Raw genomic sequence first — 55,590 nt, 5'->3', positions numbered from 1 at the left:
CGCCGGCCTTCTTCGCCTCGGCGTACCAGGCGAGCTTCACGCTGGGCACGCCGTAGATCTTGCTGCCGGGCTTCGCGGCCATGCGGTCCGCGACCTCGGCCTGGACCATGACAAGGCCCTTTCGGAGGCTCGGTAGTTCGGCCAGGAGGTGCAGGACCACCGGGACCGCGACGTTGTACGGGAGGTTGGCGACGATCGCGGTGGGTTGCGCCGGCAGGTCTTCTTGGGTGACTTTCATGGCGTCCTTGAGGACGACGTGGAGTTTGCCGGCGTTCTCCGGGTCCATCTCCTGGACGGTCTGCGGGAGCCTGTGGGCCAGGGGTGGGTCGATCTCGACTGCGACGACCTGGCTGGCGTTCGGGAGGAGGGCGAGGGTCAGGCTGCCCAGGCCTGGGCCTACCTCCAGGACTACGTCGTCCTCGGTGAGGTCTGCGGTGGCGACGATCTTGCGGACCGTGTTGGGGTCGTGGACGAAGTTCTGGCCCAGCTTTTTGGTTGGGCGGATGTCCAGCTCGGCGGCTAGACGGCGGACTTCGGCAGGTCCCAGCAGGCTCACCGGGGCATTCTCTCAGGCCTTGTGTTGTGGGCGCGCGTCCCGTCGCCTTGCGTCGTGGTCACCCTTGCGTCCTGTACCGAGCCGGTGCCGGGCATCGCCGCTTCGCGACGATCGCGATTGGGGCTTGACTTCGGGGCCCTTGCGAGGCCTTCCTCGGCCTTTTAAAGCCGGGATTGTGAAGCCCGGCCGAGTGGTCAAGTTTAAGGCCTCGCACCCAAAGTCAAGCCCCAATCGCCGTCGTGGTTGCGTCACCACCGCTTGCACTGAGGCTCAGTGCTCACACGCCTCGGCTTCGCCATTGCTTGCGGCCTAAGGGTGGCTCGGCTTCGCCGTTGCCCCTGCCGCGCCCCGACACCCAGCACTGCCGCTCCGGCTTACCGCCCGCCCTTATCGCACTCCACCGCCCAGTCGCTCTCCAACCCCCGGCCGTCCCGCCCCCGCTACCCGCCCCAACTCCCCATCTTCCGACCCCCTCCCCCAGACACGACGAAGGCCGCCCGTGGCGAACCACGGACGGCCTTGTCAGGGGACGGGGAGAGCGGTTTACGGCAGGCCGAGCTTCGCGCGGCAGCCCGGCCACGCCGCGTACGTGCCGCCGCGGCCGTCGCGCAGCTTCGTCGCGATCGCGATCTGCTGCTCGCGGGTGGCCTGGTGCGGGAACGCCGCGAAGGCGCCGCCGCCGTAGGCGTCCCAGGTGCTCTTGTTGAACTGCAGGCCGCCGTAGTAGCCGTTGCCGGTGTTGATCGCCCAGTTGCCGCCCGCCTCGCACTTGGCCAGGCGGTCCCACACCTCGCCGTCGGGGAGGGGCTTGGTGCCGACGGTGATCTTCTTCGGCTTCGGTTCCTTGGTGACCTTGCTGCTCAGCTTCTCGCGGCTGATCTCCTTGCCGTTCTTCACGGTCACGCGGTACTGGGAGATCTGCTCGCCGGCGACGCCGGGGTCGGTGACCTTCTGCTCGCCCGCGTTCATGTTCGGGTCGTTGGTCTTCTCGACCGGCGGGGCGACCGGCTCGTTCACGTTGATGACCGTGACGCCGGTGCGGGAGATGTAGACCTCGGCGCCGGTGGCGAGCTTCACGTCGGCGCCGGACGCGATGGCGTCCTCCGGGCCGAGGGAGAGGTTCTCGGCCTTCAGGAGCTCGTCGACGGTGAGGGCGGTGGTCTTGATCTCGCGGACCGGGTTCGCGCCGTCGAACAGCTTGATGGTCTTGCTGGTCTTGACCTCGAGGTTCATGCCCTCGAGCGGGATGTCGTGGTTGCCCTGCGCGGACATCCACGCGCCTTCGAGGTTCACGCCGAGCTGCTTGGCGGCTTCCTCGACGGTGACGGAGCGGACCCAGTCCTCGCGGGCCTGGCCGTCGACGCTCATCTTGAGCAGGCGGCCGCGGTCGAGGCTGATCTTGCCGCCGTCGGAGATCGGGGCGTTCAGCGACGGGGACAGGGCGTCGTGCTCACCGACGACGATCCCTTCCTCCGCCAGGACCTCGCCGACCGTGCCCTCGTAGGAGTGGACGGTCTGCAGTGCACCGTCGACCTCGACGGTCAGCGACTTGTCCATCGCCATGGCGGTCACGCCGCCACCGGAGATCGAGACGAGCACCGCGGCGACCGTGCCCTTGAGGAAGCGGCGCTTCCAGTTGGTGACGGTCTTGACGAGGAGCTGCGGGTCCTGCTTCTCCTCTTCCTCCGTGGGGAGGACGAGGGGCGGCATGATCGTCGTCTCGGCGTTGATGAGACGGATCAACTCGTCGACGTCGACGTTGGCCGAGGCGAGGAGGTCGTCGGCGTCCGGGCCGAGCACCTCGAGCACGTCCGCGGGCGTGATGGTCAGCGCACCGGGCGGGAAGCTCGGGTGGGGGTCGACGACTCCGACGGCGGTGCTGCCGACCGGCGTGAACCAGTCGGTGTCGTCGTTGAAGTCGTACGAAGCGGCAGTTCTGTCGCTACCGGACATCAGGGTCGATACCTCCATTGCGGAAGCTGTGAGGCCACCGCACAGTTGGCGTTGACAAGATCATTCGAGTTGGAGCTCGAAGGTTCCCGGCAACTCCTCCTACGTGGTCTCGCTTCTTCGCGCTTCTGGCTTCGGTCCCGCCCCGACTGCGGGCGTGCTCCGAACCGACAAGGTCGGCTCAGGTGGCACGGTCACGGGACAGTAACGGGGTAGCCGACGTTGCGCAAACACCCCCGCCAATGTTGTGACCTCAGTCACCCCATGGAGGTAGGAACCGCTTGCTCCGTTCGCTCTAAGTGCCATTTCAGTGGTCCAGCCCGAATACTCGTTGAGCAGTACGGGTGACGGCGGCACAGAGTTCAGAAAGATCTTCGCCACGGAGCGTAGCGAGATCGCGAACTGTGTAATTCACACAATATGGTTCATTCGGCCGCCCGCGGAACGGATGGGGCGTCAGGAACGGGGCGTCCGTCTCGACCAGCAGCTGATCTTGCGGCACCAGTTGGGCCGCCTCCCGCAGCGCGCGGGCGTTCTTGAACGTCACCGGGCCCGCGAACGACAGCACGTACCCCGCGTCCACGCACCGGCGGGCGAAGTCCGCATCGCCGGAGAAGCAGTGGAACACCACTGTGGACGGTGCGCCCTCGGCGTCGAGAACCTTGAGGATGTCCTCGTGGGCGTCACGGTCGTGGATCATCAACGGCTTCCCTACGCGCTTGGAAAGGTCGATGTGCCAACGGAAAGCCTCGTGCTGGGCGGCCGGCGGCGAGTAGTCCCAGTAGTAGTCGAGACCCGTCTCGCCGATCGCGACGACCCGCGGCAGCACGGCCAGGCGCTCCAGTTCGGCCTTCTCGACCTCGCCGAAGGTGGAGGTGCGCGTCGGGTGCACGGCCACCGCCGCGTAGACCCTCGGGTCCCAAGTGGACGCCTCGGCGGCCCACTGGGCGGCGGCCAGGTCGTCCGCCACGGTGATCACGTGCGAGACGCCGGCGGCGTTGGCCCGGTCGAGCAGCACGGCCACCTCCTCGCGGGAGGAGGCGCCGCACGCGTCGAGGTGGGTGTGGGCGTCGATCACCGGTGCCGGAAGAGCTTCCGGCACCGGCGGTCGTTCGCGCTTGTCCGCCACTAGTCGGTGACGATCGGAGCCCACTCGGGCCCGGTCTCGCCCAGCTTCGCGTCGAGCTTGCCGAACAACGGCGACGGCTTCTGCAGCGGGCGGCCGACCTCGAGCGGCGTCGACTCCCACTTCGCCTGCTCGCCCGCGTAGTCACCGGTCAGCACCGGGTACGAGCGCTCCGGCACGTCGAGGTCGGTGACCTCGTTCATCTGCGGCTGTGCGGCCCACACGCCCGTGCCGCCCAACGCCTCGTGCACCTTCTGCGCCGAGTGCGGCAGGAACGGCGTCATGAGCGTGTTCGCGTCCTGCACGACCTGCAACGCCGTGTGCAGCACCGAGTCGCGGCGGTCCGGGTCGTCCTTGAGCTTCCACGGCTCCTGGTCCGACAGGTACTTGTTCGCCGCGGAGATGACGCGCATCGCCTCGCCGGTGGCCTGCTTGAACCGCGACCGGCGCAGGTGCGCGCCGACCGTGTCGAACGCGGCCTTGGACTGGCGCAGCAGCTCGTGGTCCGCGTCCGTCAGCGAGGTCGCCTTCGGGATCGCGCCCACGTTCTTGTGCGCCATCGAGATCGAGCGGTTGACCAGGTTGCCCCACTCGTTCGCCAGCTCGAAGTTCGTCCGGCGGACGAACTCCTCCCAGGTGAAGTCGGTGTCCTGGTTCTCGGGACCCGCGACGGAGATGAAGTACCGCAGCGCGTCCGGCCCGAACTCCTTCAGGAAGTCGCCGACGTAGATCACGGTGCCGCGCGAGGTGGAGAACTTCGAGCCGCTCATCGTCAGGTACTCCGACGACACGACCTCGGTCGGCAGGTTCAGCGTGCCGAACCGGCCGGGCTCGCCGCCCTTGTCGCCCGCGCCGTTCTGCCCGAGCAGCAGCGACGGCCAGATCAGCGAGTGGAAGACGATGTTGTCCTTGCCCATGAAGTAGTAGCCCTGGGCGTCACCCGTCCAGAACTCCTTCCAGGCGTCCGGGTCACCCGAACGACGCGCCCACTCGACCGACGCGCTCAAGTACCCGATGACCGCGTCGAACCACACGTAGAACCGCTTCATCGGCTGGTCGCTCCACCCGTCGAGCGGGATCGGCACACCCCAGTCGAGGTCGCGGGTGATGGCGCGCGGCCGCAGGTCCTTGATCAGGTTCTGCGAGAACTTGAGCACGTTCGGACGCCACTCGGACCGCGTGCCCATCCACGAGCCCAGCGACTCGATGAATGACGGCAGGTCGAGGAACAGGTGCTCGGTCTCGACGAACTTCGGCGTCTCGCCGTTGATCCGCGAGCGCGGGTTCTTCAGGTCGATCGGGTCGAGCTGGTTGCCGCAGTTGTCGCACTGGTCGCCGCGCGCGCCGTCGTACCCGCAGATCGGGCAGGTGCCCTCGATGAAGCGGTCGGGCAGCGTGCGGCCGGTCGACGGGCTGATGGCGCCCATCTCGACCTTGGGGATGACGTAGCCGTTCTTCCACAGCGCGGAGAACAGGTCCTGCACCACCTGGTAGTGGTTGCCGGTGGTGGTGCGGGTGAAGAGGTCGTAGGACAGGCCGAGGCCCTGCAGGTCGGAGGCGATGACGCGGTTGTACTTGTCGGCGAGCTCGCGGGCCGTCAGGCCCTCCTTCTCGGCCTGCACCTGGATGGGCGTGCCGTGCTCGTCCGTGCCGCTGACCATGAGCACCCGGTGTCCGGACATTCGCATGTAGCGGGAGAAGACGTCGGACGGGACACCGAAACCGGAGACGTGACCGATGTGCCTGGGGCCGTTGGCATAAGGCCAGGCCACCGCGGTCAGTACGGAGGCACTCATGTGCATAGCCTACGGAGGCGGTGCCAGCCGCTTTTCACTGCATGGGAGGTCGGTTTGTCCGCGACCAGAATGCTGGTGCTCGGCGTGGTCAAGCTCGTCGGCGAGGCCCACGGCTACGTGGTGCGCCGCGAGCTCAAGTCGTGGTCGGCGGAGTCCTGGGCGAACGTGCAGCCCGGTTCGATCTACCACGCGCTGAAGTCGCTGGCCAAGGACGGACTGCTGGAGCCGGTCGGCGTCGAGTCCGGCGAGGGACCGGCCCGCACGAGCTACCGGATCACGCCTGCGGGAGAGCACGAGCTGAACGACCTCCTCGCGCACGCGCTCGCGAACCCGGCCGCCGGCAACGACGAGGTGTCCGCGGGCGTCGCGATGCTCAACCTCGTCCCGCGCAAGCAGGCCGTCGTGCTGCTGAAGAACCGGCTCGCGGGCCTCGAAGGCCAGCTCACCCCGACCCGGCACGGCATCGGGTCGATGCCGGAGATGGGCAAGCCCGCGCACGTCAGCGAGCTGTTTCGACTGTGGCTCGTCCACCTCGAAGGCCAGGTGCGCTGGACTCAGGAGCTGATCGAACGCCTAGAGGCCGGTGCGTACGAGCTGAAGGACTAGTCAAACTTGAATAGTCCTCGCTAGCCTCTAGTCAAAGTTGACTAGAGGGGGTTCCACCATGATCAAGGCACGCGGCCTCGCGCGCCGGTTCGACACCAAGACCGGACCTGTGGACGCGGTGCGCGGCGTCGACATCGACGTCGCCGAGGGCGAGCTGGTCGGGTTCCTCGGCCCGAACGGCGCCGGCAAGTCCACGACGTTGCGCATGCTCACGACGTTGCTGCAGCCCACGGCGGGTGAGGCGGTGATCGCCGGGCACGACCTGCTCACCGACCCGGCCGGGGTGCGCCGCAACATCGGGTACGTCGGCCAGAAGCCCGGCTCAGGGCAGGACCAGCGCGTCGCCGACGAACTGGAGTTCCAGGCCCGGTTCTACGGCCTGTCCAAGCACGACGCCCGCACGAAGGTCGCGGGCCTGCTCGAACGGTTCGACCTCCTCGGCCTGGAGAAGCGTGGCGTCGTGACGTTGTCGGGCGGCCAGCAGCGCCGGCTCGACATCGCGATGGGCATGCTGCACGACCCGCGGCTGCTGTTCCTCGACGAGCCGTCCACGGCGCTCGACCCGCAGAGCCGCCGCAACCTGTGGGACCACATCCGGCAGCTCAAGGCCGACGGCACCACGGTCTTCCTGACCACCCACTACCTCGACGAGGCCGACTACCTGAGCGACCGGCTGCTCGTCATCGACCACGGCTCGATCGTCGGCGAGGGCACCCCGGACGAGCTGAAGCACCGCGTCTCCGGCGACCTGGTCGAGCTGGGCACGCCCCAGGCCGCCCTCGTCGCCTCGAAGTTCGAGGACGCGGTCGTCGAGGGCGAGAAGGTGAGCTTCCGGATCCCGAACGGCGACCGCGCGCTCCCCGGCCTGCTGCGCGACCTCGACAACATCGGCGTCGAGCTGCACTCCGTCCAGGTGCACCGGCCGACGCTCGACGACGTGTTCCTGACGATGACCGGCCGTTCCCTGCGGGAGGACAGCAATGCTGCGTGACACCTGGCTCGTCTTCTCCCGGGTGATGCTGCCCGTGCTGCGCAACCCCGTCGCGGTGGTGTTCGGCATCGCGCAGCCGTTGCTCTACCTCGGCCTCTTCGGGCCGTTGCTGGGCGACACGGGCTGGCAGTGGTTCGTGCCCGGTCTGCTGGTGCAGATGGCGTTGTTCGGCACGGCCTACGCGGGCTTCTCGCTGCTGCCCGAGGTCCGCACGGGCGTGATGGAACGGCTGCGCGTCACCCCGGTCAGCCGGATCGCCCTGCTGGTCGGCCGCGTCGGCAAGGACGTGGTGCTGCTGGTCGTGCAGAGCCTGCTGATCATGCTCGCCGCGATGCTGTTCGGCTTCCGGGCGACCGCCGGCCAGATGCTGCTCGGGCTCGGGCTGGTGGCGCTGCTCGGCGTCGCGATCGGCTCGGTGTCGTACGCGATCGCACTGAAGGTGAAGCTGGAGTACGTCTTCGCGTCCGTGCTGTCCGCGTCGATCGTGCCGTTGATGCTGCTCTCCGGCGTGCTGCTGCCCATGTCGAACGGGCCGCAGTGGCTCTACTGGCTGTCGCGGCTCAACCCGCTGGCGCACGTGGTCGACGCCGAGCGGTCGATCTTCAACCCCGGCACGGTGACGTACGGGCTGATCTCGGTCGCCGTGCTGGTGCTGGTCGGAGTTTTCTACGGCGTGCGCACGTTCAACAAGGAGTCAGCTTGACTTGATCGCCGCGTCGTAGAGCGTCTTCTTGCTGATCCCGGCCGCCTCCGCGACCTCGGCGGCGGCCGACTTCATCCGCTCCCCGTCCGCCACGCGCTGCTTCACCTCGGCGACGAGCGTGTCGAGGTCCGGCGTGTCCGCGACGGGAGCGGGACCGAGGACCACGGTGATCTCGCCGCGTGCGCCCTCCACGGCCCACTCGGCGAGCTCGCCCAGCGTGCCGCGCACGACCTCCTCGTACTTCTTCGTGAGCTCGCGGCACACGGCGGCGCGGCGGTCCGGTCCGAGCACCTCGACGGCGTCGGCGAGCGTGTCCGCGAGCCGGTGAGGCGCCTCGAAGAAGACGACGGTGCGCTGCTCGGTGGCCAAAGGGGCGAACCAGCGCCGGCGCTCACCGGACTTGCGCGGCGGGAAGCCGTCGAACGCGAACCGGTCGCTCGGCAGGCCGGACAGGGCCAGCGCCGTCGTCACCGCGGACGGCCCCGGCAGGCACGTGACGGTGATGTCCTGCTCGACACACGCGGCGACGAGCCGGTATCCGGGGTCCGAGACGGACGGCATGCCCGCGTCCGTCACGAGCAGCACGGTCTCGCCGCTGTGCAGCGCCTCGAGCAGCTGCGGCACGCGCCCGACCTCGTTCTGGTCGTAGAAGCTCAGCACCCGCCCGGACGGCTTGACCTGCAACGCGGCCGCGAGGCTGTGCGTTCTCCTGGTGTCCTCGGCGGCGATGACGTCGGCGGTCTCCAGGGCCTCGATCAGGCGTGCGGAGGCGTCGCGGATGTCCCCGAGAGGGGTGGCTGCCAGGACGAGACGGCCTGAACCGGATACAGGACTCACAGGCTTCACCCTACGATCGGCGGCGTGACAGTCCTCGTGCAGCCAGGAGAGGCTCCCGCCGTCGTCGAGGAGCCACCACCGACGGACCGCGCGGCGGTGCTCGACCCGCCTCCGTCCGGTGACCGGATGCGCGGCTGGCTCATGACGATCGTCGTGACGCTGATCGGTGCCGTCGTGCGCTTCTGGAACGTCGGGTACCCGACGGACAAGGGCACGCCGATCTTCGACGAGAAGCATTACGTGCCGCAGACGGCGCAGGTGCTGCGCAACGGCGGCTACGAGGACAACCCGGGCTACGAGCTGATCGTCCACCCGCCGCTCGCGAAGCAGCTGATGGCGATCGGCCAGGAGCTCTTCGGCTACGACGGCATCGGCTGGCGGTTCGCCTCGGCGCTGGCGGGCGCGATCACGATCCTGCTGATCGTCCGGATCGCCCGCCGCCTGACCCGGTCCGACCTGCTCGGTGCCCTGGCCGGTGTGCTGCTCATCGCGGACGGCGTCTCGCACGTCCAGTCGCGGATGGGCATGCTCGACATCTTCATCGCGCTGTTCGTGGTGGCCGCGTTCGGCTGTCTGGTGGTCGACCGCGAACAGATGCGCGCGCGGTTGGCCGTGGCCGTGCGCGAGGGCTTCGTCAACAACTCGGCGTTCGGCCCGTCGATCGGCTTCCGCTGGTGGCGCGTCGGTGCGGGCGTGATGCTCGGTGCGGCGTGCGGCATCAAGTGGTCGGGCATCTGGTACATCGCCGCGTTCGGCCTGCTGACGGTGATCTGGAGCGCGCTGGCCCGCCGGGCCGCGGGCGTCGAGGAGCCGTGGCTGGGCGCGCTCGTGCGGGACGTGCTGCCGTCGCTCGGCGGTCTGGTCGCGATCCCCGTGCTGGTCTACGTCGCGACGTGGTTCCCGTGGATGGCGAGCGAGACCGGCGTCGACCGGCACGTGGTCGGCACCAAGGTCCAGGACGTCACCTGGATCCCGGACGTGCTGCAGTCGCTCTGGTACAACGCGAAGAACGTCTACAAGTTCCACGTCGAGCTGGTCACCTCGGAGACCAACCGGCACCCGTGGGAGTCGAAGCCGTGGACGTGGCCGATGGGCCTGCGGCCGATGCTCTACTACTACGACAACACCGTCACGGGCTGCGGCGCGGCGTCGTGCCTCGGCGCGATCATGCTGATCGGCACGCCCGCGATGTGGTGGCTCGCGTTCCCGGTGATCGGCTGGGCGATCTACCGCACCATCGGCAGGATGGACTGGCGCTACGCCGGCGTCCTGGTCGGCTACGCCGCGGGCCTGCTGCCGTGGTTCCTGAACCTCGACCGGCAGATGTACTTCTTCTACGTCACGCCGATGGCGCCGTTCCTGGTGCTGCTGATCGTGCTGGCGCTGGGCGAGGTCCTCGGTCGTTCCACCGCCGGTTCCGAGCGGCGGGGCACCGGCATGCTCGTCGTGGCACTGTACGTCGGCATCGTGGTGGCGAACTTCGTGTGGCTGTGGCCGATCCTCAACGGCAACCCGATCACACCGGAGATGTGGCAGCAGCAGCTGTGGCTGCCTAGCTGGCGCTGATCTCCAGCGCTTCCTCCTTGGTCAGGTCACCTTCCAGCCGGAAGGTGACCTGATCTTTTTGCCACAGCAGGGTCTGCCCGGCTTTTTGGGGCTCCTCGGTGTGCCACTGGCCGGCGCGGTCGATGTAGAAGAACTCGTGCGGGTACGGGATCCAGATCTTGCCGTCGACCTGCTCGACGCCGTCCTGGTGGACCAGCTTGCCGATGGTCGAGTCGATCGTGCCGTCGAACTGGTCCAGTCGCAGGTCGCCGTAGTGCAGCGTCACGAACCGTCCTTCGTGGACGGTGACCTTGTCCGGCGTGCCGAGCAGCAGCGGCAGGTGGATCTCGAACGGCAGCTGCCTCCTGGCCTCGGCGAGCGAGACGTCCTGGCTGGGCAACGGCGGCGCGACGCTGCGCGGCGCCTCGGTGCGGAACTCGACACCGGCGAACTCCAGCAGGTGCTGCACGCCCGCCCGGACGGCCGGCGAGACCGCGAAGGCGATCGCGAACGCCGTGAGGGCCGCCAGGAGCGCCTGGAGCCAGCGGTTCCTCCTCCTGGGTTTGGAGATTCTCGTCAGGACCTGCTGCGTGACGTCCGGCGGCTCCGGCACGTGGATGCGGCGGCCGAGGTCTCGCAGCGCTTCCGCCTGGTCATCGATCACGGGCCACCTCCTCGAGCATCGGGCGCAGTTTCGCGAGCGCGCGGGACAGCCGCGACTTCACGGTCCCCTTGGCCAGGTCGAGGGTCTGCGCGGTCTCGGCCTCGCTCAGGTCCAGCAGGTACCGGCACGTGACGACCTGCCGGTCGGCGTCCGGGAGGCTCCGCACGGCCTCGAGGAGCCTGGCCCGGGAATCGTCCACGAGCGTGCCGGGGTCGTCGTGGTCGACGGTCTCGGTGATGGCGGCGAGACGGAGCTCCATCAGGTTCCGGCGCTTCTTGCCGCGGTGCAGGTTCTTGGTCTCGTTCGCGACGATCTTCAGCAACCACGGCTTGAAGTCGGCGTCCTCCCGGAACGTGTGGAGCTTCCGGTACGCCTTCACGAACGCCTCCTGCACCACGTCCCCGGCGTCCGCACCGGCCCCAAGCAGGTACGCCGTCCGGTGCGCGAGTGCGGTGTACCGGGCGACCAGCTCGCCGTAGGCCGCCTGGTCACCTGCGATCGCCCGTGCCACCGCTTCGTCCGTGATGCCCTCTCTACACCGGGAACCCCGACTTGGTTCCCGGTGTATTCGCGCCATGAGGATTCTCGCGTTGTTGTGCGCTTTCCTGCTCGTGAGCGCACCTGCTGCTCACGCGGGCGGCTGGGCGGTCACGTACGTCGACCCCGTGCCGTCGATCCAGCCGTCCGTCACCCACACCGTCGGCTACTGGGTGCTGCAGCACGGCACCCACCCGTACGCCGGCGACCTGGGCAAGACCGGCCTGCGCTTCCGCAACGGTGCGGACGTGCGGGACTTCACCGGTGTGGCGCTGCGCGAACCCGCGCACTACGCCGTGGCCTTCGCCCTGCCCGCCGGCACGTACGAGGTGTTCGGGGTGCAGGGGATGTTCCAGGAGCACCCGCTGGGCACGCTGACCGTGCCGGGCACGTTGCTGCTCAAGCCCGTGGACCCGCAACTGGCGCAGGGACAGGTGGATCCCTCGCCGTGGCAGGAGATCGCACCGCCGGTGGCGAAGCCCGTCGTGGCACCGGCCGCGGCCGTGGTGCCGTCCGAGCCGCCGGGAAAGCCCTTGCCGGTGTGGCTCGTGGGGCTGGTGGTCCTCGGTGCGGGATGCGCTTTCCTGCTGCTGCGCAAGAGGTTGCGGCCGTTCGACCGAAGGTGAGTGGTGAGGCGATCGGCGGAAACCGCCTCACCACTCTTCGCGTGGCATCCCGTGAGATGCCGAGGCCTTCCGGGTGAACCACGGCTTAGGTCGTTGAACGGTGAATCACCGTTACGGACCGGTCCAACGTTCACCCGGTTCGCCTAAGCGTCGACCGGCACGTCCTGCGGAACCGGTGCCGCGGCCGGCGCCGGAACCTGGAGCTCGGGCCCGTCCTGGGACGACGGCGCGGTCGACACGAGCGCGACCGGCACGTCCGCGGGAGGCACGAACGTCGCGTCCGAACGGATCTTCGGCGGCGTCGCGGACCACGGCTTGAGGTTCTGCACGATCTCCTCGTAGAAGGTGGAGACCGCGCTCAGCACCGAGTCGATGAACGAGTTGCGCCCGGTACCGCGCTTCGACCCCATCGAGGCCGACATCTCCACGCGGAACCCGCGGATCTCCTTCTGCGGGTCCGCGATCAGCACGGCCGGGTTCGCGCGCACGACGCCCAGCAGTTCCGACGCACCGGCTCCCCTGCCGTGCGCGACGAACGCCTCCAGCCGCACCGAGTCGGGCGCGTTCTTCAGCTGCCGCAGCAACCAGTTGATCCGCGTCGTCGGGCGTCCCTCCTTGGGGCCGTCGACGTCGATCCCGCAGATCACCCTGCCCGCGCGCAGCTCGGCGATGACGTGCAGCGTGCCGACCGTGTCGGGGATGCGGATGCCGCCGGAGAGCCTGCCGTCCGCCACCAGCTGTGTGAGCTGCCGGGAGAGCCGGGCCTGCGGCTCCGCGAGCTCCTTGCGGGACAGGGCCGGCGTGACATCGGTGCCGAGACGTCGTCCGAGCTGCAGGCCGGCGAACCGGAGCAGGGCCTCGAAGCGGAGCACGACGTCGGGCGCCGTCCTGTCGGTGGCCCGCAGCGTCCGGGACTCGACCGCGTCGCGCAGCGGCACCCACGACGACCCCATGTCCTCGAACGCCATCGCGCCCGAGCGGGGGTGTTCGAGGTACCTGATCAGCTCGCCGAGGACCCACGCCTGGTCGGGGTCGGCGACGCCGCGGTGCTCCTTCTGCATCACGGCCTCGCAGAGCACCTCGCTCCACGACCAGTGGTGCAACGCGACCTTCTTGAGCTTCTTGCGGTCCACTGTGGTCGGGTGCTGGCCGGGCAGCGGCGAGATCTCGTTGGAGATCGTGACGACCGCGTCGAACCCGAACCGGGCAGCGATGTCGAGGTAGTTCTCCAGCTGTTCGGTCTGCAGCTCGTTGGACCCGGTCTTCACCTCGACCAGCGCGGTCCACGACTTCTGGCCGCGCGTCACGCGGACCAGGCCGTCCGGGATCAGCTTGCGGCCGTCCAGCTCGAACGGGACCTCGATGAAGGTCTGCACCGCAGCGGCGGGCGCTCCCAGCGGCTGGGTCAACGCCCGGCCGAACTCGCGCACCGCCGACATGACAGCCAGCAGGGCCGATGTCGCCCGTCGTTCTTGCTCTTCAGCACCGTTGATGCCCGACGTCGGGATCAGTCGTGCGGCATGCCAGCTCTCTTCGGCGGTCTTGGTTTCCCCTCGCACAGCGGCTTTGCGGTCAGGAGGCAACGCTGTCGTCGTTCTGCCCGTTATGACCGTTAGCCCCCGCACGAGGGTTCACCCGGTTCGCCTACATCGGCATGTGCCTCGTCGGAGGCGGTCCCGGCTTCGTGATCATCTTCGTCACCGGCCCCTCCTTGCTCATGCCCTGCTGGTCGAGGAACTGCGACAACTGCCCCCGCACCTGCGCGAGCGACGGCCGGCGTCCGGGCTCCGGGTCCATCGCCGCGAGCAGCAGCCGGGCGTGCGCGCTGTTCTGCGGCAGCTTGGTGATCGGCTCGCCCTGGGCCGCGGCCATCAGCGAGGAGATCGGGTTCTCGCGCGAGCCGCGCGGCGGGTGGCCCGTCAGCGCGTACGACACGGTCGCGGCCAGCTGCCACGAGTCTGACGCCGGCGACGCCGTCTCGCCCCTGGCCGTCTCCGGCGCGAGGAAGTCGGGCGTGCCGACCATCATGCCGGTGGCGGTGAGGGTGCTGTCGCCCTTGGAGCGGGCGATGCCGAAGTCGATCAGGTGCGCGGTGCCCTGGCCGTCGACGATCACGTTGGACGGCTTCACGTCGCGGTGCAGGACGCCGCGGTCGTGCGCCGCCGCGAGCGCGTCGGCCATGTTCAGCCACAGGCGGGCGGCGAGCTTGTCGTCGATCAGGCCGTTCTTCAGCACGGTCTCGGACAGCGACGCGCCCTCGATGTACTCCATGACCAGGGCGAGGCCGTCCGGGTCCTGGACGATGTCGAACACGCGCACGCAGTTCGGGTGCCGGACGGCGGCCAGTGCACGCGCCTCGCGGAGCATGCGCGCCTCGGTCTCGTTGTCCGGGGCGTGCGCGAGCTTCACCGCGACCGTGCGGTCGAGCTGCTCGTCGACGGCCAGCCAGACCGTGCCGAAGCCACCGGCGCCGAGCTGCCGGACGCGGCGGAACCGGCCGTTGCCGGGGTTCCAGACCTTGCCCGACTTCTGCACGGGCGCGGGCGCCTCGGCGTTGGCCGCCCCCGGACCGAACGGCAGCGGGCCCGGCGTGTCCGCGAGCACCGCCGGGTTCGACGGCTGCGGAGGACCGGGCTGCGGCAGCACCTCGGCGACGCGGGTCGGCGGGTACTGGCGCGGCGGCGGCTGGTTCGCAGGCTGTGGCTGCGGCTGAGTCACCGGGCGCATCGGCCGGTTCATCGGCGCCGGCTGGTACTTCGGCACCTGCGCCGGCTGGTACGGCGGCGGGTTCTGCCCCGGGTTCTGGGGCGGCGGCCGGTGGGCGGAGGCGTCGATCGGCTTCGTCGGCGCCTTCTGCTTGGGCTGCCCCGACGGGAGCTGGTTGTTCTGGGGTTGCGGCGTGCGCGCCACCGGCTGCGGTGGCGGCGAGTTCTGCGAGTTCCGGTCCTGGGACCGGTCGCGGCCGGGGCGGTTCAGCATGGCGGTAGTCAACCCGAAAATCCGCACGACGATTGAGCCGATTATCGCAATCGGTAGAAACCCGAGGAGTACGTGGCCGACGAGCGTCACGGGGAACGCCGACGTCGTCACCAGCAGTACCAGGAACATGGGCCAGAAGACCCGGCGCGGCCAGTTCGGCCCGAGCCGGAACGCCGACCCCGACTGCAGCATCACGAACAGCAGGCACAGCAGCGCGAGCGCCACGGTGATGCCCGCGACGGCCAGGAACAGCGGCTGCTCGGTCGGCTGCTTGATCACGCCCAGCACCGACGGTGCCTGGATCAGGTAGGTGCCCTGCGAGAACGTGCCGAAGCAGGTCGCCTCGTCCAGGGAGTCGGACCCGATGATGGCCCGTCCGGACAGCCCCTGCACGGTTCCGCGCATGATGAGCCACGGCAGCACCAGGCAGCTGGCGACGCCGAGCACGGTGAAGATGGCGCCGGTCACGGGTCCGTAGGAGTTGCCGACCACTCGGCGCACCGCGATGGACAGCAGCGCCCCGATCGTCGGGAACAACCCGAGCACCGCACCGAGCGCCGTGGTGGTCCACACCCAGTCACCGGGGCAGACACTCGCACCCACGAAGCCGTGCAGCCACGTGAGCAAGGACTCAGCGAGCCCCACGACTCACACCACCCCTTCCGAGATCACCCCCAGCCTAGGCGACCTGTCAGCGTACGGTGCGTGATTGGTTTGCGGTCGACGCCACAGCAACCCTTTCCTTGATCACCGCGTTGCACCTCCGTCCACCGCGCGTTGAGCCTGTTGGCTCTTACACGTTGCGATGGACGGCTCCGTTGACAGAAGTCGCCCGTTCTGCACGATTCGTTATCGAACGGGCACCGGGCGAACGGGTGGGAAATCGACGTCAGCCGGTCTGCACCTGGTGGTCGGTGAAGGTCCGGACGCTCCCGCCGCCCGCCGACGCGCCGGAGGTCTGCACGGCCGGGTCGGGGGCCACCGGCAGGTCACCGAGGCCGGCGACGAACTCGACGGTCCACAGGTGCCGCGCGGCCGGGTCGCCGTCGGTGTAGGAGTCGCCGAACCCGTGGGTGGCGACGCGGGAGCCGGACCGGTCGTGCATCTCGACGGTGGCGGCCGAACCGAGACGGCCCTTCTCACCGGGGGCGCAGGCCAGTTCGAGGCGGGTGCGGATCCACTGCGGCTCGGTGGCCGGGTCCGCTTCCATCTCCTCGGAGACCGCGGTGCAGGACGTGCCGTGGGCGCGGAAGGTCAGGGCGGCCCGGAAGACGACGAGCTCACCGGCCGTGCAGCCGGTGAGAACGCGTGCTTCTACAGCTGTCTCCGTGCTGGAGACGACAGGACGGGCGGCCGTGCACCGGGCGGTGGGGGCTTCGGTCGACGCCGCTGCACCGCTGGAGGTGACGGCCACGAGTAATAACGCGGCGACCACAGATCTCATGAGAGAAAGTTATTTGCGGACGCCGCGTTGTTCACCCAACTTCACCCCATAGATGGGTGAGCGCGCTCGAAACCCTTGCCGCGCAACGTCAGTGGTCGTGATCGTGGTCGTGTTCCGCGGTGGGCTGGTAGATGTAGAACATCGTCACGGGCTCGTCGCCCGCCACCGTCTCGTGGTTCACGCCGGGCGGCACGAACGCGTACGAACCCGCCGTCGCCTCCACGCCGCCGATGCTCACGGTGCCGTCGACGACCCACGTGTGCTGCGTCGCCGACGGGTGGTTGTGGCCGACGTCGCGCGCGCCCGGTGCCATCTGCAGCAGGCCGACGATGGTGCCGCCGTCGGGCGACTTCCACAGCAGCCTGTTCTGCAGCCGTTCGTCGCCGTGCAGCGGGAACGCCTTCAGCTGGGAGAGGGCTTCGGCGGACAGGACCGTGACCTTGTCCTGCGGCGCGTCGCTCATGGGAACTGCCTTTCGGGAGCCGAAGGAGCTTACGGCGGTTATATAGGCGATAGGGCCGCCCGCATTACGACGGACGGCTGCGCGGCGGCGGATCTGTCCTATGTGGACACTCCTGCGCCGTGGCGTTCAGCCGGACGTTTCCGACGTCACGCCGGCCACGTCGCGCCACGCCGTCAGATCAGCGGACGGCAGTGCCGCCAGCACCGAGCCCCGCGCGGTGATGTTGGCGCCCGCCATGGCGGTGGCGGCCGCCAGCGCGAGCGTGGCGTGCACCTGCGCGACCGCGAGGTTCGAGGTCTGGACCGCCCCACCGGGCTCGACGTCGTCGGCGGTGGCCGCGGCCAGGAACTGCTCGGCTGCCGCGTAGTGCTCGGGACCGTTCATGCACCGCACACTAGGCCCGCGCCGCAGTGGCGGCGAGAGCGCGAACACCAACTTGCTGCGTTCGGGGTACCGGCAAACAAAAAGGCCGCCCACTCGAAAGTGGACGACCTTTTCATTCTGTGGAGCTGAGGGGAATCGAACCCCTGACCTTCTCGATGCGAACGAGACGCGCTACCAACTGTGCTACAGCCCCTTGCTTCCTTACGAGGAGAACTATAGCAGGGGCGGAGGGGGTGTTTTCACCACCCCCTCCTAAGCCCCGACGGCACCTCGGTACCGCAGCGACTCGAGTCCGTCCAGTTCGACGAAGACCGGGTCCTCGTCGTCGGAGTCGACCGGGATCGTGCCCGGACGGACGTGGTGCTCGAAGCGCGGGAGCGGCGGCAGCGCCGGCCTCTCCTCGACGACCTCGACCTGCGTGGTCTCCTGCTCCTCCGAGACCTGCTGCGGGAGCTCGGCCACCACGGGGGCGGCCAGGTCCTGCTGCTGCTGCGGGCCCGTCGCACGGCGGCGACGCACCTGCTGCAGGCGGGCGAGCCGGCGTGCGCGGATCTCCTCCTCGATCCGCACCTGCCGGCGCAGGTACGTCAGGTACCCGACGAGCAGCAGGTCGATCGCGGCGTGGCCGTACCAGAGCTTGGCGTAGAAGACCCCGGCCACGACGCCCGTCGCCACCGCGGCGACGAACAGCAGTGCCACCACTCTGCGGCGGAACGCGTACTTCGCCTGCGCGACCAGCGCGGCGGTCTCCGGGTCGTAGCCACCGCGGCCGCGCCGGAACGGGCGCTCGACGTACTCCTCCTCGTCGAAGTAGTCGTCGTCGATGTCGTGGATGTCGTCGTACTCGGCGTCGGGCATGGCGTCGTACTCCTCCCCCACGCTGCGCGCACTCTCCTGGCGCTTGCGGGCCAACATGGGGACGAGGACGACCAGCCAGGCGACGACCAGCGCAACGATGATCAGCGAACTCGGCATTCCCCGTTCACCTCCCCCGGCCCACGCGTGGTGCTGCCAACCACGTTAGTCACAACAGTCACACCTGTGTCGGAGGCACGCCGACCCCAGTGCGTACCAAAGTGTGGTGTATCACCCACTTTTGGGTGAAGTGATTAAGACGAACGGACGCGGACGTCAGGGAAAACGGGCCTCTCCGCGTGCTACCAAACGGCGCACTAGGCCATCCGGGACCTCTTCGGTCGTCAGGGCGAAGCAGAGGTGGTCACGCCACTGTCCGGCAACATCCAGATAACGCTTGAAGAGGCCTTCCTCGCGGAAGCCGGACTTCGTGAGCACACGGATCGAGGGCCCGTTCTCGGGACGCACGGTCGCTTCGAGCCGGTGCAGACCAGCCTCGCGGAAAGCGTGATCCGTGAGCAACGCCACGGCGGCCGTTGCGACGCCGCCTCCCGCCCGATCAGCGGCTACCCAGTAGCCGATCCACGCGGACAGCAGCGAGCCGCGCACGATGTTGCCGATGGTGATCTGACCGGCGACCTCGCCGTCCACCAGGATCATGAATGGCAGGGTGGTGCCGCGCCGCGCCATTCCGCGCAGCGACGACCACTGGGCGGGCCAGGACATCGTCGCGTTGCGCTCGTCCCAGCCCTCCTGCGCCGTGGGCTCCCACTGCTCCAGGTAGGCGCGGTCACGGATGCGGAGACGCGACCACTTCGACCCGTCGAAGAGCCGCGGTCCTCGCAGTTCCACGACGCCCGCGCGCACCTGGAGAGGCCCCAGCCGGACCGGCCAGCCGGGGTGTCTGCCCAGATCGGCGAAAGCGCTCATCCACGCTGCGCTAGGAAGCTGACCAGCACCTCTTCGCCGACGGAGACCTCGGTGACGTCCTCGTCGACCATGATCAGGCAGTTGGCCTCCGCCAACGACGCGAGCAGGTGCGACCCGGACGTGCCGAGCGGCTGCACCAGGTACTCGCCGTTGTCCGCGTCGCGCAGCAGCTGACCGCGCAGGAAGCCCCGGCGGCCCTTGGTCGACTGCAGCGGCGACAGCAGCCGCGCGCTGACCGCGCGGCGGTACGGGTTCTTCTTGCCCAGCGCGGCCCTGATCAGGGGCCTGACCAGCACCTCGAACACCACGAGCGCGCTCATCGGGTTCGCGGGCAGCAGGAACGTCGGCACGGCGTCCGGGCCGAGCCGCCCGAAGCCCTGCGCGGAGCCGGGGTGCATGGCGACGCGCGTGACGTCCATGTCGCCGAGCTCGCCGATCGCCGCCTTGACCTCGTCACCGGACGAGCCACCCACGCCCCCGGCGATGACGACGATCTCGGACAGCAGCAGCCTGCCCTCGATCACCTCGCGCAGCCGGCGCGGGTCGGGCGACATGATCCCGACCCGGCTGACCTCGGCACCGGCGTCGCGCGCGGCGGCCGACAGCGCGTACGAGTTCACGTCGTAGACCTGGCCCTGGCCGGGCGTGCGGTCGACGTCGACGAGTTCCTCGCCGAGCGAGATGACGGACACGCGCGGACGCGGGTGCACGAGCACCTTGTTGCGTCCGACTGCGGCCAGCAGACCCACCTGAGCAGCACCGATGGACGCACCGCGGCGCACGGCCACGTCACCGGTCTGCACGTCCTCGCCGGTGCGGCGGACGAACCCGGCGGACGGCACGCTGCGGTTGACCGTCACCTTGGCCTGGTGGCCGTCGGTGTACCCGAGCGGCACGACCGCGTCGGCCAGCGTGGGCAGCGGCGCGCCGGTCGCGATCCGGACCGCCTGGCCCGGCTGCAGCCGGCGCGGCTGCCGGGAGCCGGCCGGGATCTCACCGACGACCGGCAGCTGCACGGGGCTCGCGTTCGCACCGGACACGTCGACGCTGCGCACCGCGTACCCGTCCACCGCCGCCTGGTCGAAGCCGGGCAACGCGCGTTCCGCGACGACCTCCTCCGCGCAGAGCAGGCCCTGCGACTCGGAGATCGCGACGCGCACGGGTGCGGGCCGCACGGCGGCCGCGATCACCCGTGCGAGCTGCTCGTCCACTGACCTCATGTGATTGGTCCTCGCGCTCAGGAGTTGTCGAGGCGTTCCCGCAACCACTCGCGCAGATCGGGTCCGTACTCCGGGGTGTTGAGTGCGAAGTCAACCGCAGCCCGCAGGAATCCGGCGGGATTGCCGAGGTCGTGTCGCCCGCCCCGGTGGACGACGACGTGCACGGGGTGACCCTCGTTGATCAGCAGCGCGATGGCGTCGGTGAGCTGCAGCTCGCCGCCCGCACCAGGCGTGATGCGCTTGAGCGCGTCGAAGATCGCCCGGTCGAGGAGGTACCGCCCGGCCGCCGCGAACGTCGACGGCGCGTCCTCCGGCTTGGGCTTCTCGACCATGCCGACGACCTGCTTGACGTCGTCGCTGCCGGTGTCGCGGACGTCGAACACGCCGTACGCGGAGATCTGCTCGCGCGGGATGTCGAACGCCAGCAGGACGCTGCCGCCCTTCTCCTGGCGGACCTCGGCCATCTTCTTGAGCGCGCCGGTCGGCAGGATGATGTCGTCGGGCAGCAGCACCGCGACGGCCTCGTCCTCACCGGTCAGGTTGCCCTCGGCGCAGCCCACGGCGTGGCCGAGGCCGAGCGCCTGGTCCTGGATCGCGGTCTCAGCCTTGATCAGCTGGGGCGCGCGCTGGATCTTCTCGACGAGGTCGGTCTTGCCCTTGTCGGTCAGCGACTGCTCGAGCTCGGGGTTCTCGTCGAAGTAGTTCGCCACCGAAGCCTTGGTCGGCGACGTCACGATGACCAGCTTCTTCGCGCCAGCCTCGGCTGCCTCCCGCGCCACGTACTCGATGGCGGGGGTGTCGACCAGGGGCAGCAGTTCCTTCGGCACGGCTTTGGTCGTGGGGAGGAAACGGGTGCCCAGACCGGCCGCGGGCACGATAGCGGTGTGGAAGGCGCTGCTCATGGGCTGCGATGCTAACGACATACCTAGGGATACCCACCATGACCTCCGATCTTCGTGACCGGAAGGCCACGTTGCGTTCAACGTTGCTGGCCTCGCGGCGAGCTCTGCCCGCCGAAGTTCGCGCTCTCGAATCCGCCGCGCTGGCCGCGCACGTCGCCGCGCTGGACGTTCCCGCTGATCAGACGGTGTGCGCGTTCATCCCGGTCGGGTCGGAGCCTGGGGACGTGTCGTGGCTCGATGGCCTGCGCTGCCGGGTGCTGCTGCCGATCGTGACGGGCGACTCGCCGCTCGACTGGGCCGAGTACTCCGGCCCCACCTCGCTGGCGCCCGCCGGCTTCAAGCTGCTGGAACCGGTCGGCGAGCGGCTCGGTGCCTCGGCGATCGCTGGAGCCTCGCTGGTGCTCGTGCCCGCGCTGGCCGTGTCGGTGACCGGCGTGCGGATCGGGAAGGGGCAGGGGCACTACGACCGGTCGTTGCCGCTGGTCAAGGCGCCGCTGGTCGGCGTGGTGCGGGACAGCGAGGTGCTCGCGGAGGTGCCAGGCGAGCCTCACGACGTGCGGATGAACGGCGTGCTGACGCCCTCGGTGGGGCTGCGGTGGCTGTGACTTTGGCCTGGGGTGTTTGCGCTCCGGGAAGGTCCTGAGCGAAAATCGTGTTGGCACTCACAACGGTCGAGTGCCAGAGCTAGGAGCAAACCCAGTGCCTACGTACCAGTACGCCTGCACCGCGTGTGAGCACCGGTTCGAGGCGGTGCAGTCGTTCAGCGACGCCTCCCTCACCGAGTGCCCGGAGTGCTCGGGCAAGCTGCGCAAGCTCTTCGGCGCCGTCGGCGTCGTGTTCAAGGGCAGCGGTTTCTACCGCACGGACAGCCGCTCGGGTTCGTCCAAGAGCACGACTTCCTCGACGACGTCCACGTCGACGTCGACGGAGAAGAAGTCCTCGGACACGAAGTCCTCTTCGGACTCGAAGTCGTCGACGAGCGCTCCGGCGGCCGCGGCCTCCTGAAGATCGCGAGTTGTCCACAGCTTGCGACCGAGCCCCACCTGACATGCCTCCGGCCGTCCTACGGTCGGAGGCATGACGCTTTCCCCGACCTTCCCCGACCGCCTCCGCGCGCTGGCCCGCCGCCGCCCGTCCCCGGTGTGGCGCCGCTTCCTGGCCCTGGGCCTCGCCTTGCTGGGGTTGTCGACGTTCTTCTGGCCCGACGTGGGCCACCCCGCGGTAGTCGCCTCGCGCGACCTGCCGGCGGGCGTGCCGCTGTCCGCCGAGGACCTCCGGCTGGTCTCGCTGGCCTCACCCGTGCAGGGGAGCTTCCCGAACTCGGCCGATCTGGTCGGCAGACCCCTGACGTCCCCGACCCGCGCGGGCGTTCCGCTGACCGACCTCGACCTGGCGAGCACCCCCGAAGACCACGCCTCGGTGGCCGTCCGGGTGGCTGACCAGGCCTTGGCCGACGTGGTGCGCCCAGGCAACCACGTCGACGTGGTGACGTCGGCGGGCGAGGTGCTCGTCGAGAACGCGGCCGTCCGCGAGACGAGAGGCCAGCTGGTCGTCCTCACGTTGCCGAGACTTAATGCAACTCGTGTGGCCGCGATGTCACTGGATCATGCGTTAGCCGTTACTCTCCGCTGATGCTGAAGGGATTCAAAGACTTTCTGATGCGCGGAAACGTCGTCGACCTGGCCGTGGCCGTGGTCATCGGCACGGCGTTCACCGCGATCGTCACCGCGTTCACCACGAGCCTCATCAAGCCGCTCATCGCCTCGCTCGGCAGTACCGAGACGAAGGGCCTCGGCTTCTACATCCGCTCCGGCAAGGAGGACACGTACCTCGACTTCAGCAACGTCATCAACGCCGCGATCAACTTCGTGATCGTGGCCGCTGTCGTCTACTTCGTCCTGGTCCTGCCGATCAAGAAGATCCAGGAGCGCCGCAAGCGCGGCGAGGAGCCGGGCCCGGCCGAGCCGACGAACGTCGAGCTGCTGATCGAGATCCGCGACCTCCTCGCGGCGCAGCAGCAGACCACCCCGGCCCAGCAGCCGGTCACGGACCGCAGGGGCCCGGCGATCTGACCCGCAGGTCCCCCTAAAGTCCCCACCGAGACGAAGCGCGCCAAGCACAAATGCCAGCGCGCTTCGTCCGGCAAGCAGGCAGGGCTGAGCACCAAGACAAAGTCCGACACGCTGGAACCCGCCCGCCAACGAGACGCTCTCCGGACTGGACTGGGATCAGCCGCGCTGGAACGGGACCAGCCCAGCCGCGCTCGAAACGGGAACCGGCCGCCACAACGCGCCCACGCAAGCAGACAACCCAAGCAAAACAGGCGCCCGCCCTCGCATGGCAACCACGACGCAAGCCCGGCGCGCGGTGCCAGCCGGACAGCCGACGACGAAGGCCACCACGCACGCAGCCTGGCGTGGCGATGCGAAGCGAGCCGTATGAACCTCGACGCGCTGCGAGGCGGTAGAACCCAGTCGTTGGCGATCGGGGCTTGACTTTGGGTGCGAGGTGCTACCCCTCGCGGATCGGCCGGGCGCTTTTCAGCCCGGCTTTAAAAGGCCGACCAGCACCTCGCAAGGGCCCCGAAGTCAAGCCCCGAGCGCAACCCACTACATCGTCCCGACCTGATGGACCACCCTCGCAAGGTGACGGGAACCAACCCAACGCAAGGCCCCCGCTGGAACAGGCGCCCGCCCACGCAAGCCGACCCGCACGCAACCGCACCCGCGCACACCAACGGGCGTCAGGCATCAACCACCGTGATGCGGCGGCCGATTCTCCCGGTACCAGGCCTCACGGTCCTCACCACCAGAACCAGAGCCGCGCTCATCCGAAGAGGTCTCCGGCAGCACGTCCCCGAACACCTCAGCCAACCGGCGACGACGCGCCACCGCGTCCTCGCCGGCCGGCTCAGGCGAAGAAGGGCCCGAAGCCGGGCCCGGATCACTCTTCGTCAAGACCGCTCAACTGCTCGATCACATAGGGCACCAGTGCCGACAACGTCGCCATCCCGTCGCGGACCGCGGACCGCGACCCGGCCAGGTTGACCACCAGCGTGCTGCCCGACACCCCGGCGAGGCCACGTGAGATGCCCGCGTCCACCGCGCCGGCGGCCAAACCGGACGCACGGAGCGCCTCGGCGATGCCGTGCAGCGGGCGGTCGAGCACGCCCTGCGTGGCGTCGGGGGTGACGTCGCGCGGGGACACGCCGGTGCCGCCCACGGTGACCACCAGGTCGACGCCGCCGATGACGGCCGTGTTGAGGGCGGCCCGGATGTCGACCACCTCTCCCTCGACCGCGACGGTGCCGTCGACGATGAAGCCGACTTCCTCGAGGAGTTCGGTGACGAGAGGCCCGGAGTTGTCGTCCTGCTCGCCGTGCGCCACCCGGTCGTCCACGATCACGACCAAAGCGCGGCCAAGGCGCTGCGCGCTGCGTTCCATACCGATCACCGTAGCGGGAGTCTGACTTCGAAGCGGCAGCCAGGACCGTGGTTCTGCACGCCGATCCGGCCGTGGTGGGCCTCGGCGAGCCCACGCGCGATGGAAAGGCCCAGCCCGGCGCCGGACGGGTTGCGGGCGGTGGAGCCGCGGAAGCCCACGTCGAAGACCTGTGGCAGCACGTCGTCGGGGATGCCGCCGCACGCGTCGTCCACCCGCACGACGGCTTCGGGTCCGTCCACATCGACCTGGACGGCGATCGAACCGCCTTCCGGGGTGTGGCGGATGGCGTTCGACACAAGGTTGCGCACGACACGCATCAGTTCCGGATCGGACCCGCGCACGACCGGCCACGCGCGGGCGTCGGCGCGCAGGTCCACGCCCTTGCGCCCGGCCACCGGGCGGGAGGCGGCGACCACGTCACTGACCACATCGGCCAGTGCCACGTCGTGCATCGGCAGGTTCAGCGCGCCCGCGGTGATGCGGGAGAGCTGGAACAGGTCGTCGACGAGCTTCGAGAGGTGGTCGGCCTCCTGCGCGATCTGCTTCGCGTAGACGGCGACCTCGCCCGGTTCGGAAACGACGCCGTCCTCCAGCGCCTCGGTCATCGCGCGGATGCCGGCCAGCGGTGTCCGCAGGTCGTGCGAGATCCACGCCACCAGCTGCCGCCGCGCCGCCTCGGCCTCGCGCTCCCACATCGTGCGGCGGGCGATCGCCCGGCCCAGCATGATCGAGAACGGCACGGTGACCAGGCCGACCAGCAGGCAGACCGTCAGGGCGGCCCCGAGCATCGGCGTGAACATGAAGCCGCTGAACACGAGGACGCCGGCGATGGTCGCCACCACCGGCACGATGACCATGACGGTCATCACCGTGGTGAGCGAGACGCGGCTCAGTCGGTCGAACACGGGTCGTACCGGTAGCCAACGCCCCACACGGTGCTCAGCCGGCGGGGCTTCGCGGGGTCTTCCTCGATCTTCTCGCGCAACCGTCGCACGTGGACGGTCACGGTGGACTGGTCGCCGAACTGCCAGCCCCAGACGCGTTCCAGCAGCTCCGCCCGCCCGAAGGCCTTGCCGGCGTTGCCGATGAAGAACGCCAGCAGGTCGAACTCGCGGGTGGTGAGCTGCAACGGCCGCCCGTCCAGCGTCGCGGTGTGCGCGGCCACGTCCAGCACCAACCCGCCGTCGCGCACCACGCGCGGCTCGAACGCCCGGTGCGAGCGCCGCAGCACCGACGAGACGCGCAACGCGAGCTCGCGCGGGCTGAAGGGCTTCGTCACGTAGTCGTCCGCGCCGATCTGCAGCCCGGCGATGCGGTCCTCCTCCTCGCCCAGCGCCGTCAGCATCACGACGGGCGTGCTGCCGCGTTCCCGGACCCGCCGGCACACCTCGAGGCCGTCGATGCCCGGCAGCATCAGGTCCAGCACCACGATGTCCGGTTCGTTCGCCGCCATCAGCCGCAACGCCTGCTCCCCGTCACCGGCGAGCTCGACCTCGTACCCGGCGTGTTCGAGGTAGCGGCGCACCACGTCGCGCACCGTCGTGTCGTCGTCGACGACCAGGACCCGTTCCACCACGTCACCACGCTAAGCCACGAACGCGCTGATGGCCTCAACCGTCACACGGACGTAAGAAGAGGCCCCTACCTGTGTGCGGGGCAGGTGCGCACAGGCAGAGGCCTCTCCGGGGTCGTCACGACCGGTTCACGGCGGGCGGCGGATGCCGTGAACCGGTCGTCCCCCGACCTATCCCACCTCGACGCCGTCGAGGGTGGCTTCGACCGTCCTGTTGTCGGACAGCGTGATCGTGACCTTGTCGCCGGGTGCCTTGGAGCGCACCGCGGCCACCAGCGTGTCCGACTCGTCGATCCGGCGGTCAGCGAACTTGGTGATCACGTCGCCGGCCTTGAGCCCGGCCTTCTCCGCGGCCCCGCCGGACGTGATCTCGGAGATGCGCGCGCCCTGCTCGGTCGACTCGACCTTCACGCCGAGCACCGTCTGCTTGGGCTTGCCGGTTTTCACGATCTCGTCGATCGTGCGGCGCGCCTGGTCCATCGGGATCGCGAAGCCGATGCCGACGGAACCGGCCTGGCCCTGTCCCTGGCTCGGGCTGTAGATCGCCGAGTTGATGCCGATGACCTGGCCCTGCATGTTGACGAGCGGTCCGCCCGAGTTGCCGGGGTTGATCGCAGCGTCGGTCTGGATCGCGTTCAGCACGGTGGCCTGCGAGTTGGAGCCCCGGTCACCACCGGCCGAGACCGGGCGGTTCACCGAACTGACGATGCCCGAGGTGACGGTGCCGGACAGCTCGAACGGCGACCCGATCGCGACGACGGCCTGGCCGGTCTTCATGTCACCGGAGTTGCCGAGCTGCACGACCGGCAGGCCGGAGACGCCGTCGGCCTGGATGACGGCGATGTCGGAGCTCGGGTCGCGGCCGAGGATCTTGGCGGACGCCGTCCGGCCGTCCTGGAAGACGACCTTGATGTCTCCACCGGCCGCCGCACCTTCGATGACGTGGTTGTTCGTCACGATCTGGCCGTTGCCGGAGATGATGAACCCGGAGCCCTCGCCGGCACCGGACCGCGTCGTGACCTGGATCTGGACGACGGACGGCAGCAGCTTGTTCGCCACGTCCTCGACCGAGCCCGCCGGGGCGTTGGAGGTCTGCGAGGCCGGACGGGGCGAGTCGAGCGAGCTGACGGACGACGACTCGTTCGCGAAGTTGTAGCCCAGGTAGCCGCCGAGGCCACCGGAGAGGCCGCCCACGATCAGCACGAGGGCGGCGACACCCGCCACGACCTTCCCGCGGCCCCTGGGGCGCGGCGGGCCGGGCTGGGGCTGGTAGCCGGGCGGGAGGTAGTACTGACCCGTCTGCGGACCGGTCTGCGGAGCTCCGAACGGGGCGTGGTGCTGCTCCCCGAACTGACCGGTGTGCGGCCCGGCGGGCTGGTCCGCGCCGAACTGCGCGGTCGTGGCGCCGAGGCCGAGCGGGTGAGGTTGGCCGGACCCTGAGGGAGGAAGCTGCTGGCCGGGTCCGGGCCCGCCGAGCTGCGTCTGGCCCGCGTCAGGTGAGGGCACCTGCGGCTGGGCCGAAGTGAAGGAGGCGGGCACGTCGCCCAGGCCGTGAGGAGCGTGAGATGCCCCAGCCTGGCCGGATCCCCCCTGCAAAGGATCCGGCTGGCCGGGTTCCGGCTGCGACGGGCCCTGCTCCCGCGCCCCGGAGTCTGTCTGACCGGCGCTCGTCGGCGCGGAGTTCTCGTCTTCCGGCTTCGGCGCTGGCTGGTTGCTCTCGGTCATGGACATGAGTCTGTCTGCCCGTCCTGAGAGAACCCTTAAACCAGCCTGGGAGCTAGTTGTGTGTTCCGCGGAGCCGCTCCGCGATCTGCTCGGGCGTCACGTCGTTGATCCAGACAGCCTCGCCGGACTCCGAGCCCGCGAGGTACTTGAGCTTGTCCTTCGTCCGGAGCACGGAGAAGACCTGCAGGTGCAGCCACATCTCCTCACGGCCCTGGTTGACCGGCGCCTGGTGCCACGCGGCGATGTAGGGCAGCGGCCGGTCGTAGAGCGCGTCCAGCCGGTGCAGCACCTTGAGGTAGAGCGACGCGAAGTCGTCACGCTCCACAGAGGACAGAGCGGCGATGTCGGGCACCTGGCGGCGCGGCGCCAGCACGACCTCGACGGGCCAGCGGGCGGCGGCGGGCACGAACGCGACCCAGTGCGGGGACTCCTCGATCACCCGCGCGCCCGCGCGGAGCTCCGCCTCCAGCACGTCGCCGAACAACGGCCGCCCGTGTTCCGCGTGGTAGGCCAGGGCGGCGTTCAGCATGCGCTCGGTGCGCGGCGTCACGAACGGGTAGGCGTAGATCTGGCCGTGCGGGTGCGAAAGCGTCACGCCGATCTCTTCGCCGCGGTTCTCGAACGGGAAGACCTGTTCGACCCCTGGCAACGTTGACAAGAAGGCGACGCGGTCCGCCCACGCGTCCACGACGGTGCGCACGCGGGCCTCGGAGAGCTCGCCGAACGACTTGTTGTGGTCCGAGGTGAAGCACACGACCTCGCAGCGCCCACGTCCCGGCGCGCGCACGAACAGCTCCTCCGCGTCCACAGTGGACGGCACGTCCGACACGTTCTGCGCCAGCGACGGGAACCTGTTCTCGAACACGACGACGTCGTAGTCGGACTCGGGGATCTCCGTGGGCCTGCCGGGCGTCGACGGGCACAACGGGCAGAGGTCGGCCGGCGGCTTGTAGGTGCGTGTCTGGCGGTGGGCCGCCATGGCGACCCACTCGCGGGTCAACGGGTCCAGCCGGACTTCGGACATCGGCTGGGTCTCCGGGAGGTCCCGGCTGTCCACCGCGACTCTCGGTGGCGCCTCAGCGCTGTCGTCGAAGTAGATGATCTCCCGGCCGTCCGCCAGTTTTCCCGCGGTACGCCTCACGCCAACTCCTCGCCACTTCCCGGTACATGAGCCAACACCAACTCGCCGACCTGCTCGGAGAGGATGGCCCGCGCGTCGTCGGGCAAACCCTCGTCCGTCACCAGGACGTGCGCCTCGTCGAGGTCCGCGATCGTGGAAATGCCGACCGTGCCCCACTTCTCGTGGTCCGCGACCACGACGACGCGACCGGCGGCGTCGACGAGCGCGCGGTCCGTCTCGCTCTCGTTGAGGTTCGGGGTCGTGAACCCGGAGCGCTCGGCCATGCCGTGCACGCCCAGGAACACCACGTCGAGGTGCAGCGACCGCAGCGCCTGCACGGCCACCGGACCCACCAGGGCGTCGGACGGCGTGCGCACGCCACCGGTCAGCACGACCGTGCGGTCCGTGCGGCCGCTCTGCTGCAGCACGTCGGCGACGCGGATGGAGTTCGTCACGACGGTCAGGTCCGGGATGTCGTCGAGGAACCGCGCGAGCGTCCACGTCGTGGTGCCGGCGGACAGCCCGATGGCGGTGCCGGGACGCACGAGGCCCGCGGCGGCCGCCGCGATCGCCTCCTTCTCCGGCAGCTGCCGGACGGACTTGGCCTCGAAGCCCGGCTCGTCGGTCGAGCGCCCGACGACGGACGTCGCGCCGCCGTAGACCTTCTCCACCAGGCCGCGCGCGGCGAGCACGTCGAGATCGCGGCGCACGGTCATGTCCGAGACGCCGAGCCGCACGACGAGGTCGCTGACGCGCACCGCTCCCGTGCGACGGACCTCTTCGATGATTACGGCTTGCCGCTGACGTGCCAGCACCTCACACCTCTTCCCTGAGGACGACTACGTCCCCGGCTCGCACGGTGAGGCGTCCGGAGACCTGCTCGCCGGACAACACGTCGACACCGGACGCCTCGATCTCCGCGTCGGTGCCGGTGTGGTTCACGGCGAAGAGAAACGATACGTCTCCCCTGCGCCGCACAAGCTCGATCGGCGAAGGCGACACCGCGACGCCCGCACCGGAAAGCGCGTTTTCCACCGTTCGGCTCAGACCGTCGCCGTCGAGGTCGCACGCCACGTACCACGCGACACCGTTGCCGAACGCGTTGCGCGTCACCGCCGCGACCCCGGGCAACGGCCCATCGGCATAGGTGACAACGACGTCAGCGGTGCGCGCGTGCAGGTGCTCCGTCCACAACGAGGCGGTCGAGCCGTCGCTCAGCGAGACCGTCTCGTTCTCCCGGAGCGGGTGGAACTCCTCCGACCAGAGGCCGAGCACGTCGCGGAACGCGCCGGGGTAACCGCCGAGTCGCACTCGCGTGTACTGGTCGGCGACGCCGGACAGGTACGAGACGACTACGTGCCCGCCGCCCGCGACGTAATCCGCGACGACGGCGGCGTGCGCGTCGGACACCGCGTAGAACGCCGGCACGACGACCAGCGAGTACTTCGAGAGGTTCGTGCCCGGCGCGACGAAGTCGACCGTGACACCGGCCTGCCACAGGGCCTTGTAGTACCCCAGGACGTGCTGCCAGTAGTCGAAGTCGTTGGTCGGGTGGGCGTCCTGCCGCAGCGCCCAGCCGGACTGGAAGTCGAACAGCACCGCGACGGAGGCGTCCACAGTGGAGCCCACGACGTCCGCCAGCTTCGCGTACTCGGCGCCGACCTCGCAGACCTCGCGGTAGACCTTCGTCTCCGTGCCGGCGTGCGGCACCATCGCCGAGTGGTAGCGCTCGCTGCCGCCGCGCGACTGCCGCCACTGGAAGAACAGCGTGCCGTCGGCGCCGCGCGCGATGTTCTGGAACGAGTGCCGCCGCTGCTCGCCCGGCAGCTTGGCGATGTTGCGCCGCTGCCAGTTCACCGCGGACGTCGAGTTCTCCATGAGCAGCCACGGCTTGCCGCCCGCGAGACCGCGCACGAGGTCGGCGGACATGGCGAGCTCGACGTGCCGGTCCGGCGACTGCGACTCGGTGTAGTGGTCGTTCGAGACGAAGTCGACCTCGCGGGCCCACTTCCAGTAGTCGAGGTCCGCGAAGGTCCAGTTGACCATGAAGTTCGTGGTGATCGGCACGTCGGGCGTGATCATGCGCAGCACGTCGCGCTCGGCCTTGTAGAGCTCGAGGATCGCGTCGTCGGAGAACCGGTCGTAGTCGAGCACGTGCGCCGGGTTCTGGAACGTCGGCGTCACCCGCGGCGGCAGGACCTGCGCGAAGTCGGTGTAGCCCTGGCTCCAGAACGCCGTCGACCACGCGTCGTTGAGCTGGTCGAGCGTGTACCGGGCGGCGAGCCACTCGCGGAACGAGGCCGCGCACGTGTCGCAGTAGCAGCGCTTCACGTGGCACGCGTACTCGTTGCCGACGTGCCACGCGGCGAGCGCGGGGTGGTCGCGGTAGTGCGAGGCCATCTCGGCGGCGAGCGCCGTGGCGCGGTCGCGGTAGATGGGCGACGACGGGCAGTACGCCTGCCGTGAGCCGTGCGAGAGCCGCACGCCGTCGGCGCGCACGGGCAGCATCTCGGGGTACTCGGTGGTGAGCCACGGCGGAGGGGCCGCGGTGGCCGTGGCGAGGTCGACGCGGATGCCGCCTTCGTGCAGCAGGTCCATCACGCGGTCGAGCCAGTCGAACCGGTACTCGCCCTTGCTGACCTCGATCTTCGCCCAGCTGAAGATGCCCAGGCTGACCATGGTGACGCCGGCCCGCCGCATGAGCTCGACGTCCTCGGCCCAGACGTGTTCTGGCCACTGCTCGGGGTTGTAGTCAGCCCCCCAGCCGAGCCCTGGCAGGTCCGTTGGCCATGTCGTCACGGGCGCAAGCGTGGCCGACAACAACCCCCAACGTCAACACAAGCAAACACAAGTTCGCGTTCGGGTCTGTTCGGACGCGAACCGGGAAAAGTACCGGGAAACATCCACTACCGCGCTGTGCACTGGTTTAACAGCTCCGTAACGGGACTTGACAGGATGTGTGCCTGGGACCACATTGTGCGCAACTTTGTTTGAGTCCTGTTCGGTTCGCACGAGCGAGTGTCACCCGTAGGAGCGATGATGGTTCTGCACACGCCTGGTTCCACTCCGTTACCGCAGCTCGGTCGGCGAACGATGTTGCGGGTCATGCTGGCCGGGGCCGGCGTCGCCGCGACCAGCGGACTTCTCTCGGCCTGTGGTGGCGGTTCGGGCTCCGGCGGCGACTCGAAGGTCGTCACCTTCGGCAACAACCTGTCCGACCAGGTGCCGAAGGACGCGATCACCGGCGCGATCAAGGCGTTCGAGAGCCAGTCGGGCGGCCTGTCCGTCACGATCAACACGAAGCAGCACGAGCAGTACCAGGAGCAGATCAACAACTACCTGCAGGGCAAGCCGGACGACGTGCTCGCGTGGTTCGCCGGCTACCGCATGCGGTTCTTCGCCGACCAGGGCCTCACCGGCGACCTCAGCGAACTCTGGAGCAAGGTCGGCGGCAACTACTCCGACGCCCTCAAGCAGGCTTCCACGGGTACGGACGGCAAGCAGTACTTCGTGCCGTTCACGCAGTACGCGTGGGGCATGTTCTACCGCAAGAGCGTCTGGCAGGAGCGCGGCTACGAGGTGCCGAAGACGCTCGACGAGCTGGTGGCGCTCGCGACGAAGATGAAGTCCGACGGCCTGATCCCGATCGCCTTCGCGCAGAAGCAGGGCTGGCCCGGCATGGGCACGTTCGACCAGCTCAACTTCCGCACCAACGGCTACCAGTTCCACGTCGACCTGCTGGCCGGCAAGGAGGACTGGCAGGACAAGCGGGTCAAGGACGTGTTCGACACCTGGAAGCGGCTGCTGCCGTTCCACCAGGAGAACGCGCTGGGCCGCGAGTGGCAGGAAGCCGCGCAGACGTTGCAGCAGAAGAAGTCCGGCATGTACCTGCTCGGCGCGTTCGTCGGCCAGCAGTTCCCGGACGCCGACAAGGCGGACCTCGACTTCTTCCCGTTCCCGGAGATCAACCCGGAGCACGGCACCGACACGGTCGAGGCGCCGATCGACGGCTACATGATGGCGAAGAAGCCGTCCAATTCGGACGGTGGCATGAAGCTGCTTGAGTACCTGTCCTCGGCCGAGCCGCAGCTCGCCTATCTGAAGGCCGACCCGACCGCGGTCGCGACCAACCAGAAGGCCGACCAGAGCTCGTACAGCCCGCTGCAGAAGAAGGTGGCGGACACCATCAAGAACGCCAAGCACATCACGCAGTTCCTCGACCGCGACACCGACCCGGGCTTCGCGAGCGAGGCGGCCACCAACGGCCTCATCGCGTTCATCAAGGACCCGAACTCCGTCGACTCCGTGCTCAAGGGCATGGCCGACCAGGCGAAGAACATCTTCAAGTGACCGCACTGCAGGAGAAGCCGAAGGCGGTGGCCCCTTCCGGGCCGCCGCCTCGTCGGCGTGGAAAGCGTGCCACGGCCCTCGCCGGCGCGGACAAACTGGTGCTGGCGCTCATGCTCGGCATCCCCACGATCGTGCACCTGCTGTTCGTGTGGATCCCGACGCTGGGCTCGGTCGCGTTGTCGTTCAGCAGGTGGAACGGCATCGGCGGCTTCGAGGACATCGAGTGGATCGGTGTCGGGAACTACGTCGAGATCTTCACCGAGTACCCGCGCTTCTGGCCGGCGGTGCAGCACAACCTGATCTGGCTGGTGTTCCTGCTGGTCGTGCCGACGACGGTCGGCCTCCTGCTGGCCGTGCTGCTCGACCGCGAACTGCGGTTCAGCCGCGTCTACCAGAGCGCGCTGTACCTGCCGATGGTGCTGTCGCTCGCGTTGGTCGGGTTCATCTGGCAGCTGATCTACACGCCGGACGGCGGCCTGCTGAACTCGTTGCTGGGCCTCGGCGACGACCCGATCGACTTCATCGGCGACTCGGACATCAACCTCTACGCGGTGCTGGTCGCGGCCGCGTGGCGGCACACCGGGTACATCATGCTGCTGTACTTGGCGGGCCTGAAGTCCGTCGACCCGGCCCTGAAGGAAGCGGCGGCGCTGGACGGGGCCTCGGCCTCGCAGACGTTCTTCCGCGTGACGTTCCCGGTGATGAAGCCGGTCAACATCGTCGTGCTCGTGGTGACCGTGATCGAGGCGCTGCGCGCGTTCGACATCGTGTACGTCATCAACAAGGGCCGCAACGGGTTGGAACTGCTGTCGGTGCTGGTGACCGACAACATCATCGGCGAGGCCTCGCGCATCGGCCGCGGCTCCGCGGTCGCCGTGGTGCTGCTGACGATCTCGCTCGGCTTCATCATCACGTACCTGTACCAGGTGTTCAGCAAGGAGAACCGGGCATGACGGCCACCTTGGAACGCCCCGTCGCCGCTCGTCGGCGGTCCGTGACACCTGCTCGAATCGCGTTGCACGTGTTCCTGGTGCTGACGTGCCTGATGACGTTGGCACCCTTGCTGTGGGCGGTCTACGCGTCGTTGCGGACGTACGACGACACGTCGGTCAACGGGTACTTCTCCGTGGCGAAGTCGTTGACGTTCGAGAACTTCGCGAAGGCGTGGGAGATCGGGGACCTGCCGCACTTCTACTGGAACACGTTCCTGATCACGGTGCCGGCGTTGATCCTGACGCTGGTGCTGAGCTCGATGGTCGCGTTCGGGGTGTCGCGGTTCAGCTTCAAGTTCAACATCGCGTTGCTGATGCTGTTCACGGCCGGCAACCTGTTGCCGCAGCAGGTGATCGTGACGCCGTTGTGGCGGTTGTACCGGTTGATCGTCGTGCCGGAGTGGATCTCCGAGAGCGGGTCGTTGATCGACTCGCAGCTCGGGGTGATCCTGATCCACATCGCGTTTCAGATGGGGTTCTGCACTTTTGTGCTGTCCAACTACATGAAGACGATTCCGTACGAGTTGACTGAGGCTGCTCGGGTGGATGGGGCTTCTGTTTTTCGGCAGTACTGGCAGTTGACGTTGCCGTTGTGCCGGCCGGTGTTGGCTGCTTTGGCCACGCTCGAGTTCACTTGGATTTACAACGACTTCCTTTGGGCGTTGGTGTTGATCCAGGATGGGGACAAGATGCCGGTGACGTCTGCTTTGCAGAATCTGAAGGGGACGTTCTTCACGGACAACAACCTGGTGGCGGCTGGGTCGTTGCTGGTCGCGCTGCCTACCCTCGTTGTGTTCTTCGTGTTGCAGCGGCAGTTCGTGGGTGGGTTGACGTTGGGGTCTACCAAGGGATGACCCCTGCCTGACTGGCTCATGATCGCGTTTGCGTCGTGGTTGCGCAGGCCGTCACGAGCCGGGTCATTTCATCGCCGCTGCGCGACGATAGCGATTGGGGCTTGACTTCGGGGCCCTTGCGAGACGCTGGTCGGCCTTTCAAAAGCCGGGCTGAAAAGAGCCCGGCCGATCCGTGCGAGGGTAGCGTCTCGCACCCAAAGTCAAGCCCCAATCGCCAATCGTGCGTGGTTGCGTTGAGAGGGCACGTCACCGTTACCGCTGACGAGGGCGGCAGAGGTTCCTACGCCTCGGCTTCGCCATTGCGTTGGAGCGGAAGGTGGCTCGGCTTCGCCGTCGCCCCGCTTGCCTTGCCACCCCAGCGCCCGCCTGCCCCAGCCCCCGGCCTAGGCCCCACGAACGCGAAAAGGGGCGAGAGCCCACGGCTCTCGCCCCTCCCGGAACCTGCTGCGGCTACTTCCCGCCCGTCTGCGGGTTGTAGTCCGAGATCGTCCCCCACCTGCCCACCGGGATCACGATCACGCGCGCCTTGCCCACCACGTTCTCGACCGGGATCGCGCCGTCCGCCGGGGTCGGGTCGCCGTGCTTGCGCGAGTCCGACGAGTTGTTGCGGTTGTCGCCCATCACCCACAGCTTGCCCGCGGGGACGGTGACCTTCTCGAACGAGTCCTGCTGGCGGGGGCCGCCGCCGAAGTTCAGGTACGGCTCGTCCAGCGGCTTGCCGTCGACCATGACGCGGCCCTGCTCGTCGCAGCACTCGACGGTCTGGCCGCCCACGGCGATGACGCGCTTGATGAAGTCCGTGCCGCTCGGCTCGGAGAGGTTCACCATCGAACCCAGGTCCTGGAGGGTGCCGACCACGAAGTTCGGGGGCTCCTTGCCGCCGGTCCAGTTCGGCGGGCCGCGGAAGACGATCACGTCGCCCGGGCGGGGGTCGTTGAAGAGGTACGTGATCTTCTCGACCAGCACCTTGTCGTTCACGCAGCCCGTGCAGCCGTGGAGGGTCGTCTCCATGGAGGCGGACGGGATGACGAAGACGCGCGCGACGAACGTCTGGATGACGACGGTCAGCAGCAGCGCGACACTGAAGATGACCAGCAGTTCCTTCCAGAACGGCTGCTTCTTCTTCGTCCTCTTCTTGGAGAATCTCGGCGCCGAGTCCTCGTCGTAGGACGACGAGCGGGACGAAGACCGCGAACCGGACGTCGAGAAGCGCGTCGTGGGTTCGGCGGGGCCGTCTCCTGAGGGAGGCGTCGTCTCCCAGGTCGACGAAGAATCGTCGTTCACGCGATGACTCACACGCCCCACCTTACGGACGTCCGGGTAGGCGCAACGTGAACAGGGCGCCGCCCTCGGGGGCTCTGCCCGCCGTGGCCGTGCCACCGTGCCGTTGCGCCACCTGTTTGACGATGGCGAGCCCGAGGCCCGAACCCGGCAGGGTCCTCGCCTCGGTCGAACGGTAGAAACGCTCGAAAACGTGAGGTAGATCGGCGTCCGCGATGCCGGGGCCCGCGTCCGCCACCTCCACCACGGCGCTGCCGTCGCCGACCTGGCGGAGGTTCAGCCGCACCGCCGAGCCGGACGGGCTGAACTTCACCGCGTTGTCGAGGAGGTTCAGCACGGCGCGCTCCAGGGCGCTCGAATCACCCAGAAGTGTCCACGGTTGCAGCTGCACGTCGAACGTCACGGCGTTCGAGGCGCGGCGGCGCGCGCGGTCCAGGGACCGTTCCACCACCTCGACGAGGTCCACCGGCTCGTGGATGACCTGCGGGGCGTCCTCGCGGGCCAGTTCGACCAGGTCACCGATGAGCGTCGTGAGCTCGTCGAGCTGGCCGCGCACGTCGGCCTGGATCTCCGTCTTGTCCTCCTGCGACAGGGTCGGGGAGTCCGGGCGTTCCGAGGCGAGCAGCAGCTCCAGGTTGGTGCGCATGGACGTCAACGGGGTGCGCAGCTCGTGGCCCGCGTCGGCGACCAGGCGGCGTTGGCGTTCCTGCGACTCGGCCACGGCGCCGAGCATCGCGTTGAAGCTGTGGGTGAGGCGGGCCAGCTCGTCGTCGCCCGACACCGGGATCGGGGTCAGGTCGCCCGTGTTCGCGACGCGTTCGGTCGCCTCGGTGAGCCGCTGGACCGGCCTCAGGCTCGTGCGGGCCACGGCCGTGCCCGCGATGGCCGCGAGCAGCACGCCGGCGCCGCCGATCAGCAGCAGCACGACGCTGAGCTTCGCCAATGTGGTCCGCTGCGGCACCATCGACTGGGCGATGATGATCGCCTGGCCGGGCTGGTACGGGACCGCGATGACGCGCGTCTCGGTCTTGTGGTCGGTCCAGATGAACTCGGGCCGGTCGCCGTCCGCGACGTCCCAGGCCTCCTGGACGGTCGGCGGCGGGTCGGAGTCCCTCGGGTAGCTGAGCTTGCCCGAGTCCGACAGCAGCACGCCCATCTTCACGTCGCCGGCCGCGAGGAACGCGGCCGGGTAGTTGGTGACCTCGTTCGGGTCGGTGACCTTCTTGCCGTTCGCCACCGTGGCGGCGCGCTGGCGCAGACCGTCGTCCAACGCGTCGTAGGTGCTCTTGCGCACCACCATGTACGCGCCGAGAGACACCAACGCGACCGCTCCGGCGACGCAGAACGCCGCGAGCCAGGTGACCCGAGCCCGCAGCGACGCCCGTTGCAGGCGCCCCTGGGGTTCGACGATCACGGAGGCGTCTCCCGCAGGACGTAGCCCACCCCGCGCACCGTGTGGATCAGCCTCGGCTCGCCCTCCAGCTCCGTCTTGCGGCGCAGGTACCCCACGTAGACCTCGAGAGCGTTGCCCGAGGTCGGGAAGTCGTATCCCCACACGTCCTCCAGGATGCGGCTGCGGGTGAGCACCTGGCGCGGGTGCGCCAGCAGGAGCTCGAGCAGCGCGAACTCGGTGCGGGTGAGGCTGATCGACCGCTCGCCGCGGCGGACGTCGCGGGTCGACGGGTCCAGCTCCAGGTCGGCGAACTTCAGCGTGGCGGCGGACTGCTGGGCGACGTCGTCGTCGTGGGCGGCCCTGCGCAGCAACGCGCGCAGGCGAGCCAGCAGCTCCTCCAGCGCGAACGGCTTGGGCAGGTAGTCGTCGGCGCCGGCGTCCAGCCCGGACACCCGGTCGCTCACGGCGTCGCGCGCGGTCAGCACGAGGATGGGCAGGTCGTCACCGGTGCTGCGCAGCCTGCGGCACACCTCGAGGCCGTCGAGGCGGGGCATCATCACGTCGAGCACCATCGCGTCCGGCCTGGCGGCGGTCACCGACTCCAGGGCCTGCATGCCGTCTCCGGCAGTCTCGACCTGGTAGCCGTTGAACTGGAGCGAGCGGCGGAGTGACTCCCGGACCGCTCGATCGTCATCGACAACGAGGATGCGCATGAGGGCAGTCTTGCCGAGGGATCTGAGAAGTGCCTGAGAAGGGCCCTAACTGCAGGTGTGAGTTCGGCGTTAGGGCCTGTGTCGGAGTCCGGGGTCGATGAGAGTCGCGCCTGAGGTGGTTCCTGGCGGTGCGGCCGGACGGGCCGCGTACCGGTGTTGTACTTGGGTCGTCCGGCCGTGCCGTCAGAGGCCGCCTCAGGCCCGGCTATCGCGGACCTGGGCTCCGATACAGGCCCTAGCCTTCGAGGCCCCTTGCGACCGGTGCGTTCCACTTCCGCCAGAGCGCGATCAGCCGGATGGTGATGATCAACGCCGCACCGGTCAGCGCGACCAGGCCTTTCGGGAAACCGACCCCTTCACTCACCGCCACGACGACCGCACCGCACAGTGCGGCCACGGCGTAGATCTCTCTCCTCAGGACCAGAGGGATCTCACGGAGAAGAAGATCGCGGAGTGCCCCACCGCCGATACCTGTCGTCATGCCGATGAGGCACGCGGCGTACGGGGTGGCGCCGAGGGCCAACGCCGTGGACGTGCCGGACGTGACGAACAGGCCCAGCCCCACGGCGTCGAGCAGCAGCACGGACCGGCGCAGCTTCGCGACCTGCGGGTGGAACCAGAAGACGATCAGGCCCGTACCGCCCGCGACCAGCAGGTACGGCCAGTTCCGCAGGCTCGTCGGCGGGTGCACGCCGAGCAGCACGTCGCGGATGATGCCGCCGCCCAGGGCCGTGGTGAGCGCCAGGATGATCACGCCGAACACGTCGAGGCGCGCGCGGACCGCGGCCACCGCCCCGGAGGCGGCGAAGACCGCGATACCGATCAACTCCAGGACGACGAGCAGCACGGACGGAGGTTAGCGAGACTGCGCTGTCCTGCGGTAACCGGCGTCCAGCCGCCCTCCGGCCGACTCCAGCACGGTCTCCACGGCGGCGACGAACCGCTCCGAGCCGTCGCCTCGCACCATCTCGCGGTAGGAGTCCACGATCTCGTGCTCCCCCGCGTCCCGTAGGCGCCGCACGAGCCACTTGCCGTGTCCGAGCCAACGGTTGCGCACGACCAGTGCGAGTTCTCCGGCGCAGGTCAGCAATCGGGCCGCAACGAACAGACGCTCGTCCTCGTCCCGTGTGCCGATCAGGTCTTCAAGCAGGTCGGTGGTGCCATAACGGCGGTCTTCGAGCTCGGTGACGGTTGCGAGTGGAGGGCCGGCCTCGAGCAGAGCGCGCGCCTCGGTGCGCATGCGTTGCCCTGTGCCGTCGGCGTCGAGCATGAGGAACCCCTCGGCGCACATGTGCAGCAACGGCGGCCGCCTGCCCTCGGTGTCCCGGGCGACGAAGTCCTGGAACGACTCGACCGTGTGGCAGAACAGCTCGACCGGCCAGCCGCGGTGCCGCAGCGTCTCGCGGAACGCGCCGGGCAGGTCGTTGACGATCACGACCATGTCCAGGTCGGAGTTCGCCGTGTACGTCCCCGCCGCCACGCTGCCGCCGAGGAACGCCGCCCGCGCGAGCGGGTACCGGGTGTCGAGCAGGTCCCGCGCGACGTGGACCGGGTCCTTGTCCCAGTCCAGCGGGTGGCCGGTGATGTAGTAGTCCTCGTCGGGGTTCAGCGGCCCGAGGACGTGTTCGACGCACGGCCGGATCGCGGGGACGACCTCGTTCAGGTCGACGAGCCACGGGTTGTCCTCGGCGTCGAAGAACGGTCTGATCGTCAGGAACTCGGTCCGCGAGATCTCCCGCACGCTCACCGGTGGCCCGCTGAGCCTCTTGGCATAGCCGGTCAGGCGCCAGCCCATGTTGTCGCCGTAGGCGTGCCTGACCTCGTCCTCGTGCCCCGCCACCCGGCCATTGTGACCGAAGTGGACGTGGGAACCCTGTTATGGAACGCCGTTCGTCAGAAGAAGTCGGCCAGCCGGGGCGTGCCCGGAGAGGCGACGAGCTGGTCGAGCAGCACGGCGTCGGCCGGGTCGCCCTCCAGCACACCACCGCGCCGCAGCACGTGCGTGCTGTGCGCGCCGGAGAACCACGGCCCCAACGCCCGCGCGTGCATCCGCACGGCACCGGTGCCGCCGGGTTCGACACGTACCGCGCCGTCCTCCACGACGATCCGCTGGAGACCCGCGTGCCACGGCGCGTGCTCGTCGACGACCTCCAGGTCCACCACGGCGTCGGCGAGCCTCGGCCACCCCCGCGCGGACACGGCGGCGGGCAGGTCGACGACGCGCTGCATCCACGTCGAGGTCCGGACGGAGTAGCGCAACGGCGTGCCGCCCAGCAAGTTCACCGTCGTCGGATCGGTGATCCGCAGGTCTACCGCGTCGAGCAGGCCCGCCCACGACGCCAGCGACGCCAGCAGGGTGAGCTGGGCGTCGACGTCGACACCGATGAGGTCCTGGACCTTGAGACGCCCCAGGCCCTCGCCGGGCTCGCGGGTGGCGGTGAGGTAGCCACGCAGGCCATGAGGGCCGGGCAGCACGGTCACGACGTCGAGCTCGAGCACCTTGTCGAGCTCGATCCGGGGCGGGCGGCGGTCGGCCATGCCGTCGACCGTGCGCGCCACCTCCAGGTAGCACTCGTGCAGCGCGGGCAGGTCGCTCTTCTCCACCGGCCGCGAGTCGATCCGCTCGGACGGCCTGGGCACCGACAGCAGCCGGTCCATCGGCAGCTCGACCCACTCGAAGACGCCGGCCTTCTCCCAGCCTCGCCGCCGGTACAGCGTCGGCACGGTCGGGTAGAGCGCCGAGATCGGCTGCCCGTGCTCCCGCATGGTGTGCAGAGACGCGTCGAGCAACGCGTTGGCGATCCCGCGACCCCGGTAGGACCCGTCCACGGCGACACCGCCGATCCCGCCCATGGGAACCGCGGCGCCGCCGTAGAACTGGGCGAACGAGCCGATGGTCAGCACACCCGCGACCCGGCCGTCGATCTCGGCGAGGAGCCCGTGCGATCCGGCCTTGAGCAACGGCCCGTCCGGCGGTGATCCGTTGAACGCGACCTTGCGGAGCCGGAACACGTCGTCGCGGTCGTCCTCGGTGAACTCACGGATGCGCACGAACGCCTGTCTACCAGGTGAAGAAGCCCTGGCCCGACTTCTTCCCGAGCTCGCCGCGCGCGACCTTGTCCCGCAGCAGCCGGGGCGGCTCGAACCGCGGCCCCAGCTCGCCCGCGAGGTGCTCGGCGATGGCCAGCCGGACGTCGAGCCCGACCAGGTCGGTGAGCTCCAGCGGCCCCATCGGCCAGCGGTACCCGAGCTTCATGCCGGTGTCGATGTCCGCGGCGGAGGCGACGCCCTCCTCGACCATCCGGATCGCCTCCATGCCCACGGCGACGCCCAGGCGTGAGGTCGCGAAGCCCGGCGAGTCGCGCACCTCGATGACGGTCTTGCCCATCTGCTCGGACCAGGCGCGCGCCTTGGCCACGTTCGCGGGGTCGACGCCCTCGTGGTGCACGAGCTCGACGAGCTGCTGCACCGGCACGGGGTTGAAGAAGTGCATGCCCAGCACCCGTTCGCCGGGCAGCCCCGCGGCGATCTCGGCGATGGACAGCGAGGACGTGTTCGACGCGAGCACCGCGTTCGGGCACCTCTCGGCGGCGAAGCCGAGCACCTTCTGCTTCAGCGGCACGTTCTCCGGCACCGCCTCGACGACCAGTTCGGCGTCCTCGGGCAGGTCACCGGTGCTCAGCCGGGCGAACACCGCGTCGGCGTCGGCGAGCTTGCCCTTCTCCTGCGCCTTGGCGAGCGACCGCCTGATCGCGTCCCTGCCCTGCTCGGCGCGGTCGGCGTCGGCCTCCGACAACGTGACGTCGTGGCCGCTCGCGAGGAGCACGTGCGCGATGCCCGCGCCCATCGTGCCGCCGCCGATGACGACGGCCTTCACGCGACGACCTCGGCGCTGAACATCGCGACGAGCTCCATCCCACCGATCTCGGCGAGGTTCGCGCCGGAGGTGGCCCACTCGGGCGACTGGAGGGCGGCCCGGAACGACTCCTCCGACTCGAAGTACATCTCCGCCACCATGTGCGGCTCGGTCTCCCCCAGGAACCCGGCCAGGAACACCCGCTGCACCTTGGCGACCTCCGCGCGGACCAGGCCGGGAACCGAGTTCACGATCGGCAGGTGCGACTCGAAGTACTGCTGGTCGAAGCCCTCGGGGTCGGCGGGCTTCCGGTACAGAGCGACGTACTTGATCATGTGACGCCATCCTCCTCGACTCGCCGAGCACTGTAACGCCCGGAGCACCCCGGGGACTGGGGCACGATGGTGAGGTGCGGATCATCCTGCTGCGCCACGGACAGAGCCTCGGCAACGTCGACGAGCTCGCCTACTGCCGCATCCCCGACCACGCCCTGCCGCTCACCGAGACCGGTGAGGACGAGGCCCGCGCGGCCGGCCCGACGATCAGGGGCCTGGTCGGCGACGGCCCGGTCGCGGCCTACGTCTCGCCGTACCAGCGCACCAGGCGGACGTTCCACCTGCTGGGCCTCGACGCCGAACGGGTCGTCACCGAGCCGCGGGTGCGCGAGCAGGACTGGGGCAACCTCCAGGACCCGGTGCAGCAGGAGGTGCTCAAGCACCAGCGGCACGCGTTCGGGCACTTCTTCTTCCGGCTGCCCAACGGGGAGTCCGGCGCCGACGTGGACGACCGCGTGGCGGCGTTCCTCGACGGCCTGACCGTGCGGATGCACAAGGACGAGGAGCACCCGAAGACGGTGCTGGTCGTGTCGCACGGGCTGACGATCAGGTTGCTGTGCCGCAGGTTCTTCGACTGGAGCATCGACCTGTTCGAGTCACTGTCCAATCCGGACACGTGTGAGCACCGGGTGCTCGACCACGACGGCACGGGGTGGAGGCTGGACCGTCCCTTCGACCAGTGGCGCGACTCACCGGACGGGACGGTCCAGCGCCCGGTCTAGAGCAGGCCCCGCTTGTACGCCGCGACGAGCCGCCGGGGCACGAGGAGTTCCTTGCCGTCCAACGTCCGCACGGTCACCAGGTCCGGCGCGGTGGCCTTCCACTGCGACCGGCGGTGGCGCGTGTTGGACCTCGACGTCTTGCGCTTGGGGACGGCCATCAGCGCTCTCGCTTTCCGTAGCGGCGGTTGAACTTCTCGACCCGGCCGGCGGTGTCCACGACCCGCTGCGTGCCCGTCCAGAACGGGTGCGAGTCGGCGGTGATGTCGACGACCAGCAGCGGGTAGGTGTTGCCGTCCTCCCACTCGATCGTCTTCGCCGACGTCGCGGTGGACCGGGTCAGGAACGTCTTGCCGGTGGACGCGTCCTGGAAGACGACCGGGTGGTAGTCGGGGTGGATACCGGGCTTCATACATCCAACTTTCGGATCGAGTCCACGAAGGACAGTTCGTCGTCGGTCAGCAGCGCGCCCTCGAAGGCCGCCGTGATGACGTCCGGCTCCCCCAGGGTGATCGCCACGATCTGAGTGGTCTTCCCGCCGCGCGGCCCGCCCTGCCCGACGTGCATGCCGCAGCCCGCGGATTCCAGGTGCAGCGCGACGTCCGGCTCGTCCGCGACCCACAGCCGGCCGCGCGAGCGCACGACCGTCCCGTCCAGCAACGAGTCGAGCGCCTGGTCGAGGCGGGCCGGGTGGAACGGCCGGTCCGAGGTGAACACCGCCGTCGAGACACCGCACTCGGGCGTCAGCGGCACCAGCCGCGGCCTGCTCGACCGCCGCACCACCACGGTCTCGGGCGTGCAGCGGTGTGCGCCGGGCGCCAGCCGGTCGAGCACGGCGAGCGTTCGTTCGTCCGCGTCCCCCTGCAGCACCAGCACGTCCGCCGCCTCGGCCTGCGCGACGACGACCTGCGCCACGGTCCGCTGGTCGCTGACCATCGAGGCGTCGCCGAGCGCGTCGTCCAGCCAGGTCGCCGCGTCGAGCACGGTGATCACGCACTCGACGTCGATGCCGAGCTTGCGGCGCACCGCGTCCGGTTCCAGCAGCGGGTCGAGGTGCAGCACGACGGTGTGGCCCGCGAGGTCCGCGAGCACCGAGCGCAGGTCCTCGCGGACCGTGCAGGACACGCAGCCGTGCAGCAGGTCGACGTCGGTCGCGACGCCGTCGACCCAGCGCCGCACGCACGTCTCCGCGGCGACGTGCCGCACGAGCACCGATCCGGGCCGGTCCCGCCACACCCGCACGGCCACGTCGTGGTCGACCAGCCCCGCCACCATAACGACAACGGTTTCCATGTGAGGTACCGTAGATGAAAACGAAAGTCGTTTCAAACAGGAAGGCCTCACATGCGTTGCCAGCTGACCGGCCGCGAGCCGGGCTTCGGCAACCGCGTCTCGCACTCCCAGCGCAAGACGCGGCGCCGGTGGAACCCGAACGTCCAGCGCAAGCGGTACTTCGTGCCGTCGCTGAACAGGTTCGTGACGCTCACGCTGTCCGCCAAGGGCATCAAGACGGTCGACAAGATGGGCATCGAGGCGGCCGTCGCCCGGCTGCGCTCGCAGGGGGTGAAGGTCTGATGGCCAAGAGCACGGACGTCCGGCCGATCATCAAGATGAGGTCGACCGCCGGCACCGGGTACACCTACGTGACCCGCAAGAACCGCCGCAACGACCCGGACCGCCTGGTGCTGCGCAAGTACGACCCGGTGGCGCGCAAGCACGTCGAGTTCAAGGAAGAGCGCTGATGGCGAAGAAGTCGAAGATCGCCGCCGATCAGCGCCGGCGCGAGGTAGTGGCCCGGTACGCGCAGCGGCGGGCCGAGCTCAAGGAGAAGCTGCGGCACCCCGAGACGCGCGCGGAAGCGTTGCGGGGCCTGCAGAAGCTGCCGCGCGACGCGTCGCCGACCCGGCTGCGCAACCGCGACACCGTGGACGGACGGCCGCGCGCCTTCAACCGGAAGTTCGGGCTGTCCCGCGTCCGGCTGAGGGAGATGGCCCACCGCGGTGAGCTGCCCGGCGTCTCGAAGGCGAGCTGGTGATGCGCGAGAAGCGGCCTTTGAAGCGCAGGCAGAACCTCCTCGCGAAGGAGGGCATCACCGTCGTGGACTGGAAGGACGCGACGCTGCTGCGCAAGTTCCTGTCGGACCGGGGCAAGATCCGGTCCCGGCGCGTGACCGGCCTGACGCCGCAACAGCAGCGCCAGGTCGCCACGGCCATCAAGAACGCGCGGGAGATGGCCCTGTTGCCGTACCCGTCACAAACGCGATGACCCGCACCGCCGCGCTGGCCAGGAGGGCCAGCGCGGCGAGCTGCACCAGCAACGCGAGCACCCAGGTCGTGTGTTCGTCGACCGTCAGATCGCCACGAACACCCACCAAGAAGGTCGCGTAGAGGCCCCAGCACTGCAGCGCGGCCAGGCCGGCACCGACGATCGTGGTGCGCAGCGAGACGGCCACCACGACGGCGGCGAGCAGGATCAGGGCGAGCAGCGGCCAGGCACCGGTGAACGTGGTCACGCCGACTCCCGCGCCGAATCCGAGAGCCGAGCCGTAACCACCTCTCATTCTTCGCATCCGATCGGTGTATCGCCTCAGGTGAGATCAGCGCCACCTCTCCAGCGTGAAGTTGGTGCTTTCGAGTGAGGCACGATCGGTCGAATGAACCTGTACGACGTGGTCCACCGCCGCAGGGACACCCGAGCCGAGTTCTCCGGCGAGGCGATCCCGGACGACGTGCTGCGCCGAGTGCTCACCGCCGCGCACGCCGCACCCAGTGTCGGACTGTCCCAGCCGTGGGACTTCGTGCTGGTGCGCGACGAGTCGACGCGGCGCGCGTTCCGCGACCACGTCCAGGCCGAACGCAGCGTCTTCGCAGCTCAGCTGGACTCCGAACGAGCGGAGACGTTCTCCCGCATCAAGGTCGAGGGCGTCCTCGAGTCCACCCTCGGCATCGTCGTCACCTACGACCCGGACCGGGGGTCGCCCGCGGTGCTCGGCCGGCACGCGATCGCGGACGCCGGGCTGTACTCGGTGTGCCTCGCGATCCAGAACCTGTGGCTCGCCGCGACCGAAGAGGGACTCGGTGTTGGCTGGGTGAGCTTCTACCGAGAAGATGTGCTGCGCCGTCTGCTGGACATCCCCACGAGGGTCCGTCCGGTTGCGTGGTTGTGCGTCGGTCCGGTTCGATCACTGCCCGAAACGCCCGACCTGGAACGTCACGGTTGGCGCAACCGGCTACCCCTCGACGACGTCCTGCACCACGATCGGTACGGGGCGCGACCGACCCGGTAGCCTGTGCGGGCCGCTCGGCGAGTCGGAACGGAGTCGATGAACGAGTGGAGCAGCGCGATCCGCTGGTAGCGGGCCAGATTCCGCGGTTGGACCGAGAGGTCCGCGCGTTGCTCAATGCTGGCCGCCTGCCGGAAGCGAACAGTCTTTTCGACGAGGTGGTCACCAAGGTGTCCCCCGGCGCCGACCGCTGGGTCCGGTCGGCGGTGCTGGTCAACCGGGCGGTGATGGCCTGGAGACTCGGCCGTATTCCGCTCGCGCTGGAATTGGCCGCCGAGGGGTGGACCGATCTCGACGCCGACCGTTCGGACAGCCCGGCCGTGGCGCAGACGATGGGCTCGCTCGGCTACCTGATGGAGGGCATCGGCAACCGCCGGGCCGCTCTGGACATGCTGCGGCTGTCCGTCCAGGTCGCCCGCCGCGCGGGCAACACCGACACGTTGGCGCACTGCCTGCAACGCCTGGGCGGCTCGCTGAACTTCCGCGCCTGCTCCGGCCCTCCGGCTGCGGCACCGGCGATCTTCGAGGAAGCGCTGGCGTACCTCGACGAGGGCCTGGGCATCGTCAAGGACGAGGTGCACCGGCGGGCGTTGATGGGCGCGCTGGGGCGTTCCCTGGCGGGCGTCGGGCAACTGGAGAAGGCCGAGGAGACGGCCGAGGAGACCCTGCGGCTCGCGTTGGACGCCAACGACCTGTGGGGGATCTCGGTCGGCAACTGGGTTCTCGCGGTCGTGCGTCGCGAACAGGGTGATCTCGACGAGGCGCGCACACGGGCGTCACGCGCGGTGTCGAACGCCGAACGCATCAACGACACGTCGTTGCTGCTGCGGTTCTCCACGGAGCTCGCGGACATCTGCCACGCGCTGGGCGACGCTTTCGGTGAGGCCGAGGCGTTGCGGCGGTCCATGCAGGCGTCCCGCACGGCCACGGAGACGTTGCAGGAGGGCCTCGGGCAGGCGTTGGAACAGCGCCGGGTGGCCGTTCAGGCGCAACGGCTCGCGGTGGCGGCGCAGGAGGCCGCGGCGCGCGATCCGTTGACGGGCCTCGCGAACCGCCTCGGACTGGAGCGCGCGGCGGCGGCGTTGCTCGAGTCGACGGCGGCGCGCGGCCGGGTGCCGTGGCTGGTGCTGGTCGACGTGGACTGGTTCAAGAGCGTCAACGACGACGCCGGGCACGCGACGGGTGACGCGGCACTGCGCGAGATCGCGGCGTTGCTGCGGCGCGAGTGCCGGGCGGACGACCTGGTGGCGCGCTGGGCCGGTGACGAGTTCGTGGTGCTGCTGGGCGACACCGGGCCGAACATGGACGTCGGCCCGAACGTGGCCGAGCGGATCCGCGCGGCCGTCGACGGGCACGACTGGGCGATGGTGCTCGGCGCGGTCCGCCGTCCGACGGTCAGCATCGGTGTCGCGGCGGGACCCGCCAAGCTGGACCAGCTGTTCGCGGCCGCGGACATGGCGCTCTACCGCGCCAAGCGCCACGGCCGCAACAGGGTCGAGGTCGAGCCCTCGGTCGACGAGGTGCCGGAGAGCGTGTCCGGGAACTGAGCTCCCGGCCCGCGCTCCGCTAGGCGATCAGGCCGCCGCGGTAGGCCACCAGCGCGGCCTGCACGCGGTTGACCGCGCCGATCTTGCCGAGCACGGACGAGACGTACCCCTTCACCGTCGCCTCCGACAGGTGCAGGGTGCCGCCGATCTCCGCGTTGGACATGCCCTGGCCGATCAGCACGAGCACCTCGCGCTCGCGTTCGGACAGGCTCTGGAGGAGCCTGCGTGCCGGCTCCGCCATTCGTTCGCCGTCGGCCACCGCCGCGAGAACCCTCGCCGCAACGCCGGGGTCGAGAACCGCGCCTCCGCGCGCGAGATCGCGCACGGCTTTGACGAGCTGTTCCGGTTCGGTGTCCTTGAGGAGGAAGCCGGCCGCGCCGAGACGCAGTGCTTCCGAAACGTATTCATCGACGTCGAACGTGGTCAGGATGCAGACCCTCGGTGGGTCCGGAAGGGTCCGCAGCCGCCGCAGCGCCACGAGTCCGTCCGAGGTGCGCATCCGGATGTCGAGCAGGACGACGTGCGGACGGTGCTGGCGCGCCAGGTCGGCTACCAGGTGTCCGTCATCGGCCTCAGCAACAACTTCGATGTCTCCGACGCTGTTCAGGATCATGCGAAGGCCGGAACGGACGAGGTCCTCGTCGTCGGCCAGCAGAACCTTGATCACGACGCCTCCCGCATTGGCGTTCCGTGCTCCCTCATGTTCGTGATCTTCGCGTACACCAGCCGAAGGTCACGTTAATTCTCAGTTATCTCATCATGTGGTTACAGATTTTCGAGATCACCGGCCGCGTTCACAGTTACCGGAATTGGCCGACGACTTCGCTGCGTAGGCGTGCCACCAGGCGTTAAGAGGGTTCATCGGAACGCTGAGTGACGAAACATGGAAATCTCACTGAGTGGAATCCGGTGTCAAAACACGGATACGCGCGGGGTAATCCGATTCAGATGTCTCAGATGGCCTCGTTTCTGCCCATATGGATTCCCGATCGCTTTCGGTATCGATACAGAGAACGTTCTTGTCGCGCGGGAAACGCGAAGGTCTTTCGCAATAGCCCTACCGGAAAGTAACGTACGTCACAACAGCCCTGCCCTGCACGGAGAGGAGCTTCGCGCGATGCGGAGAGCCAATCCGGTGACGTCCCTGCTGGCGACCGCCGCCGTCACCGCCTCCCTTCTGATCGTCCCGGCCGCCCAGGCCGAGGAACCCCCGCGCGCGGCCGCGTTCGCCGCCGACGACCACTGCCTCGGTCAGTGCGGCGACATCGTGCCGCCCGGCACCAACGGCAACGCGACGCTGGCCGAGATCCTCGGCCACAAGGCGTTCGGCACCAGGCCCGCGCACTCGGCCGACCAGCTCGGCAAGTACGACGCACTGGTGTCGGGGTACTCCGGCCTGACGAACTCCCAGTTGACGGACTTCTTCAACGACGCGTCGTTCGGCGTGCCGGCCGACCAGGTCGAGAGCACGGTGAAGCCGCGCGCCGACGTGACGATCGTGCGGGACAAGAAGATCGGCATGCCGCACATCACCGGCACCACGCGGTCCGGGACGATGTTCGGTGCAGGTTTCGCGGCCGCGCAGGACCGCCTGTGGCTGATGGACCTGTTCCGCCACCTCGGCCGCGGCCAGCTGACCGGGTTCGCGGGCGGCGCGCCGTCGAACCGGGTGCTGGAGCAGAGCTTCTACAACCAGATCCCGTACACCGAGGCGGACCTGCAGAAGCAGATCGACTCCGCGGCGGCCGGCGGCGGCGAGCGCGGGCGGCAGGCGCTGGCCGACGTCAACGACTACATCTCCGGCATCAACGCGTACATCACCCAGTCCGTGGCAGCGCGGAACTTCCCCGGCGAGTACGTGCTGACCGGGCACGCCGACGCGATCACGAACTGGAACGACATCCAGCCGTTCAAGGCGACCGACATGGTGGCGATCGCCGCGGTCGTCGGCGGCCTGTTCGGTGCCGGTGGCGGCGGCGAGGTGCAGTCGGCGCTCGTGAAGCTGGCCGCGCAGAACCGGTACGGCGCCGCGGTCGGCGAGCAGGTGTGGCAGGCGTTCCGGGCGCAGAACGACCCCGAGGCCGTGCTGACCCTCCACGACGGACAGTCGTTCCCGTACTCCGCCTCGCCCGCTTCCCCCGTCGGCGTGGCACTGCCGGACGGCGGCGTGGTCGCGCCGGAGCGGATGGTCTACGACGAGGTGGGCGGGACGGGCGCGTCCGTCGCCGTTCCCGCAACCGGTGACCTGGCCAAGGCGCGCGGGATGTTCGAGGACGGCGTGCTGCCTCCCGACCTGTTGAACAAGAAGCACGGCATGTCGAACGCGCTCGCGGTCTCGGGCGCCCACACCGACTCCGGCAACCCGATCGCCGTGTGGGGACCGCAGACCGGGTACTTCGCACCGCAGCTGCTCCTGCTGCAGGAGCTCAACGGCCCGGGCATCCGCTCGCGCGGCGTCTCGTTCGCCGGCGTCTCGATGTACGTGCAGCTCGGCCGGGGCGTCGACTACTCGTGGAGCGCCACGTCGTCCGGTCAGGACATCGTCGACACCTACGCCGTCGAACTGTGCAATCCGGACGGTTCGCCTGCGACCGCGGCTTCGTCTTCGTACCTGTTCCACGGCGCGTGCCTGCCGATGGAACGGCTGGAGCGCAAGAACGCCTGGAAGCCCACGGTCGCGGACGGCACACCCGCCGGCTCGTACACGTTGGTGATGTACCGGACGAAGTACGGCCTGGTGACGAGCCGCGCGACCGTCGGCGGCAAGGTCGTGGCGTACACGACGCTGCGCTCGACGTACATGCACGAGGTCGACTCGATCATCGGCTTCCAGGAGCTCAACGACCCGTCCGCGATCCGTTCGGCGGCAGACTTCCAGCGCGCGGCCAACAAGATCGGGTACGCGTTCAACTGGTTCTACGTGGACTCCCGCGACACCGCGTACTTCAACTCGGGCCTGAACCCGGTGCGCCGGTCCACAGTGGACCCGAACCTGCCGACCTGGGGCCGGGCCGAGTACGAGTGGGTCGGCTGGAACGGCGACGAGAACACCGCGTCGTACATGCCGTTCGCCGGCCACCCGAACTCGATCAACCAGGACTACTACATCTCCTGGAACAACAAGCAGGCCAAGGACTTCACGTTCGGCGGGTTCGGCCACAGCGCCGTGCACCGCGGCGACCTGCTGGATGTCCGCGTGCGTGCGCTCATCGCGTCCGGCCAGAAGGTCACCCGGGCCGCGCTGACCCGCGTGATGGCGGAGGCGGCCGTGGCGGACCTGAGGGCTGAGCAAGTGTTGCCCGAGTTGCTCAGGGTCGTGGAGTCCGCTCCGGTCGACGCCGCACTGGCCCCGGCCGTGCAGAAGCTGAAGGACTGGCAGCGCTCCGGTTCGTTGCGCAAGGAGACCGCGAAGGGCAGCAAGACCTACGGACACGCCGAAGCCATCCGAATCTTGGATGCCTGGTGGCCCCTGCTCGTCGAGGCGCAGTTCAAACCGTCACTGGGCGACGGGCTCTACAACGCCCTGGTGGCGGCACAGCAGATCGACGAGTCCCCGTCCGACACGCACGGCGCCGCCCCGCACAAGGGTTCGTCGTTCCAGTACGGCTGGTGGGGCTACGTGGACAAGGACCTGCGCAAGGTCCTCGGCGACCCGGTCCAGGGCGCGTTCCCGCAGTCGTACTGCGGCGGCGGCACCCTGACGGGCTGTCGCACGGCTTTGGTGAACTCCCTGGCGGCAGCCGCGGCCAAGCCCGCGACCACCGTCTACCCCGGCGACGCCGACTGCGCGGCAGGTGACCAGTGGTGCGCGGACACGATCATCCACCGCGCCATGGGCGGCATCACCCACGACAAGATCCACTGGCAGAACCGCCCGACGTACCAGCAGGTCGTGCAGTTCCCGTCCCGCCGGGGCCAGAACATCGGCAACCTCGCGGCCGGCCGCACCGCCACCGCGTCGTCGCACGAGAAGGGCTGGAACACCCTCCCACCGTCGAACGCGGTGGACGGAAACCCGACCTCCCGCTGGGCCAGCGACTGGAACGACAACCAATGGATCCAGGTCGATCTCGGCGCAGTGCAACGGATCGGTCGCGCGGTGTTGCGGTGGGAGTCGGCGTTCGGCAGGGGCTACCGCATCGAGATTTCCAATGACGGCACGAACTGGCGGAACGTTTTCTCCACAAGTGCTGGCGATGGAGGCGATGATGTCGTAGCGTTCACCCCACAGGACGCGAGATACCTCCGGATGACCGGTACCCAACGGGCTGGGCAGTACGGATACTCCCTGTACGAGCTTGAGGTCTACAGCTTGTAGGCCTTCGAGATGAGGACGCCGATCCACCCCCAGGGGTCGGCGTCCTCTACTTATGTCAGGCCCTGCAGTCGTGCCAGCTCGTCAGCGGCACCGTCGTGGCCGTACCCCTTCATCAGTCGCTGGATCTGATCGAGCACGTCCCAGCGGTTCTGCGGTTCGAGGCCAGGCATGGCCTCGCTGAGCGCGTCCGTCAATCTCCGCGTCCACGGTTCCGCCGCCTGCTCGGCGTGGATGATCCTGATCAACTGCTTGAAGACGTCCTCCTTGAGCAGCGCGTCTTCCACGTTGTACCCGGTGCGCCTGAGCCACCACAGCACGGCGTGCGGCAGGTCGGCGAGAACGTTCTCGCGCAAGTGAGCGATTTCCGCGAGTTCAGCGATGCGCTCTCGCCGCTGCTGCAGGAGCGCCGCACTGTGCTCGGTGAGCTCGACGTGCACGTTCTCCGTTCCGACCCACATCGGGTTGTTGGGCGTGACGGGTCTCGGGTGCCCGAGTTCGGCGGCGAGCACGTGCTGCATCATTTCGCTGCTCACGCCTTCCGCACGTACGAGCGGCGCCGCACGATCACGGATCGCCACGGCCGCGATCGAGGCAGGCGCAGGGTGCGTGCCCGCATTGCCCTCCGTCCACCAGACGATCGTCCACTCCGCACGCCATTCGATGTCGGGCTCTGCGCCCTGAAGGACTCCCGACCACTGTTCTCGCTGGTAAATACGCGGCGCGGGCGGCAACTGAGGACCGCGCTGCAGGCTCTGCCACCAGTTCATCGCCGCACCACCGGGTGCTGGGCGTCGATGCGGCTTCGCAGTTCGTCGTGCACTTCCCCGCGTCCTTCCTGTCGATCGCGTTTCCACCTGTCCACCGACATGCTCAGCAGGTTGAGCGCGCTGATGTCGTTGCTCGCCGCGTCCAGCACCACGTTGAACGCTGCCGCGCGCGCCTCGGGATCGATGGCGGACGCAGCGGAGAACCAGTCGCTCAAGCCGCGAACGACACCCGCGTGGTTGGAGCTGCCGAGAATCGCTCTCCAGGCGAGGACCGCCGCCTGCTCGGGCAACTGGAAACCGTTGCCGGGCAAAGTCATCTCACGTACGACGATCGCCGCAGCCGCCCATTGCTCGCCGGTGCTGGTCCACAGCCAGGCGGTCATCCGGGCGAGGACGACCTCTTCCTTGCCTTGGTCTTTGGCCAGCACGAGCAATGCCGCCTCGACCTGCCTCACCACGTCCGCTCTGTGATGACCGGTCAGGTGTCCGAGCCTGGTCAGTGCGAGTTGCGTGTGCAGTGCGCCGAACCTTGCGGCGCAAGCCTCGATGACCGCGCGGGCGAGCGGTGCCGGCAGATCGGGGTTCTTCGCCCACCAGTACATGCGACGGCGCACCTCCACCGTGGTGTTCTCGTCCACCGCGCCCTCGTCGAGCAGGCCCGCAGCGAGCAGAACGTTGTGGTGTGCCCACGCTGCCACGGCGGTCAACAACGGCTTCGCATCCCTGGTGTCGACGCAGAGTGCAAGAAGCCTCGCCGCGATCTCCCGCCGGGATTGCGGTTCGAGGTGCGCCTGGTCGTCGAACGGAACCTTGGTGATCCACTCGCTGATGTGCCCGCGCAGTTGCGGAAACCCGCGCCAGACGTGGTTCAACACCGACGTGTCGTAGTCGCGCCGGGTCAGCCGGATGCGCTCCGGCGTGCTTTCCGCGTTCGCCAGCTTCGACAGCCTGCTGACGAACCCCTCGCTCGCGAGGACCTGAGTCGGTTCCTCGTCCTGATGATTCGTGAGGTCGAGCAGGATCTGTTCGGCGCGGTAGATCGACTCGTGCCTACCGTTGTTCACCAGTGCCAACGCGAGGAGAGCACTGCGCTCACGAGCCTTCGCGGCGTCGAACTCCTTCGACAGGGTTCGCGCGTACTTGTGGAACTCCTCGAACGCGACCTTGACCGGATCCCCTTGCGGCGCGTCGTTCCAAGCCCGGATGACCAGGTCGGCGAAATGCGCCACATCTGCAGGATGCGCACCCTGCGCCAGATCGAGCCAGTCGGCATCCGCGAGCAGCGCGTCGAGCTGCTCGCGCGGCAAGTCATGGTGCAGGTGGGCACGGAGAACCGCGCTCGGCTCAGGCGACGACAGGTGCTGGTACACGTGACGGTATCTGCTTTGGAACTCTTCGCTCTCGTTACCGGACAACAGCACGACGACGTGGCCGTCCGGTACCTGCTCCCCGATGAAGCCACTGAGTTGAGCCTCGACGGGACGTGTGTCCTCCGCGGTGCGCAGGTCGATCAGCACCAGCGCGTCCTCGGCTACGCGACGTGGCCTGAGCTCGGTGCCCGGTTCGACCTCGATGTGCTCGATGGTTCGCGCCTCGTTGTGAACATCGTGCAGCAGGCACAAGGCTGCGGTTCGCACGCCACTGCTCGCGGTGAGCGGTAGGAACTTCCCGAGACGCAACTGTTGCACGGCAGCGTGGAAGCCGTCCGGCTCGACGAACCGGTCGCGCTGCCAGCTCACGGTCGTCGGCAGGATCTGGTCTCCGAACACCTGCCGCATCAGGCCGTCGCCGACACTGATGGTGATGAGATCGCGCCCAGCGATCGTGTTGTTGCGTCCGTCGACCTCGATCGTCGGGATCACGGACGGCCACCCCTGATGTCGCGCCCGGCAACCTTGTTGCTGTTGCCGCGCACGCTGATCCGGTTCGACTGATCGCGGTGGTCCTGCTTCAGATGACCGATGCTCCCGGCCTGCACAACACCACCCGAAACCTCACCCGAGACGTTGTTCTGGACGCCCTGCGCTCCAGCCCGTGGCTGCTCCTCTTCCACGTCCGGGCCGTCCTGCTCCTGGCTGAAGCCTCGGGACAACAGTTCGCCGGACGGCTTGGGAACGTGGAGGTGCGCGTCGCCGCGGAACTGCTTCACGGAGACCGAGGTCTGCACGTAGTCGCTCGACGGGTTGGTCGCATGACCGCCTAGAAC

At 68.9% G+C, this 55,590-nt stretch carries 59 protein-coding genes and 1 tRNA gene (2 of these 60 running past the window's edge); 20 read left to right on the top strand and 40 right to left on the bottom strand.

The features are described from left to right. The 4 genes from rsmA to metG form a co-directional block, all read right to left on the bottom strand. Positions 1–550 carry the 5' portion of a 16S rRNA (adenine(1518)-N(6)/adenine(1519)-N(6))-dimethyltransferase RsmA gene (rsmA, locus tag ABZX02_RS19960; protein ID WP_355300259.1) on the bottom strand. Its footprint begins 272 nt before the window's first position, so the window shows 550 of its 822 coding nt (coding positions 1–550); the start codon lies at positions 548–550; the stop codon falls past the left edge of the window. Between the two features lie 549 nt (positions 551–1,099). After that, on the bottom strand, positions 1,100–2,509 hold the full coding sequence (locus tag ABZX02_RS19955; RefSeq protein WP_355300066.1) for a transglycosylase family protein: 1,410 nt from the start codon (positions 2,507–2,509) through the stop codon (positions 1,100–1,102). Between the two features lie 304 nt (positions 2,510–2,813). Continuing rightward, entirely contained in the window at positions 2,814–3,608 is a 795-nt protein-coding gene (locus ABZX02_RS19950) for a TatD family hydrolase (RefSeq protein ID WP_355300065.1), read from the bottom strand. Positions 3,609–3,634: 26 nt separating this feature from the next. Then, entirely contained in the window at positions 3,635–5,428 is a 1,794-nt protein-coding gene (gene metG, locus ABZX02_RS19945; protein WP_355300064.1) for a methionine--tRNA ligase, read from the bottom strand. A gap of 54 nt (positions 5,429–5,482) precedes the next feature. On the opposite strand from metG, the gene ABZX02_RS19940 reads away from it, so the two are divergent. Genes ABZX02_RS19940 through ABZX02_RS19930 form a run of 3 tightly spaced genes read left to right on the top strand, consistent with a single transcriptional unit; the run spans position 5,483 to position 7,728 of the window. Continuing rightward, positions 5,483–6,034, top strand: a complete 552-nt coding sequence (locus ABZX02_RS19940) for a PadR family transcriptional regulator (protein ID WP_355300063.1) — start codon at positions 5,483–5,485, stop codon at positions 6,032–6,034. 58 nt (positions 6,035–6,092) lie between these two features. Next, entirely contained in the window at positions 6,093–7,025 is a 933-nt protein-coding gene (locus tag ABZX02_RS19935; protein WP_355300062.1) for an ATP-binding cassette domain-containing protein, read from the top strand. Continuing rightward, positions 7,015–7,728 carry an ABC transporter permease gene (locus ABZX02_RS19930; RefSeq protein WP_355300061.1) on the top strand — a complete coding sequence of 238 codons (714 nt, stop codon included), beginning with the start codon at positions 7,015–7,017 and terminating at the stop codon, positions 7,726–7,728. The genes ABZX02_RS19935 and ABZX02_RS19930 overlap by 11 nt, the downstream gene beginning before the upstream one ends. Here the strand turns inward: ABZX02_RS19930 and rsmI are convergent. Then, positions 7,720–8,565, bottom strand: coding sequence for a 16S rRNA (cytidine(1402)-2'-O)-methyltransferase (gene rsmI / locus ABZX02_RS19925; RefSeq protein ID WP_355300060.1), 846 nt, complete (start codon positions 8,563–8,565; stop codon positions 7,720–7,722). The two genes, ABZX02_RS19930 and rsmI, sit on opposite strands and share 9 nt — an antisense overlap. A 24-nt stretch (positions 8,566–8,589) precedes the next feature. Here rsmI and ABZX02_RS19920 point away from each other — a divergent pair, with 24 nt between their 5' ends. After that, entirely contained in the window at positions 8,590–10,131 is a 1,542-nt protein-coding gene (locus tag ABZX02_RS19920) for a phospholipid carrier-dependent glycosyltransferase (RefSeq protein WP_355300059.1), read from the top strand. On the opposite strand, the gene ABZX02_RS19915 is transcribed toward ABZX02_RS19920, so the two are convergent. After that, a complete protein-coding gene (locus ABZX02_RS19915; protein WP_355300058.1) occupies positions 10,118–10,774 on the bottom strand; it encodes a hypothetical protein in 657 nt (218 codons plus the stop codon). The genes ABZX02_RS19920 and ABZX02_RS19915 overlap by 14 nt on opposite strands. Further along, on the bottom strand, positions 10,764–11,285 hold the full coding sequence (locus tag ABZX02_RS19910) for a sigma-70 family RNA polymerase sigma factor (protein WP_355300057.1): 522 nt from the start codon (positions 11,283–11,285) through the stop codon (positions 10,764–10,766). The genes ABZX02_RS19915 and ABZX02_RS19910 overlap by 11 nt, the downstream gene beginning before the upstream one ends. A gap of 64 nt (positions 11,286–11,349) precedes the next feature. Here ABZX02_RS19910 and ABZX02_RS19905 point away from each other — a divergent pair, with 64 nt between their 5' ends. Further along, positions 11,350–11,937, top strand: a complete 588-nt coding sequence (locus ABZX02_RS19905) for a hypothetical protein (protein WP_355300056.1) — start codon at positions 11,350–11,352, stop codon at positions 11,935–11,937. 143 nt (positions 11,938–12,080) lie between these two features. Here the strand turns inward: ABZX02_RS19905 and ABZX02_RS19900 are convergent, their stop codons facing one another. The 10 genes from ABZX02_RS19900 to ABZX02_RS19855 all read right to left on the bottom strand — a co-directional run bounded on the left by ABZX02_RS19900 (position 12,081) and on the right by ABZX02_RS19855 (position 21,114). Then, a complete protein-coding gene (locus tag ABZX02_RS19900; protein ID WP_355300055.1) occupies positions 12,081–13,376 on the bottom strand; it encodes a hypothetical protein in 1,296 nt (431 codons plus the stop codon). A 205-nt stretch (positions 13,377–13,581) separates the two neighbouring features. Beyond that, positions 13,582–15,561 (bottom strand): protein kinase, encoded by a 1,980-nt coding sequence (locus ABZX02_RS19895; protein ID WP_355300054.1) that lies wholly within the window; start codon positions 15,559–15,561, stop codon positions 13,582–13,584. Between the two features lie 244 nt (positions 15,562–15,805). Continuing rightward, entirely contained in the window at positions 15,806–16,360 is a 555-nt protein-coding gene (locus tag ABZX02_RS19890; RefSeq protein ID WP_355300053.1) for a hypothetical protein, read from the bottom strand. A gap of 88 nt (positions 16,361–16,448) precedes the next feature. Beyond that, complete coding sequence (locus ABZX02_RS19885) at positions 16,449–16,823, bottom strand: cupin domain-containing protein (RefSeq protein ID WP_355300052.1); 375 nt, start codon at positions 16,821–16,823, stop codon at positions 16,449–16,451. Between the two features lie 126 nt (positions 16,824–16,949). Beyond that, a complete protein-coding gene (locus ABZX02_RS19880; RefSeq protein WP_355300051.1) occupies positions 16,950–17,207 on the bottom strand; it encodes a hypothetical protein in 258 nt (85 codons plus the stop codon). Positions 17,208–17,327: 120 nt separating this feature from the next. Further along, a tRNA-Ala gene (locus tag ABZX02_RS19875) sits at positions 17,328–17,400 on the bottom strand. 59 nt (positions 17,401–17,459) lie between these two features. After that, positions 17,460–18,182, bottom strand: a complete 723-nt coding sequence (gene glpR, locus ABZX02_RS19870) for a gephyrin-like molybdotransferase receptor GlpR (RefSeq protein WP_355300050.1) — start codon at positions 18,180–18,182, stop codon at positions 17,460–17,462. 156 nt (positions 18,183–18,338) lie between these two features. After that, entirely contained in the window at positions 18,339–18,992 is a 654-nt protein-coding gene (locus ABZX02_RS19865; protein ID WP_355300049.1) for a GNAT family protein, read from the bottom strand. Further along, positions 18,989–20,212 (bottom strand): gephyrin-like molybdotransferase Glp, encoded by a 1,224-nt coding sequence (gene glp / locus ABZX02_RS19860; protein ID WP_355300048.1) that lies wholly within the window; start codon positions 20,210–20,212, stop codon positions 18,989–18,991. Before glp ends, ABZX02_RS19865 begins: the two co-directional genes overlap by 4 nt. Before the next feature lie 17 nt (positions 20,213–20,229). Next, positions 20,230–21,114, bottom strand: a complete 885-nt coding sequence (locus ABZX02_RS19855; RefSeq protein WP_355300047.1) for a UTP--glucose-1-phosphate uridylyltransferase — start codon at positions 21,112–21,114, stop codon at positions 20,230–20,232. A 38-nt stretch (positions 21,115–21,152) separates the two neighbouring features. Here ABZX02_RS19855 and ABZX02_RS19850 point away from each other — a divergent pair, with 38 nt between their 5' ends. The 4 genes from ABZX02_RS19850 to mscL all read left to right on the top strand — a co-directional run bounded on the left by ABZX02_RS19850 (position 21,153) and on the right by mscL (position 23,186). Then, positions 21,153–21,719 (top strand): 5-formyltetrahydrofolate cyclo-ligase, encoded by a 567-nt coding sequence (locus ABZX02_RS19850; RefSeq protein ID WP_355300046.1) that lies wholly within the window; start codon positions 21,153–21,155, stop codon positions 21,717–21,719. A 94-nt stretch (positions 21,720–21,813) separates the two neighbouring features. Continuing rightward, positions 21,814–22,119, top strand: a complete 306-nt coding sequence (locus ABZX02_RS19845) for an FmdB family zinc ribbon protein (protein ID WP_355300045.1) — start codon at positions 21,814–21,816, stop codon at positions 22,117–22,119. 72 nt (positions 22,120–22,191) lie between these two features. Further along, entirely contained in the window at positions 22,192–22,746 is a 555-nt protein-coding gene (locus ABZX02_RS19840) for an SAF domain-containing protein (protein WP_355300044.1), read from the top strand. Beyond that, on the top strand, positions 22,746–23,186 hold the full coding sequence (mscL, locus tag ABZX02_RS19835; RefSeq protein ID WP_355300043.1) for a large-conductance mechanosensitive channel protein MscL: 441 nt from the start codon (positions 22,746–22,748) through the stop codon (positions 23,184–23,186). The genes ABZX02_RS19840 and mscL overlap by 1 nt, the downstream gene beginning before the upstream one ends. 871 nt (positions 23,187–24,057) lie before the next feature. Here mscL and ABZX02_RS19830 read toward each other — a convergent pair. The 7 genes from ABZX02_RS19830 to ABZX02_RS19800 all read right to left on the bottom strand — a co-directional run bounded on the left by ABZX02_RS19830 (position 24,058) and on the right by ABZX02_RS19800 (position 31,775). After that, positions 24,058–24,558, bottom strand: coding sequence for a molybdenum cofactor biosynthesis protein B (locus ABZX02_RS19830; RefSeq protein WP_090097306.1), 501 nt, complete (start codon positions 24,556–24,558; stop codon positions 24,058–24,060). Positions 24,559–24,563: 5 nt separating this feature from the next. After that, positions 24,564–25,424: a HAMP domain-containing sensor histidine kinase gene (locus ABZX02_RS19825; RefSeq protein WP_355300258.1), complete on the bottom strand. Its 861-nt coding sequence runs from the start codon at positions 25,422–25,424 to the stop codon at positions 24,564–24,566. Positions 25,425–25,447: 23 nt separating this feature from the next. Next, positions 25,448–26,134 carry a response regulator transcription factor gene (locus tag ABZX02_RS19820; RefSeq protein ID WP_355300042.1) on the bottom strand — a complete coding sequence of 229 codons (687 nt, stop codon included), beginning with the start codon at positions 26,132–26,134 and terminating at the stop codon, positions 25,448–25,450. 168 nt (positions 26,135–26,302) lie between these two features. Further along, entirely contained in the window at positions 26,303–27,856 is a 1,554-nt protein-coding gene (locus ABZX02_RS19815; protein WP_355300041.1) for a trypsin-like peptidase domain-containing protein, read from the bottom strand. 52 nt (positions 27,857–27,908) lie between these two features. Then, positions 27,909–28,997 (bottom strand): galactose-1-phosphate uridylyltransferase, encoded by a 1,089-nt coding sequence (gene galT / locus ABZX02_RS19810; RefSeq protein WP_355300040.1) that lies wholly within the window; start codon positions 28,995–28,997, stop codon positions 27,909–27,911. Continuing rightward, a complete protein-coding gene (locus ABZX02_RS19805) occupies positions 28,994–29,791 on the bottom strand; it encodes a DeoR/GlpR family DNA-binding transcription regulator (protein ID WP_065914902.1) in 798 nt (265 codons plus the stop codon). The genes galT and ABZX02_RS19805 overlap by 4 nt, the downstream gene beginning before the upstream one ends. A 1-nt stretch (position 29,792) precedes the next feature. After that, on the bottom strand, positions 29,793–31,775 hold the full coding sequence (locus ABZX02_RS19800; RefSeq protein WP_355300039.1) for a beta-galactosidase: 1,983 nt from the start codon (positions 31,773–31,775) through the stop codon (positions 29,793–29,795). Positions 31,776–32,081: 306 nt separating this feature from the next. Between ABZX02_RS19800 and ABZX02_RS19795 the strand changes: the two genes are divergently transcribed. From ABZX02_RS19795 to ABZX02_RS19785, 3 genes are read left to right on the top strand one after another with little or no spacing between them, the layout of a single operon-like run. Next, positions 32,082–33,326, top strand: coding sequence for an ABC transporter substrate-binding protein (locus ABZX02_RS19795; protein ID WP_355300038.1), 1,245 nt, complete (start codon positions 32,082–32,084; stop codon positions 33,324–33,326). After that, on the top strand, positions 33,323–34,279 hold the full coding sequence (locus tag ABZX02_RS19790) for a sugar ABC transporter permease (RefSeq protein ID WP_355300037.1): 957 nt from the start codon (positions 33,323–33,325) through the stop codon (positions 34,277–34,279). The genes ABZX02_RS19795 and ABZX02_RS19790 overlap by 4 nt, the downstream gene beginning before the upstream one ends. After that, complete coding sequence (locus tag ABZX02_RS19785; RefSeq protein ID WP_355300036.1) at positions 34,276–35,172, top strand: carbohydrate ABC transporter permease; 897 nt, start codon at positions 34,276–34,278, stop codon at positions 35,170–35,172. Before ABZX02_RS19790 ends, ABZX02_RS19785 begins: the two co-directional genes overlap by 4 nt. Before the next feature lie 450 nt (positions 35,173–35,622). Here ABZX02_RS19785 and lepB read toward each other — a convergent pair whose 3' ends face one another. The 8 genes from lepB to ABZX02_RS19745 all read right to left on the bottom strand — a co-directional run bounded on the left by lepB (position 35,623) and on the right by ABZX02_RS19745 (position 42,750). Beyond that, the gene (gene lepB, locus ABZX02_RS19780) at positions 35,623–36,468 is read right to left on the bottom strand and encodes a signal peptidase I (RefSeq protein WP_355300035.1); all 846 of its coding nucleotides are present in this window, start codon (positions 36,466–36,468) and stop codon (positions 35,623–35,625) included. 10 nt (positions 36,469–36,478) lie between these two features. Then, positions 36,479–37,864: a HAMP domain-containing sensor histidine kinase gene (locus ABZX02_RS19775; RefSeq protein WP_355300257.1), complete on the bottom strand. Its 1,386-nt coding sequence runs from the start codon at positions 37,862–37,864 to the stop codon at positions 36,479–36,481. Then, complete coding sequence (locus ABZX02_RS19770; RefSeq protein ID WP_355300034.1) at positions 37,864–38,559, bottom strand: response regulator transcription factor; 696 nt, start codon at positions 38,557–38,559, stop codon at positions 37,864–37,866. The genes ABZX02_RS19775 and ABZX02_RS19770 overlap by 1 nt, the downstream gene beginning before the upstream one ends. Before the next feature lie 235 nt (positions 38,560–38,794). Next, positions 38,795–39,406, bottom strand: a complete 612-nt coding sequence (locus ABZX02_RS19765) for a trimeric intracellular cation channel family protein (protein WP_355300033.1) — start codon at positions 39,404–39,406, stop codon at positions 38,795–38,797. Between the two features lie 9 nt (positions 39,407–39,415). After that, positions 39,416–40,399 carry a nucleotidyltransferase domain-containing protein gene (locus ABZX02_RS19760; RefSeq protein ID WP_355300032.1) on the bottom strand — a complete coding sequence of 328 codons (984 nt, stop codon included), beginning with the start codon at positions 40,397–40,399 and terminating at the stop codon, positions 39,416–39,418. A gap of 53 nt (positions 40,400–40,452) precedes the next feature. Beyond that, positions 40,453–41,610 carry a GNAT family N-acetyltransferase gene (locus tag ABZX02_RS19755; protein WP_355300031.1) on the bottom strand — a complete coding sequence of 386 codons (1,158 nt, stop codon included), beginning with the start codon at positions 41,608–41,610 and terminating at the stop codon, positions 40,453–40,455. A 10-nt stretch (positions 41,611–41,620) separates the two neighbouring features. Then, the gene (locus tag ABZX02_RS19750) at positions 41,621–42,436 is read right to left on the bottom strand and encodes a 3-hydroxyacyl-CoA dehydrogenase family protein (protein WP_355300030.1); all 816 of its coding nucleotides are present in this window, start codon (positions 42,434–42,436) and stop codon (positions 41,621–41,623) included. Continuing rightward, positions 42,433–42,750 carry an EthD family reductase gene (locus ABZX02_RS19745; RefSeq protein ID WP_355300029.1) on the bottom strand — a complete coding sequence of 106 codons (318 nt, stop codon included), beginning with the start codon at positions 42,748–42,750 and terminating at the stop codon, positions 42,433–42,435. The genes ABZX02_RS19750 and ABZX02_RS19745 overlap by 4 nt, the downstream gene beginning before the upstream one ends. 74 nt (positions 42,751–42,824) lie before the next feature. On the opposite strand from ABZX02_RS19745, the gene ABZX02_RS19740 reads away from it, so the two are divergent. After that, on the top strand, positions 42,825–43,472 hold the full coding sequence (locus ABZX02_RS19740) for a histidine phosphatase family protein (RefSeq protein WP_355300028.1): 648 nt from the start codon (positions 42,825–42,827) through the stop codon (positions 43,470–43,472). On the opposite strand, the gene rpmF is transcribed toward ABZX02_RS19740, so the two are convergent. Genes rpmF through ABZX02_RS19725 form a run of 3 tightly spaced genes read right to left on the bottom strand, consistent with a single transcriptional unit; the run spans position 43,469 to position 44,762 of the window. Further along, positions 43,469–43,630 (bottom strand): 50S ribosomal protein L32, encoded by a 162-nt coding sequence (rpmF, locus tag ABZX02_RS19735; protein ID WP_086666238.1) that lies wholly within the window; start codon positions 43,628–43,630, stop codon positions 43,469–43,471. The genes ABZX02_RS19740 and rpmF overlap by 4 nt on opposite strands. Beyond that, the gene (locus ABZX02_RS19730; protein ID WP_355300027.1) at positions 43,630–43,881 is read right to left on the bottom strand and encodes a type B 50S ribosomal protein L31; all 252 of its coding nucleotides are present in this window, start codon (positions 43,879–43,881) and stop codon (positions 43,630–43,632) included. The genes rpmF and ABZX02_RS19730 overlap by 1 nt, the downstream gene beginning before the upstream one ends. Beyond that, the gene (locus ABZX02_RS19725; protein ID WP_355300026.1) at positions 43,878–44,762 is read right to left on the bottom strand and encodes a GTP-binding protein; all 885 of its coding nucleotides are present in this window, start codon (positions 44,760–44,762) and stop codon (positions 43,878–43,880) included. The genes ABZX02_RS19730 and ABZX02_RS19725 overlap by 4 nt, the downstream gene beginning before the upstream one ends. A gap of 51 nt (positions 44,763–44,813) precedes the next feature. Here ABZX02_RS19725 and rpmB point away from each other — a divergent pair, with 51 nt between their 5' ends. Genes rpmB through rpsR form a run of 4 tightly spaced genes read left to right on the top strand, consistent with a single transcriptional unit; the run spans position 44,814 to position 45,734 of the window. Continuing rightward, positions 44,814–45,044, top strand: coding sequence for a 50S ribosomal protein L28 (gene rpmB, locus ABZX02_RS19720; protein WP_355300025.1), 231 nt, complete (start codon positions 44,814–44,816; stop codon positions 45,042–45,044). Next, positions 45,044–45,211, top strand: coding sequence for a 50S ribosomal protein L33 (gene rpmG, locus ABZX02_RS19715; protein ID WP_090097319.1), 168 nt, complete (start codon positions 45,044–45,046; stop codon positions 45,209–45,211). The genes rpmB and rpmG overlap by 1 nt, the downstream gene beginning before the upstream one ends. Then, positions 45,211–45,504: a 30S ribosomal protein S14 gene (gene rpsN / locus ABZX02_RS19710; protein ID WP_355300024.1), complete on the top strand. Its 294-nt coding sequence runs from the start codon at positions 45,211–45,213 to the stop codon at positions 45,502–45,504. Before rpmG ends, rpsN begins: the two co-directional genes overlap by 1 nt. Next, positions 45,504–45,734, top strand: a complete 231-nt coding sequence (rpsR, locus tag ABZX02_RS19705) for a 30S ribosomal protein S18 (RefSeq protein ID WP_355300023.1) — start codon at positions 45,504–45,506, stop codon at positions 45,732–45,734. Before rpsN ends, rpsR begins: the two co-directional genes overlap by 1 nt. Here rpsR and ABZX02_RS19700 read toward each other — a convergent pair. Continuing rightward, complete coding sequence (locus ABZX02_RS19700; protein ID WP_355300022.1) at positions 45,682–45,981, bottom strand: hypothetical protein; 300 nt, start codon at positions 45,979–45,981, stop codon at positions 45,682–45,684. The genes rpsR and ABZX02_RS19700 overlap by 53 nt on opposite strands. Positions 45,982–46,122: 141 nt before the next feature. Here ABZX02_RS19700 and bluB point away from each other — a divergent pair, with 141 nt between their 5' ends. Together bluB and ABZX02_RS19690 are read left to right on the top strand one after the other, a co-directional pair. Beyond that, the gene (gene bluB / locus ABZX02_RS19695) at positions 46,123–46,755 is read left to right on the top strand and encodes a 5,6-dimethylbenzimidazole synthase (RefSeq protein WP_355300021.1); all 633 of its coding nucleotides are present in this window, start codon (positions 46,123–46,125) and stop codon (positions 46,753–46,755) included. 86 nt (positions 46,756–46,841) lie between these two features. Further along, positions 46,842–48,299: a tetratricopeptide repeat-containing diguanylate cyclase gene (locus ABZX02_RS19690; protein WP_355300020.1), complete on the top strand. Its 1,458-nt coding sequence runs from the start codon at positions 46,842–46,844 to the stop codon at positions 48,297–48,299. Between the two features lie 19 nt (positions 48,300–48,318). Here ABZX02_RS19690 and ABZX02_RS19685 read toward each other — a convergent pair whose 3' ends face one another. Next, positions 48,319–48,966: a response regulator transcription factor gene (locus tag ABZX02_RS19685; protein WP_355300019.1), complete on the bottom strand. Its 648-nt coding sequence runs from the start codon at positions 48,964–48,966 to the stop codon at positions 48,319–48,321. 450 nt (positions 48,967–49,416) lie between these two features. Here ABZX02_RS19685 and ABZX02_RS19680 point away from each other — a divergent pair, with 450 nt between their 5' ends. Further along, entirely contained in the window at positions 49,417–52,617 is a 3,201-nt protein-coding gene (locus ABZX02_RS19680; RefSeq protein WP_355300018.1) for a penicillin acylase family protein, read from the top strand. 50 nt (positions 52,618–52,667) lie between these two features. Here the strand turns inward: ABZX02_RS19680 and ABZX02_RS19675 are convergent, their stop codons facing one another. The 3 genes in view from ABZX02_RS19675 to ABZX02_RS19665 are tightly spaced (each overlapping or abutting the next) and all read right to left on the bottom strand, a layout consistent with a single transcriptional unit that may run on beyond the window. Further along, positions 52,668–53,384 (bottom strand): hypothetical protein, encoded by a 717-nt coding sequence (locus tag ABZX02_RS19675; protein ID WP_355300017.1) that lies wholly within the window; start codon positions 53,382–53,384, stop codon positions 52,668–52,670. Beyond that, a complete protein-coding gene (locus tag ABZX02_RS19670; RefSeq protein WP_355300016.1) occupies positions 53,381–55,246 on the bottom strand; it encodes a hypothetical protein in 1,866 nt (621 codons plus the stop codon). Before ABZX02_RS19670 ends, ABZX02_RS19675 begins: the two co-directional genes overlap by 4 nt. Further along, positions 55,243–55,590: the end of a hypothetical protein gene (locus ABZX02_RS19665; RefSeq protein WP_355300015.1), read on the bottom strand. It continues 516 nt past the right edge of the window; 348 of the gene's 864 nt are visible here — the last part of the coding sequence; its start codon lies off the right edge, out of view; it ends in the stop codon at positions 55,243–55,245. The genes ABZX02_RS19670 and ABZX02_RS19665 overlap by 4 nt, the downstream gene beginning before the upstream one ends.

Origin of the sequence: Lentzea sp. NPDC003310, from assembly GCF_040610935.1 — a bacterium.
Lineage (GTDB): Bacteria > Actinomycetota > Actinomycetes > Mycobacteriales > Pseudonocardiaceae > Lentzea.
Note: the sequence above shows the minus strand (reverse complement) of the source record. Positions and strands in the feature narration are given on the sequence as shown.

What these genes read in the sequence shown, in the direction of transcription:
- rpmB (WP_355300025.1), top strand. Translation starts at nt 44,814, where the DNA reads ATGCGTTGCCAGCTGACCGGCCGCGAGCCGGGCTTCGGCAACCGCGTC.
- glp (WP_355300048.1), bottom strand. Translation starts at nt 20,212, where the DNA reads ATGAGGTCAGTGGACGAGCAGCTCGCACGGGTGATCGCGGCCGCCGTG.
- rpmG (WP_090097319.1), top strand. Translation starts at nt 45,044, where the DNA reads ATGGCCAAGAGCACGGACGTCCGGCCGATCATCAAGATGAGGTCGACC.
- mscL (WP_355300043.1), top strand. Translation starts at nt 22,746, where the DNA reads ATGCTGAAGGGATTCAAAGACTTTCTGATGCGCGGAAACGTCGTCGAC.
- ABZX02_RS19725 (WP_355300026.1), bottom strand. Translation starts at nt 44,762, where the DNA reads ATGGAAACCGTTGTCGTTATGGTGGCGGGGCTGGTCGACCACGACGTG.
- ABZX02_RS19935 (WP_355300062.1), top strand. Translation starts at nt 6,093, where the DNA reads ATGATCAAGGCACGCGGCCTCGCGCGCCGGTTCGACACCAAGACCGGA.
- ABZX02_RS19795 (WP_355300038.1), top strand. Translation starts at nt 32,082, where the DNA reads ATGCTGGCCGGGGCCGGCGTCGCCGCGACCAGCGGACTTCTCTCGGCC.
- ABZX02_RS19840 (WP_355300044.1), top strand. Translation starts at nt 22,192, where the DNA reads ATGACGCTTTCCCCGACCTTCCCCGACCGCCTCCGCGCGCTGGCCCGC.
- rpmF (WP_086666238.1), bottom strand. Translation starts at nt 43,630, where the DNA reads ATGGCCGTCCCCAAGCGCAAGACGTCGAGGTCCAACACGCGCCACCGC.
- ABZX02_RS19865 (WP_355300049.1), bottom strand. Translation starts at nt 18,992, where the DNA reads ATGAGCGCTTTCGCCGATCTGGGCAGACACCCCGGCTGGCCGGTCCGG.
- ABZX02_RS19785 (WP_355300036.1), top strand. Translation starts at nt 34,276, where the DNA reads ATGACGGCCACCTTGGAACGCCCCGTCGCCGCTCGTCGGCGGTCCGTG.
- ABZX02_RS19675 (WP_355300017.1), bottom strand. Translation starts at nt 53,384, where the DNA reads ATGAACTGGTGGCAGAGCCTGCAGCGCGGTCCTCAGTTGCCGCCCGCG.
- ABZX02_RS19850 (WP_355300046.1), top strand. Translation starts at nt 21,153, where the DNA reads ATGACCTCCGATCTTCGTGACCGGAAGGCCACGTTGCGTTCAACGTTG.
- ABZX02_RS19770 (WP_355300034.1), bottom strand. Translation starts at nt 38,559, where the DNA reads ATGCGCATCCTCGTTGTCGATGACGATCGAGCGGTCCGGGAGTCACTC.
- ABZX02_RS19890 (WP_355300053.1), bottom strand. Translation starts at nt 16,360, where the DNA reads ATGAGATCTGTGGTCGCCGCGTTATTACTCGTGGCCGTCACCTCCAGC.
- ABZX02_RS19955 (WP_355300066.1), bottom strand. Translation starts at nt 2,509, where the DNA reads ATGTCCGGTAGCGACAGAACTGCCGCTTCGTACGACTTCAACGACGAC.
- ABZX02_RS19855 (WP_355300047.1), bottom strand. Translation starts at nt 21,114, where the DNA reads ATGAGCAGCGCCTTCCACACCGCTATCGTGCCCGCGGCCGGTCTGGGC.
- ABZX02_RS19900 (WP_355300055.1), bottom strand. Translation starts at nt 13,376, where the DNA reads ATGTCGGCGGTGCGCGAGTTCGGCCGGGCGTTGACCCAGCCGCTGGGA.
- ABZX02_RS19680 (WP_355300018.1), top strand. Translation starts at nt 49,417, where the DNA reads ATGCGGAGAGCCAATCCGGTGACGTCCCTGCTGGCGACCGCCGCCGTC.
- ABZX02_RS19905 (WP_355300056.1), top strand. Translation starts at nt 11,350, where the DNA reads ATGAGGATTCTCGCGTTGTTGTGCGCTTTCCTGCTCGTGAGCGCACCT.
- rpsN (WP_355300024.1), top strand. Translation starts at nt 45,211, where the DNA reads ATGGCGAAGAAGTCGAAGATCGCCGCCGATCAGCGCCGGCGCGAGGTA.
- ABZX02_RS19825 (WP_355300258.1), bottom strand. Translation starts at nt 25,424, where the DNA reads ATGACCGTCATGGTCATCGTGCCGGTGGTGGCGACCATCGCCGGCGTC.
- ABZX02_RS19745 (WP_355300029.1), bottom strand. Translation starts at nt 42,750, where the DNA reads ATGATCAAGTACGTCGCTCTGTACCGGAAGCCCGCCGACCCCGAGGGC.
- ABZX02_RS19930 (WP_355300061.1), top strand. Translation starts at nt 7,015, where the DNA reads ATGCTGCGTGACACCTGGCTCGTCTTCTCCCGGGTGATGCTGCCCGTG.
- rpsR (WP_355300023.1), top strand. Translation starts at nt 45,504, where the DNA reads ATGCGCGAGAAGCGGCCTTTGAAGCGCAGGCAGAACCTCCTCGCGAAG.
- ABZX02_RS19815 (WP_355300041.1), bottom strand. Translation starts at nt 27,856, where the DNA reads ATGACCGAGAGCAACCAGCCAGCGCCGAAGCCGGAAGACGAGAACTCC.
- ABZX02_RS19730 (WP_355300027.1), bottom strand. Translation starts at nt 43,881, where the DNA reads ATGAAGCCCGGTATCCACCCCGACTACCACCCGGTCGTCTTCCAGGAC.
- ABZX02_RS19885 (WP_355300052.1), bottom strand. Translation starts at nt 16,823, where the DNA reads ATGAGCGACGCGCCGCAGGACAAGGTCACGGTCCTGTCCGCCGAAGCC.
- ABZX02_RS19830 (WP_090097306.1), bottom strand. Translation starts at nt 24,558, where the DNA reads ATGGAACGCAGCGCGCAGCGCCTTGGCCGCGCTTTGGTCGTGATCGTG.
- bluB (WP_355300021.1), top strand. Translation starts at nt 46,123, where the DNA reads ATGAACCTGTACGACGTGGTCCACCGCCGCAGGGACACCCGAGCCGAG.
- metG (WP_355300064.1), bottom strand. Translation starts at nt 5,428, where the DNA reads ATGAGTGCCTCCGTACTGACCGCGGTGGCCTGGCCTTATGCCAACGGC.
- ABZX02_RS19880 (WP_355300051.1), bottom strand. Translation starts at nt 17,207, where the DNA reads ATGAACGGTCCCGAGCACTACGCGGCAGCCGAGCAGTTCCTGGCCGCG.
- glpR (WP_355300050.1), bottom strand. Translation starts at nt 18,182, where the DNA reads ATGCCGAGTTCGCTGATCATCGTTGCGCTGGTCGTCGCCTGGCTGGTC.